This is a genomic window from Streptomyces sp. NPDC092045 (genome assembly GCF_044756005.1).
Taxonomy (GTDB): domain Bacteria; phylum Actinomycetota; class Actinomycetes; order Streptomycetales; family Streptomycetaceae; genus Streptomyces.
Genome location: NZ_JBIVSC010000013.1, coordinates 115344 through 171553, shown reverse-complemented (window position 1 = coordinate 171553; position 56210 = coordinate 115344). Strand labels below are relative to the sequence as shown.

The 56210-nt window shown below is 74.2% G+C and carries 48 protein-coding genes (1 of these 48 only partly in view); 30 read left to right on the top strand and 18 right to left on the bottom strand.

Annotation, left to right across the window (positions count from 1 at the left end; all coding sequences use genetic code 11):
- The 5 genes from ACIQKA_RS25280 to ACIQKA_RS25260 all read left to right on the top strand — a co-directional run.
- Positions 1–81 (top strand): adenosylhomocysteinase (locus ACIQKA_RS25280; protein WP_402542461.1); only part of this gene is annotated, 81 nt, incomplete at its 5' end.
- A 199-nt stretch (positions 82–280) separates the two neighbouring features.
- Complete coding sequence (locus ACIQKA_RS25275; protein WP_383150739.1) at positions 281–1546, top strand: beta-ketoacyl-[acyl-carrier-protein] synthase family protein; 1266 nt, start codon at positions 281–283, stop codon at positions 1544–1546.
- The gene (locus tag ACIQKA_RS25270) at positions 1543–2814 is read left to right on the top strand and encodes a ketosynthase chain-length factor (protein WP_383150737.1); all 1272 of its coding nucleotides are present in this window, start codon (positions 1543–1545) and stop codon (positions 2812–2814) included. The genes ACIQKA_RS25275 and ACIQKA_RS25270 overlap by 4 nt, the downstream gene beginning before the upstream one ends.
- A gap of 80 nt (positions 2815–2894) precedes the next feature.
- Complete coding sequence (locus tag ACIQKA_RS25265) at positions 2895–3173, top strand: acyl carrier protein (RefSeq protein WP_383150735.1); 279 nt, start codon at positions 2895–2897, stop codon at positions 3171–3173.
- A 77-nt stretch (positions 3174–3250) separates the two neighbouring features.
- Positions 3251–4903, top strand: a complete 1653-nt coding sequence (locus ACIQKA_RS25260) for an FAD-binding protein (RefSeq protein ID WP_383150733.1) — start codon at positions 3251–3253, stop codon at positions 4901–4903.
- A gap of 119 nt (positions 4904–5022) precedes the next feature.
- Here the strand turns inward: ACIQKA_RS25260 and ACIQKA_RS25255 are convergent, their stop codons facing one another.
- Positions 5023–5319 (bottom strand): antibiotic biosynthesis monooxygenase family protein, encoded by a 297-nt coding sequence (locus ACIQKA_RS25255; RefSeq protein ID WP_376243484.1) that lies wholly within the window; start codon positions 5317–5319, stop codon positions 5023–5025.
- A 191-nt stretch (positions 5320–5510) separates the two neighbouring features.
- Between ACIQKA_RS25255 and ACIQKA_RS25250 the strand changes: the two genes are divergently transcribed.
- The 13 genes from ACIQKA_RS25250 to ACIQKA_RS25190 all read left to right on the top strand — a co-directional run bounded on the left by ACIQKA_RS25250 (position 5511) and on the right by ACIQKA_RS25190 (position 19504).
- Positions 5511–6512 (top strand): ATP-binding cassette domain-containing protein, encoded by a 1002-nt coding sequence (locus tag ACIQKA_RS25250; RefSeq protein ID WP_383150731.1) that lies wholly within the window; start codon positions 5511–5513, stop codon positions 6510–6512.
- On the top strand, positions 6509–7333 hold the full coding sequence (locus tag ACIQKA_RS25245; RefSeq protein WP_383437816.1) for an ABC transporter permease: 825 nt from the start codon (positions 6509–6511) through the stop codon (positions 7331–7333). The genes ACIQKA_RS25250 and ACIQKA_RS25245 overlap by 4 nt, the downstream gene beginning before the upstream one ends.
- Positions 7334–7356: 23 nt before the next feature.
- The gene (locus ACIQKA_RS25240) at positions 7357–10281 is read left to right on the top strand and encodes a DEAD/DEAH box helicase (RefSeq protein WP_402542457.1); all 2925 of its coding nucleotides are present in this window, start codon (positions 7357–7359) and stop codon (positions 10279–10281) included.
- A complete protein-coding gene (locus tag ACIQKA_RS25235) occupies positions 10278–11618 on the top strand; it encodes a hypothetical protein (protein ID WP_402542456.1) in 1341 nt (446 codons plus the stop codon). The genes ACIQKA_RS25240 and ACIQKA_RS25235 overlap by 4 nt, the downstream gene beginning before the upstream one ends.
- Before the next feature lie 357 nt (positions 11619–11975).
- Positions 11976–13472, top strand: a complete 1497-nt coding sequence (locus ACIQKA_RS25230) for an AMP-binding protein (protein WP_402542455.1) — start codon at positions 11976–11978, stop codon at positions 13470–13472.
- Position 13473: 1 nt separating this feature from the next.
- Positions 13474–13740 (top strand): phosphopantetheine-binding protein, encoded by a 267-nt coding sequence (locus ACIQKA_RS25225; protein WP_383437807.1) that lies wholly within the window; start codon positions 13474–13476, stop codon positions 13738–13740.
- Between the two features lie 2 nt (positions 13741–13742).
- Positions 13743–14783, top strand: coding sequence for an anthranilate phosphoribosyltransferase (locus ACIQKA_RS25220; RefSeq protein ID WP_383150720.1), 1041 nt, complete (start codon positions 13743–13745; stop codon positions 14781–14783).
- Positions 14776–15741, top strand: coding sequence for a tryptophan synthase subunit alpha (gene trpA / locus ACIQKA_RS25215; RefSeq protein WP_383437804.1), 966 nt, complete (start codon positions 14776–14778; stop codon positions 15739–15741). The genes ACIQKA_RS25220 and trpA overlap by 8 nt, the downstream gene beginning before the upstream one ends.
- Positions 15738–16112 (top strand): ectoine synthase, encoded by a 375-nt coding sequence (locus ACIQKA_RS25210; RefSeq protein ID WP_375967806.1) that lies wholly within the window; start codon positions 15738–15740, stop codon positions 16110–16112. The genes trpA and ACIQKA_RS25210 overlap by 4 nt, the downstream gene beginning before the upstream one ends.
- A gap of 57 nt (positions 16113–16169) precedes the next feature.
- Positions 16170–17309: an acyl-CoA dehydrogenase family protein gene (locus tag ACIQKA_RS25205; RefSeq protein ID WP_383150718.1), complete on the top strand. Its 1140-nt coding sequence runs from the start codon at positions 16170–16172 to the stop codon at positions 17307–17309.
- A gap of 31 nt (positions 17310–17340) precedes the next feature.
- Positions 17341–18021, top strand: a complete 681-nt coding sequence (locus ACIQKA_RS25200; protein ID WP_383150716.1) for a transglutaminase family protein — start codon at positions 17341–17343, stop codon at positions 18019–18021.
- Positions 18021–18728: an N-(5'-phosphoribosyl)anthranilate isomerase gene (locus ACIQKA_RS25195; RefSeq protein WP_383437799.1), complete on the top strand. Its 708-nt coding sequence runs from the start codon at positions 18021–18023 to the stop codon at positions 18726–18728. The genes ACIQKA_RS25200 and ACIQKA_RS25195 overlap by 1 nt, the downstream gene beginning before the upstream one ends.
- Complete coding sequence (locus ACIQKA_RS25190) at positions 18725–19504, top strand: indole-3-glycerol-phosphate synthase (RefSeq protein ID WP_391096947.1); 780 nt, start codon at positions 18725–18727, stop codon at positions 19502–19504. Before ACIQKA_RS25195 ends, ACIQKA_RS25190 begins: the two co-directional genes overlap by 4 nt.
- Here ACIQKA_RS25190 and ACIQKA_RS25185 read toward each other — a convergent pair.
- Positions 19487–20167 carry a DUF2269 domain-containing protein gene (locus ACIQKA_RS25185; RefSeq protein ID WP_375967882.1) on the bottom strand — a complete coding sequence of 227 codons (681 nt, stop codon included), beginning with the start codon at positions 20165–20167 and terminating at the stop codon, positions 19487–19489. The two genes, ACIQKA_RS25190 and ACIQKA_RS25185, sit on opposite strands and share 18 nt — an antisense overlap.
- 121 nt (positions 20168–20288) lie before the next feature.
- Here ACIQKA_RS25185 and ACIQKA_RS25180 point away from each other — a divergent pair, with 121 nt between their 5' ends.
- From ACIQKA_RS25180 to ACIQKA_RS25160, 5 genes are read left to right on the top strand one after another with little or no spacing between them, the layout of a single operon-like run.
- Positions 20289–21170 (top strand): TetR/AcrR family transcriptional regulator, encoded by an 882-nt coding sequence (locus ACIQKA_RS25180; protein ID WP_402542451.1) that lies wholly within the window; start codon positions 20289–20291, stop codon positions 21168–21170.
- Between the two features lie 25 nt (positions 21171–21195).
- Positions 21196–22059, top strand: coding sequence for an NAD(P)H-binding protein (locus ACIQKA_RS25175; RefSeq protein ID WP_391096948.1), 864 nt, complete (start codon positions 21196–21198; stop codon positions 22057–22059).
- Positions 22056–23120, top strand: coding sequence for a zinc-binding dehydrogenase (locus ACIQKA_RS25170; protein WP_383437790.1), 1065 nt, complete (start codon positions 22056–22058; stop codon positions 23118–23120). The genes ACIQKA_RS25175 and ACIQKA_RS25170 overlap by 4 nt, the downstream gene beginning before the upstream one ends.
- Before the next feature lie 11 nt (positions 23121–23131).
- The gene (locus ACIQKA_RS25165) at positions 23132–23623 is read left to right on the top strand and encodes an ester cyclase (protein ID WP_383150704.1); all 492 of its coding nucleotides are present in this window, start codon (positions 23132–23134) and stop codon (positions 23621–23623) included.
- Positions 23620–24549, top strand: a complete 930-nt coding sequence (locus tag ACIQKA_RS25160; protein ID WP_390111940.1) for an MBL fold metallo-hydrolase — start codon at positions 23620–23622, stop codon at positions 24547–24549. Before ACIQKA_RS25165 ends, ACIQKA_RS25160 begins: the two co-directional genes overlap by 4 nt.
- A gap of 75 nt (positions 24550–24624) precedes the next feature.
- Here ACIQKA_RS25160 and ACIQKA_RS25155 read toward each other — a convergent pair whose 3' ends face one another.
- Genes ACIQKA_RS25155 through ACIQKA_RS25145 form a run of 3 tightly spaced genes read right to left on the bottom strand, consistent with a single transcriptional unit; the run spans position 24625 to position 26796 of the window.
- Complete coding sequence (locus tag ACIQKA_RS25155) at positions 24625–25509, bottom strand: NmrA/HSCARG family protein (RefSeq protein ID WP_383150701.1); 885 nt, start codon at positions 25507–25509, stop codon at positions 24625–24627.
- 10 nt (positions 25510–25519) lie between these two features.
- A complete protein-coding gene (locus ACIQKA_RS25150; protein WP_383150700.1) occupies positions 25520–26392 on the bottom strand; it encodes an NAD(P)H-binding protein in 873 nt (290 codons plus the stop codon).
- The gene (locus tag ACIQKA_RS25145) at positions 26362–26796 is read right to left on the bottom strand and encodes a SnoaL/DnrD family polyketide biosynthesis methyl ester cyclase (RefSeq protein ID WP_390111943.1); all 435 of its coding nucleotides are present in this window, start codon (positions 26794–26796) and stop codon (positions 26362–26364) included. Before ACIQKA_RS25145 ends, ACIQKA_RS25150 begins: the two co-directional genes overlap by 31 nt.
- 232 nt (positions 26797–27028) lie before the next feature.
- On the opposite strand from ACIQKA_RS25145, the gene ACIQKA_RS25140 reads away from it, so the two are divergent.
- Positions 27029–27901: a class I SAM-dependent methyltransferase gene (locus ACIQKA_RS25140; RefSeq protein WP_383150698.1), complete on the top strand. Its 873-nt coding sequence runs from the start codon at positions 27029–27031 to the stop codon at positions 27899–27901.
- 67 nt (positions 27902–27968) lie between these two features.
- Here the strand turns inward: ACIQKA_RS25140 and ACIQKA_RS25135 are convergent, their stop codons facing one another.
- The 3 genes from ACIQKA_RS25135 to ACIQKA_RS25125 all read right to left on the bottom strand — a co-directional run bounded on the left by ACIQKA_RS25135 (position 27969) and on the right by ACIQKA_RS25125 (position 30423).
- Positions 27969–28742, bottom strand: coding sequence for an SDR family NAD(P)-dependent oxidoreductase (locus ACIQKA_RS25135; RefSeq protein ID WP_383150697.1), 774 nt, complete (start codon positions 28740–28742; stop codon positions 27969–27971).
- Positions 28743–28749: 7 nt separating this feature from the next.
- The gene (locus ACIQKA_RS25130; RefSeq protein WP_375967778.1) at positions 28750–29826 is read right to left on the bottom strand and encodes a serine hydrolase domain-containing protein; all 1077 of its coding nucleotides are present in this window, start codon (positions 29824–29826) and stop codon (positions 28750–28752) included.
- Between the two features lie 138 nt (positions 29827–29964).
- On the bottom strand, positions 29965–30423 hold the full coding sequence (locus ACIQKA_RS25125; protein ID WP_375967780.1) for an aromatic-ring-hydroxylating dioxygenase subunit beta: 459 nt from the start codon (positions 30421–30423) through the stop codon (positions 29965–29967).
- A 140-nt stretch (positions 30424–30563) separates the two neighbouring features.
- Between ACIQKA_RS25125 and ACIQKA_RS25120 the strand changes: the two genes are divergently transcribed.
- From ACIQKA_RS25120 to abc-f, 4 genes are all read left to right on the top strand, one after another.
- Entirely contained in the window at positions 30564–32558 is a 1995-nt protein-coding gene (locus ACIQKA_RS25120; RefSeq protein ID WP_391096949.1) for an AMP-binding protein, read from the top strand.
- 84 nt (positions 32559–32642) lie between these two features.
- Positions 32643–33428 (top strand): 3-oxoacyl-ACP reductase FabG, encoded by a 786-nt coding sequence (gene fabG / locus ACIQKA_RS25115; protein WP_383150692.1) that lies wholly within the window; start codon positions 32643–32645, stop codon positions 33426–33428.
- Between the two features lie 36 nt (positions 33429–33464).
- On the top strand, positions 33465–34424 hold the full coding sequence (locus tag ACIQKA_RS25110) for an aromatase/cyclase (protein WP_383150690.1): 960 nt from the start codon (positions 33465–33467) through the stop codon (positions 34422–34424).
- Between the two features lie 30 nt (positions 34425–34454).
- Positions 34455–36146, top strand: coding sequence for a ribosomal protection-like ABC-F family protein (abc-f, locus tag ACIQKA_RS25105; RefSeq protein WP_383150689.1), 1692 nt, complete (start codon positions 34455–34457; stop codon positions 36144–36146).
- Here abc-f and ACIQKA_RS25100 read toward each other — a convergent pair.
- The 10 genes from ACIQKA_RS25100 to ACIQKA_RS25055 all read right to left on the bottom strand — a co-directional run bounded on the left by ACIQKA_RS25100 (position 36136) and on the right by ACIQKA_RS25055 (position 46230).
- On the bottom strand, positions 36136–37128 hold the full coding sequence (locus ACIQKA_RS25100; protein WP_383150687.1) for a Gfo/Idh/MocA family protein: 993 nt from the start codon (positions 37126–37128) through the stop codon (positions 36136–36138). The genes abc-f and ACIQKA_RS25100 overlap by 11 nt on opposite strands.
- A gap of 46 nt (positions 37129–37174) precedes the next feature.
- On the bottom strand, positions 37175–38608 hold the full coding sequence (locus tag ACIQKA_RS25095) for an NDP-hexose 2,3-dehydratase family protein (RefSeq protein WP_383150685.1): 1434 nt from the start codon (positions 38606–38608) through the stop codon (positions 37175–37177).
- Positions 38598–39380: a thioesterase II family protein gene (locus tag ACIQKA_RS25090; protein ID WP_383150683.1), complete on the bottom strand. Its 783-nt coding sequence runs from the start codon at positions 39378–39380 to the stop codon at positions 38598–38600. Before ACIQKA_RS25090 ends, ACIQKA_RS25095 begins: the two co-directional genes overlap by 11 nt.
- A complete protein-coding gene (locus ACIQKA_RS25085; protein WP_383150682.1) occupies positions 39377–39976 on the bottom strand; it encodes a dTDP-4-dehydrorhamnose 3,5-epimerase family protein in 600 nt (199 codons plus the stop codon). The genes ACIQKA_RS25090 and ACIQKA_RS25085 overlap by 4 nt, the downstream gene beginning before the upstream one ends.
- The gene (gene rfbB / locus ACIQKA_RS25080) at positions 39960–41000 is read right to left on the bottom strand and encodes a dTDP-glucose 4,6-dehydratase (protein WP_402542460.1); all 1041 of its coding nucleotides are present in this window, start codon (positions 40998–41000) and stop codon (positions 39960–39962) included. The genes ACIQKA_RS25085 and rfbB overlap by 17 nt, the downstream gene beginning before the upstream one ends.
- 52 nt (positions 41001–41052) lie before the next feature.
- Positions 41053–41958 carry a glucose-1-phosphate thymidylyltransferase RfbA gene (gene rfbA, locus ACIQKA_RS25075; protein ID WP_375967741.1) on the bottom strand — a complete coding sequence of 302 codons (906 nt, stop codon included), beginning with the start codon at positions 41956–41958 and terminating at the stop codon, positions 41053–41055.
- Between the two features lie 55 nt (positions 41959–42013).
- On the bottom strand, positions 42014–43153 hold the full coding sequence (locus ACIQKA_RS25070) for a DegT/DnrJ/EryC1/StrS family aminotransferase (protein ID WP_375967737.1): 1140 nt from the start codon (positions 43151–43153) through the stop codon (positions 42014–42016).
- The gene (locus ACIQKA_RS25065; RefSeq protein ID WP_383150680.1) at positions 43150–43596 is read right to left on the bottom strand and encodes a sugar 3,4-ketoisomerase; all 447 of its coding nucleotides are present in this window, start codon (positions 43594–43596) and stop codon (positions 43150–43152) included. The genes ACIQKA_RS25070 and ACIQKA_RS25065 overlap by 4 nt, the downstream gene beginning before the upstream one ends.
- A 53-nt stretch (positions 43597–43649) precedes the next feature.
- The gene (locus ACIQKA_RS25060) at positions 43650–44924 is read right to left on the bottom strand and encodes a cytochrome P450 (RefSeq protein ID WP_383150678.1); all 1275 of its coding nucleotides are present in this window, start codon (positions 44922–44924) and stop codon (positions 43650–43652) included.
- A 76-nt stretch (positions 44925–45000) separates the two neighbouring features.
- Entirely contained in the window at positions 45001–46230 is a 1230-nt protein-coding gene (locus tag ACIQKA_RS25055; RefSeq protein WP_383150676.1) for a macrolide family glycosyltransferase, read from the bottom strand.
- Positions 46231–46525: 295 nt separating this feature from the next.
- Here ACIQKA_RS25055 and ACIQKA_RS25050 point away from each other — a divergent pair, with 295 nt between their 5' ends.
- Positions 46526–47737 carry a cytochrome P450 gene (locus tag ACIQKA_RS25050; RefSeq protein WP_383150674.1) on the top strand — a complete coding sequence of 404 codons (1212 nt, stop codon included), beginning with the start codon at positions 46526–46528 and terminating at the stop codon, positions 47735–47737.
- A gap of 98 nt (positions 47738–47835) precedes the next feature.
- Positions 47836–56210, top strand: the 5' portion of a protein-coding gene (locus ACIQKA_RS25045) for an SDR family NAD(P)-dependent oxidoreductase (RefSeq protein WP_402542449.1). Its footprint extends 4666 nt past the window's final position; only the first 8375 of its 13041 coding nucleotides appear in the window; it begins with the start codon at positions 47836–47838; the stop codon falls past the right edge of the window.

Below are 56210 nucleotides of genomic sequence, written 5' to 3'. Positions count from 1 at the left end.
ACGACCCTGCGCCCGGAGCAGGCCTCCTACATCGGCGTCGAGGTCGAGGGCCCGTACAAGCCGGACCACTACCGCTACTGACGGACTCCGCGGAGCCCGCCGCCGGCTCCGCCCCCCGGAGGGCCGCCCGCCACCGTGCGCGGGCGGCCCTCCGAACTTCGAGCGCACCTCTAGGCAGGTCGGCGAGGCTCGAACCGACTGGCACCCACATGGTCCGGCCATCCGGCCACGGGCGTCACGCCCCTGCTACCCCGGAGGAGACAACTGTGAGGCACAACCGATGAGGCGCGTCGTCATCACCGGCATCGGAGTGGTCGCACCCGGCGGAGTGGGCACCAAGGAGTTCTGGTCACTGCTGACGGCCGGACGCACCGCCACCCGCGCCATCACCCTGTTCGACGCGTCGCAGTTCCGGTCCCGGATCGCGGCCGAGGTCGACTTCGACCCGCAGGCGCACGGCATCACCGCCGAGGAGGCGCAGCGCCTCGACCGCGCCGCCCAGTTCGCCGTCACCGGAGCGCGCGAGGCCCTGTCCGACAGCGGGCTCGCCGGCGCCCTCGACCCGCTGCGCACCGGAGTGACGCTGGGCAGCGCCGTCGGCTGCACCACCGGCCTCGACGTCGAGTACGCCAAGGTCAGCCGCAACGGCGCCGACTGGCTCGTCGACCACGAGCGGGCCGTGTCCCACCTCTTCGACTACTTCGTGCCGAGCTCCATGGCCGCCGAGGTCGCCTGGGCCACCGGCGCCCAGGGCCCCGTGTCGATGGTCTCCACCGGCTGCACCTCGGGCCTCGACTCGATCGGCCACGCCCTGGAGCTGATCCGCGAGGGGTCCGCCGACGTGATGGTCACCGGCGCCACCGAGGCGCCCATCTCGCCCATCTCGGTGGCCTGCTTCGACGCCATCCGCGCCACCTCCCCGCGCAACGACGAGCCGGAGACCGCCTCGCGGCCCTTCGACCGCACGCGCAACGGCTTCGTGCTCGGCGAGGGCTCCGCCGTGCTCGTCCTGGAGGAGTTCGAACACGCCCGCCGCCGCGGCGCCCACGTCTACGCCGAGATCGCCGGGTTCGCCTCCCGCAGCAACGCCTTCCACATGACGGGGCTGCGGCCCGACGGCAAGGAGATGGCCGAGGCCATCCGCGCCGCCCTGACCGAGGCCCGCCTCGACGCCTCCGCCGTCGACTACGTCAACGCGCACGGCTCCGGCACCAAGCAGAACGACAAGCACGAGACCGAGGCCTTCAAACTGGGCCTGGGCTCCCGCGCGTACGAGGTGCCCGTGAGCTCGATCAAGTCGATGATCGGGCACTCGCTCGGCGCCATCGGCTCCCTGGAGGTGGCCGCGAGCGCCCTCGCCATCGAGCACGACACGGTGCCGCCCACGGCCAACCTGCACGAGCCCGACCCGGCCTGCGACCTCGACTACACCCCGCTGACCGCGCGCGAGCAGCGCACCGACACCGTGCTGACCGTCGGCAGCGGGTTCGGCGGCTTCCAGAGCGCCATGATCCTGACCCGACCGTCCCTGGGGGAAGCGGCATGACCGGCACCATCACCCGTGAGGCCCCGGCCGGGACCGCCGCGGTCCGCCCGGCGGCGGCCGTCGTCACCGGGATCGGCGTCGCCGCCCCCAACGGCCTCGGCACCGAGGCCTGGTGGGCCGCCACCCTGCGCGGCGAGAGCGGCATCGGGCCCCTGACCCGCTTCGACGGCAGCGGCTACTCCTCCGGCCTGGCCGGCGAGGTCCCCGGCTTCGTCGACGAGGACCACGTCTCCAGCCGCCTGATGCCGCAGACCGACCGCGTCACCCGGCTCTCCCTGGCCGCGGCCGCGGAGGCCCTGGGCGACGCCGGGGTCGACCCGGCCGAACTGCCCGAGTACGCGGCCGGCGTCGTCACCGCCAGCTCGGCGGGCGGCTTCGAGTTCGGCCAGCGCGAGCTGGAGGCCCTGTGGAGCAAGGGCGGCCAGCACGTCAGCGCGTACCAGTCCTTCGCCTGGTTCTACGCCGTCAACTCCGGCCAGATCTCCATCCGGCACGGGCTGCGCGGCGCCAGCGGCGTCGTCGTCTCCGAGCAGGCCGGCGGCCTGGACGCCGTCGCGCACGCCCGCCGCCAGCTCCGCAGGGGCGCCTCGCTCGTCGTCACCGGCGGCCTGGAGTCGGCCCTGTGCCCGTGGGGCTGGGCCGCGTACACCGCCTCCGGCGAGCTCAGCACCGGCACCGACCCGGCCCGCGCCTACGTGCCCTTCGACGAGGAGGCGCGCGGCTACGTGGCCGGCGAGGGCGGCGCCCTGCTGGTCCTGGAGGACGCCGCGTCCGCCCGGGACCGGGGCGCCCGCGTCTACGGCTCCGTCGCCGGCTACGCCGCCACCTTCGACCCGGCGCCCGGCACCGGCGGCGCACCCCGGCTCGCCGACGCCGCCGCCCTCGCCCTCGCCGACGCCGGCGTACGGGCCGACGAGGTCGACGTGGTCTTCGCCGACGCCGCCGGGTCCCGCGCCGCCGACCGCGCCGAGGCCGAGGCCCTCACCGGCCTCTTCGGCCCGTACGGCGTGCCCGTCACCGCGCCCAAGAGCATGACCGGAAGGCTCTCGGCGGGCGGTGCCTCCCTGGACCTCGCCGCCGCCCTGCTCGCCCTGCGCGACCAGGTGATCCCGCCGACCACCGGCACGTCCGCGCCCGCCGCCGAGTACCGGATCGACCTGGTCACCGGCGGGCCGCGCGAGGGCCGCGCCCTGCGGACGGCCCTCGTCCTGGCCCGCGGCCGGGGCGGCTTCAACTCCGCCGCCGTCGTCCGCGCCGCCGGCGCCTGAACCACCGCGCCGCCCTCCCCGCCGAGAGAAACCCGAACCGCCGCAACCGTCTTCCCCCACCGAGCGAAAGAGGTACCCCCGTGGACCGCCTGGACATAGCCGACCTGACCACCCTCCTGCGCGAGTGCGCGGGCGAAGGCGAAGGCGTCGACCTCGACGGCGACGTCCTCGACACCCTCTTCGTCGACCTCGGGTACGACTCGCTGGCCGTGCTGCAGACCACCGGCCGGATCGAGCGCGACTACGGGATCTCCCTCGACGAGGAGGCCATCGACGACGCCGAGACCCCCCGCCAGTACCTCGACCTCGTCAACCGGGCGATCGACGCGCGGACGCTCGTCGCGTCCCCGGCCGCCTGACCCTCCGCGCACCGCCCGCGCGCTCCCCGCACTCCCCACCCGGCTCCCCGCGCCGCCCCCGTACCGAGAGGTTTCCGATGACTGTTCCAAGCCGCCGACGGTTCGTCACGAGCACGGCGGCCGCGGCCGCCGCCACGGCCGCGGCGGGGGCCGGGATCACCGCCGCAGCGGCGGCGCCCGCCCACGCCCACCGGCCCGGCCGGGCCGACGCCGGGTTCGCCCCGGTCACCGTGGCGGAGAACGACCCGCGCTACGAGGACCTCGCGGTGCGCGGCACCAACAAGCGGTTCACCGCGCGGCCGGAGTCCTTCCGCGTGGTCTCCTCCACCGCGCAGGTCGTCGCCGCCGTCGGCGAGGCCGTGCGGGCGGGCGAGCGGATCGCCGTCCGCAGCGGCGGCCACTGCTACGAGAACTTCGTCGGCGACCCGGCCGTCCGGGTCGTCCTCGACCTCGGCCAGCTCGACACCGTCCGCTACGACGCGGGCCGCCGGGCCTTCGAGATCGGCGCCGGCGCCCGCCTCGGCGACGTCTACCGCACCCTGTACTACGGCTGGGGCGTCACGATCCCCGGCGGCGCCAGCGCCTCCGTCGCCTTCGGCGGCCACGTCCTCGGCGGCGGCTACGGCCCGCTCTCGCGCCGCCACGGCATCTCCTCCGACCACCTGTACGCCGTCGAGGTGGTCGTGGTCGACGCCGCCGGCCGCGCCCGCGCCGTCGTCGCCACCCGCGAGCCGGGCGACCCGCACCGCGAGCTGTGGTGGGCCCACACCGGCGGGGGCGGCGGCAACTTCGGCGTCGTCACCCGCTACTGGTTCCGCAGCCCCGGCGCCACCGGCGGCGACCCCACGACCCTGCTGCCCCGCCCGCCCGGCAGCGTGCTCACCTCCACCGTCATGTTCCCGCGCGACGGCCTGGACAAGGCGGCCTTCCGGACCCTGGTCGGCAACCACGGCCGCTGGCACGAGCGGCACAGCGGCCCGGACTCGCCGTACCGGGGGCTCTTCAGCGGCCTGGTGCTCCTCGGCCGCCAGCACCAGAACGACCAGGGCCTCGCCGCGATCGCCTTCACCCACCTCGACGCGACCCTGCCGAACGCCGAGAAGCTGCTCCAGGACCACATCGACGCGCTGACCGCGGGCGTGGCCGCCGAGCCGTGGGTCATGCCCACCGAGAAGCTGCCGTGGCTCGCCTCCGTCAACTCGCTGGCCGCCGCCCAGGACGCGGAGACCGGCCGCCAGAAGATCAAGTGCTCCTACCTGCGGCGCGCGTTCGACGACGCCCAGATCGACGTCCTGTACGACCGGCTGTCCGGCACCGACCACGTCCACGACACCGCGTCGGTCTCCCTCCAGTCGTACGGCGGCCGCGTCAACGCGGTGGCGCCCGGCGCGACCGCCTCGGCCCAGCGCGACTCGGTCCTCAAGGCCCTCTTCATGAACACCTGGCAGGACCCCGCCCAGGACGGCGACAGCATCGACTGGCTGCGCCGCCTGTACGCCGACGTGTACGCGGGGACGGGCGGCGTCCCCGTCCCCGGCGGCCAGGGCGACGGCTGCTTCGTCAACTTCCCCGACGTCGACACGGCCGACCCCCGCTGGAACACCTCGGGCGTGCCCTGGCACGAGCTGTACTACAAGGGCAACTACCGGCGCCTCCAGGCGGTGAAGTCCGCCTACGACCCGAGGGACGTCTTCCGGCACGCGCTCTCGATCCGCCCGGTCGGGCGCTGACGCCCGGCACGGGCCGGGGCAACGACGAAAGGACGGGGCCGGGGCGTGTCGCCCCGGCCCCGTCCGTGCCCGCCGTACGCCCCTCGGGGCCCGTCCGGCGGACCGCGGCCGGGCCGGCCCTACGCCGCCCGGCGCTCCAGGACCGTGACCGGGTAGAGGTTCGGCTCGCTGGTGCTCAGCTCCCGCAGCGCCGCCGCGTGCGGGGCGAAGGCGGGATGGGTGACCGCCGCGCGGAAGGACTCCTCGTCCTCCCACTCGGCCACGTTGACGTAGTGCCCCGGCAGGTCGCCGTGGCGCACCAGGCGGTGCGTGAGGAAGCCGGGCCGCGCGACGAAGAAGGCGGAGGTCTCCTCGAAGAGCCGCTCGAACTCCTCCGGCGGGCCGGTGACGGTGAACCTGTTGACGAAGGTGACCACTTCTAGCCTCCGGGTCTCGTGCGGACGGTCCGCGCTGCGAACGTCCTCCCTCCGGCTCGACCCGCGCTCGAACGGGAAACGAGCCGTCCCGTGAACCATGCCGTGCAGGCACCCCCATGCCCGGACGGGCCGGCCCGCCCGCCGGGCCGGGGCACCGCCGCACCCGCCCGCACGCCCCGAGGAAGGACACCATGGGATCCGAGTACGCGATCCACGCCGAGGACCTGCGCAAGCGGTACGGCGACGCCCCCGCCCTGAACGGCTTCGACCTGCGGGTCCCGCCCGGCACCGTGCACGGCCTGCTCGGCCACAACGGCGCGGGCAAGACCACCGCGGTCCGCATCCTCGCCACGCTCGCCGGCCTCGACGGCGGCCGCGCCGAGGTCGCCGGCTACGACGTGGTGCGCCAGAGCGCCCGGGTCCGGTCGCGGATCGGCCTGCTCGGCCAGTACGCGGCCGTCGACGAGGTGCTCAGCGGCCGCCAGAACCTGGTCATGTTCGGCCGCCTCTACCACCTCGGCAAGAAGGAGGCCGGCGCCCGCGCCGACGCCCTCCTGGAGCAGTTCGGCCTCGCCGACACCGGGAACAAGCAGGTCAAGGACTACTCGGGCGGCATGCGCCGGCGCCTGGACCTGGCGGCCAGCCTCATCCTCGCCCCGCGCGTGCTCTTCCTCGACGAGCCCACCACCGGCCTCGACCCGCGCAGCCGCAACGAGGTCTGGGCGGCCGTCCGCTCCCTCGTCGACGACGGCACCACCGTGCTGCTCACCACCCAGTACCTCGACGAGGCCGACCAGCTCGCCGACGCGATCTCCGTCATCGCCTCCCCCCGCAAGGAGGGCGGCCGGGTCATCGCCGAGGGCACCCCCGACCAGCTCAAGTCCGCCCTCGGCGGCGACCGCATCGACGTGACCGTGCGCAACGCCGCGGACCTGGGGGCCGCCGCGGGCGTCCTCGCCTCCGTCACCGGCACCGCCGTGGAGACCGACGAGGACAACCGGCGCGCCGGGGCCCCCGTCTCCGACCGGGTCGCCGCCCTCACCGGCGCCGCCCGCGCCCTCCAGGACGCCGGGGTGGACGTCGAGGACATCGCCCTGCGCCGCCCCACCCTCGACGAGGTGTTCCTGCACCTGACCGGCGAGCGCGCCGGGGAGGGCGCACGGCAGAAGGAAAAGGAAGAGGTGACGGCGTGACCACCGCCGATCCGCAGACCGACGTCCACCGGGGCGGCCTCGGCTGGGCCCTGTCCGACTCCTGGGTCCTGACCGGGCGTTCGCTCGCCCACTGGGCCCGCAACCCCGCCCCCGTCGTCATCGGGCTGCTCTTCCCGATCATGATGGTGCTGATGTTCGGCTACCTCTTCGGCGGGGCCATGCAGGTGCCGGGCGGCGGCGACTACCGCGAGTTCCTGGTGCCCGGCATGTTCGCCATGACCATGGTGTTCGGCATCGAGGTCACCATGCTCGCCGTCATCACGGACGCCTCCAAGGGCGTCACCGACCGCTTCCGGGCCATGCCCACCTCCTCCGCCGCCGTGGTCGTCGGCCGCAGCATCGCGGACATGCTCAACTCCGTCCTCGGACTGGCCGTCATGATCCTCTGCGGCCTCGCCGTCGGCTGGCGCGCCCACGAGGGGCTGCTCGACGCGCTGGGCGCCGTGGGCCTGCTGCTCCTGCTGCGCTTCTCCCTGCTGTGGGTGGGCATCTACCTCGGCCTCGTCTTCACCGACACCGCCGCCGTCACCGCCGTGCAGACCCTGGTCTGGCCGCTCGGCTTCCTGTCGAACGCCTTCGTCTCGCCCGAGACGATGCCGGGCTGGCTGGCCGCGATCTCCGAGTGGAACCCGCTGTCGGCCACCGGCACCGCCACCCGCGAGCTGTTCGGCAACCCGGGCTGGGAGGGCACCTCCTGGGCCTCGGAGCACGCGGTCCTGCTCGGGATCCTCTGGCCGGTCGTGATCTGTGCGATCTTCTTCCCGCTGGCCGTGCGACGCTACCAGCGGCTCGGACGCTGACCTCACAGGAGCAACCGGAACACATGGCAGAAGCAGTGACGACAACGGCCGTACCCGCCACCGGACTCGACCGGTGCGCCGTGGTCTTCGAACCGGACGACCCAGCCCGCACCGGAAGGCTCGCCTTCTGGCAGCCCGACGGAACCGACCTTCCCGACCTGCCGGGGGAGCGGGCCGAGGCCGCGCTCGTCACCGCCGCCGCCGACGGGACCGTGGAGACCCGCACGGTCCCCGTGCTCCGGCTCCCGGTCGCCGACGCGCTGCCGGTCCTGGCCCGCGCGGCCGGGCCCGGCGCGCGGGTCCACCCCGCCGCCGCGTTCTGGGGCGCCGCCACCGTCCTGGCCCTGCACCTGGCGGCCCGCCGCCGGCTGCTGCCCGGCGTGTCCGCCGCCGGGTACGACGCCTGGCGCGCCGGCCCGCTCGACCTGGACGACGTGCGCCGCATCCGCGCCCTGGCCGCCGCCGCCCCGCCCGAGGCCCGCGCCCTGCCGCTGCCCGGCCGCGGCGCCCCCCGGCTGCCCGACGCCGAGGGCCTCGTACGGGCCTTCCTCGACGCCGTCGCCGACACCCTGCCGCGCACCCCCGCCGCCGAGGCCGCCTCGGGCCGGGCCGCCTTCTCGGCCGTCCCGCCCCAGCACGTCCCCCAGCTGCGGGCCTGGGCCGAGGAGGTCTCCGCCGGACTCGACACCGGCGTCCGGCTCTCCCTGCGCCTGGAGCTCGACGCGGGCCCGGAGCCCGACCCGCACCCGGAACCCGACGGGGGACCCGGCCCGGAGCCCGCCCTGCGCCTGGTCCCCTGGGTGCACAGCCTCGCCGACCCCACCCTCGCCGCCCCCGCCCGCGACGTCTTCGACGGCGGCGGCGCCGGCTTCGGCTTCCGCGCCACCACCGACACCGCCCAGGCCGTCCGCCGGGCCGCCGGGGTCTGGGCGCCGCTGGAGCGGATGCTGCCCGTCCCCGGGCCGCTCGCCCTGACGGACGGCGAGGTCGACGAACTGCTCGGCGACGGGGCCGGCCGGCTGCGCGCCCACGGCATCGACCTGGACTGGCCCGAGGGCGCCTCCCGCGCCCTGGCCGCCGAGGCCGTGGTCGGCGCCGGGCTCACCCCGCCCACCGACATGCGCTCCCTCTTCGGCGGCGAGTCCACCGTCGACTTCCGCTGGCGCCTCACCCTCGACGGGGACCCCCTCACCGAGGAGGAGACCCGGCGGGTCGCCGACGCCGGACGGCCCGTGGTCCGGCTGCGCGGGCGCTGGCTCCTCGTCCCCGCCCGCCTCGCCCGCAAGGCCCGCGAGCCCGAACTGCCGCCGCTCACCCCCATCCAGGCGCTGGGCGCCGCCCTCACCGGCCGCGCCGAGACCGGCCGCGACGAGGTCGCCGTGGCCCCCACCGGCTGGCTGACCGCCCTGCGCGACCGGCTGGCCGACCCCGAGGGCGGCAACGAGCCGCTGCGGGTGCCCGAGACCCTGGACGCCACCCTGCGCGACTACCAGCTGCGCGGAGTGCGCTGGCTGGAGCGCATGACCTCGCTCGGCCTCGGCGGCTGCCTCGCCGACGACATGGGCCTGGGCAAGACCGTCCAGCTCATCACGCTCCACCTGTTCCGGCAGGAGCACGCGGAGACCCGGGGCCCGACCCTCGTGGTCTGCCCCGCCTCGCTGCTCGGCAACTGGGAGCGCGAGGTCGGCCGCTTCGCCCCCGGCACCCCCGTGCGCCGCTTCCACGGCCCCGGTCGGACGCTGGACGGCGCCGACGGGGGCTTCGTCCTCACCACGTACGGCACCATGCGGCTCGACGCGGAGCGGCTCGGCGCGCACGCCTGGGGCATGGTCGTCGCCGACGAGGCCCAGCACGTCAAGAACCCGCTGTCGGGCACCGCCAAGGCGCTCCGCCTGATCCCGGCCGACGCGCGGATCGCCCTCACCGGCACGCCCGTCGAGAACAACCTCTCCGAACTGTGGGCCGTCCTCGACTGGACCACCCCCGGGCTCCTGGGCACCCACGGCCGCTTCCGCTCCCGCTGGGCCAAGCCCGTCGAGGCCGAACGGTCCGCGACCGGCGGGACGGAGGAGCCCGGAGCGGCCGGGGCCCCGGAGGGCGGCGGCACCGCCGCACGGCTGGCCGAACTCGTCCGGCCCTTCCTGCTGCGGCGCCGCAAGACCGACCCCGGCATCGCCCCCGAACTGCCCCCGAAGACCGAGACGGACCGGCCGGTGCCGCTCACCCGCGAGCAGACCGCGCTCTACGAGGCGCTGGTCCGCGACGTGATGGCGGAGATCGGGAGCAGCGACGGCATCGCCCGCCGCGGCCTCGTCCTCAAGCTCCTCACCGGGCTCAAGCAGATCTGCAACCACCCCGCCCAGTTCCTCAAGGAGGAGGACGCGGCGAAGGCCGCCGGCGCCCCGCTCCGGCTGTCCGGCCGCTCCGGCAAGCTGGAGCTCCTCGACGAACTGCTCGACACGATCCTCGCCGAGGACGGCGCGGTGCTCGTCTTCACCCAGTACGTCGCCATGGCCCGGCTGCTCGAACGCCACCTCGCCGACCGCGGCGTCCCCGCGCAGCTCCTCCACGGCGGCACCCCGGTGCCCCGCCGCGAGGAGCTCGTGCGCCGCTTCCAGAACGGCGAGGTCCCGGTCTTCCTGCTGTCCCTCAAGGCGGCCGGCACGGGCCTCAACCTCACCCGCGCCGACCACGTCGTGCACTACGACCGCTGGTGGAACCCGGCGGTGGAGGCGCAGGCCACCGACCGCGCGTACCGGATCGGCCAGACCCGGCCGGTGCAGGTCCACCGGATGATCGCCGAGGGCACCGTCGAGGACCGCATCGCCGCCATGCTCCGGGCCAAGAAGGAGCTGGCGGACGCGGTGCTCGGGGCGGGCGAGGCCGCCCTGACGGAGCTGACCAACGACGAACTGGCCAACCTGGTCGAACTGAGGAGCGCGGGATGAGCGGATACGAGGAAGCGGGCGCCGCGGACACCGGGGCGCGCGGCTTCCCCGCCTTCCCCGCCCGCAAGGGCGGACGGGCCCGCGGCCAGTCCTGGTGGGCGAAGGCGTGGACCGGGGCGATGGAGGACACCTCCCTCGACCCCGAGCCGCTCAAACGGGGCCGCGCCGTGGCCCGCTCGGGCCGGCTCGGCCCGGTCACCGTCGCCCCGGGCCGGATCTCCGCGGTCGTGTACGACGGCGGGGAGGCCCCCGGCACCGTCGAGGTCGCCCTCGCCGAGCTGTCGGACGACGAGTGGGACCTGCTCTGGGAGAAGCTCGCCGAACGGCCCGCCGAGCTGGAGGCCTTCCTCGCGGGCGAGCTGCCGCCCGACCTCCTGGAGGCGGCCGAGGACGCCCGGGTCCGGCTGCTGCCCGGCTACGGGGACCTGGAGCCGGAGTGCGGCTGCGACTCCTACGACCACCCCTGCGAGCACGCCGCGGCCCTCTGCTACCAGGCCTCCTGGCTGCTCGACGAGGACCCCTTCCTGCTGCTCCTGATGCGCGGCCGGGACCGGGCGACCGCCCTCGACGAGCTCAAGACCACCGTGCTCCTGGGGGCGATGGGCGGATTCGGCGACGAGGACGAGGACGAGGAGGAGTACGAGGAGTACGACGACGGCGAGGAGGGCGCGGACGAGGAGGCGGCCGGGGACGGCGAAGGGCACGGGGAGCCGGATCCGGACGCGCCCGGCACCGACGCCCGCGAGGCCTACGCCCTGCCGCCCGTCCCGCTGCCCGCGCCGCCCCCGCTCCCGGAGCCGCCGCCCGCCCCGGAGGGGACCGGCACCGGGCTCGACGCCGACCCGATGGAGCGCCTGGCCGACGACGCGGCCGAGCGCGCCCGCGCGCTGCTCGCCCACGCCCTCGGGCACACCGCCCGGCCGCCCGCCCCGCTGACGGTCTGGCAGGACACCGTGCGCATCGCGGCCCGCGCCGACGAGCGGACCGTGGAGCGCCTCGCGCGGGCCGGCGGACGCGCGGAGGAGCTGCCGAGGGCCGCGGCCGCCTGGCGGCTGGCGGGAGCGGAGGGCCTGGCGGTCCTCGAAGAGAGCTGGACGCCCGAGCGGCAGGCCACCGCCCGGGCCAGGACCGAGCTGGCCGCCGGCTGGGACGCGGACGAACTGCCGGAGCCCGAGGTCGACGAGAACCGCTTCACGTACGCCGAGCGCGGTCTCCAGCTCCGCCGGGGGCGGGACGGCCGCTGGCACCCGTACCGGCGGGAGGGCGACGCCTGGTGGCCCGCGGGGCGGCCCGGGGCCGACCCCGTGAGCGTCCTCGCGGAACTCCTGGAGGGCTGAACCACCACTCTTTCCGGGCCCGCGTCCACCACCGGACGGGGGCCCGTCCGCCTTCCTCCGCCCGCCGGACACGGGCCCGCCCGTCTCCTCCCGGCCCTCCGGACTCGGCCCCTTCCACCTTCCCCCACCCGCCAGTCGCGGGCCCTTCCGTCTTCCCCACCCGCCGATCGCGGACCCTGCCGCCTTCCCCCGCCCGCCGGACACGGGCCCACCCGTCTCCTCCCGGCCCGCCGGACACGGCCCCCTCCGCCTTTCCCCGCCCCCCCCCACAGCCCCGTACACCGAGGCTCGAACTGTTCTCCAGTCGCGAAAACCACCATCGGTGGCACATGCATCGGCAGGAGGAGACGGGGGAGCATGACAGGCGCAGCCGGCGGAGGACGGGGACACACCCCGGCCGACGCCTTCCTCGCACACGCCCGGACGAGGCCCGGGGACACGGCCCTCGTCCTGCGGGACGAGGAGACGAGCTACGGACGGCTCCTCGACCTCGTCACGCGCGAGCGGGAGCGGCTGGCCGCCCTGCCGGCCGCCGCCGGCGAACCGGTCGGCGTGCCGGCCGTCAAGTCACCCGGCACCGTGGCCCTGGTCCTCGCCTGCCTCCTCGAACGGCGGCCCGTGCTGCTGCCCGCCGCGACCCTCGGACGCGAGGTGCTCGACCGGTTGTACGCGGGGGCCGGGGTGCGCCACGTCCTGACCCCCGGGTCCGCCGGGTCCGCCCCGTCCGTCCCGGCCGTCGAGCCCGCCGCGGTTCCCACCGGGACGGCCCTGCTGCTCACCACCTCCGGCTCCACCGGACTGCCCAAGACCGTGCCGCTGGGCGCCGCCGCGATCACCGCGTTCACCGACTGGGCCGCCGGCCACTTCGGCATCGGCCCCGGCACCACGGTCCTCAACTACGCGCCCCTCAACTTCGACCTGTGCCTGCTCGACGTGTGGACCACGCTGGCCCGCGGCGGCCGGGTCGTGCTCGTCGACCCCGACCGCGCCCTCCAGGGCCCGCACCTCCTCGACCTCGTCGCCCGGTACGCGCCCGAGGTCGTGCAGGCGGTGCCGATGTTCTACCGGCTGCTCGCCGACGCGGCCCGCGAGGCCGGCGGCCGCGCCCTGCCCGGCGTACGGCACGCGGTGTTCACCGGCGACACCGTCCCCGCACCCGTCCTGGAGGAGCTGCCGCGCCTGCTGCCCGGCGCCCGCCTCTCCAACGTGTACGGCTGCACCGAGACCAACGACAGCTTCCTGCACGAGGTGACCGACCCGGCCGCGCCCGTGCCGCTCGGCCGGCCCCTGCCCGGCGTGGAGGCGCTCGTCGTCACCGCCGACGGCACCGTGCTCGACGGCCCCGGCACCGGCGAGCTGTACGTCTCCACCCCCTTCCAGTCCGAGGGCTACCTCGGCGCCGCCGGGAACGGGGCCTTCGGGCCCGATCCCCGGGGCCCGGGGGCGGCGGACGGGCGGCGCTGGTTCCGCAGCGGCGACCTGGTGCGGCGGGACGAGCGGGGGATCCACACCCTCGAAGGGCGCACGGACTTCCAGGTCAAGGTGCGCGGGGTGCGGATCAACCCGCAGGAGGTCGAGCACGTCCTGCTCGCCCACCCCGAGGTGGCCGAGGCGGCCGTCCTCACCCTGCCCGACCCGGTCGCCGGCCGGCTGCTGCACGCCGTCGTGCGGCGCTCCGCCGGCAGCGGCCTCCACAGCCTCGCCCTGCGCGGGCACCTGGCCCGCGGCCTGCCGAGGGCCGCCGTCCCCTCCACCGTGCGGATCACCGACGAGCCGCTGCCCAGGACTTCCACCGGAAAGGTCGACCGCGACCGCGTCGCCCGCTCCCTCGCCCGCACCAGCAAGGAGAACTGACATGCCCGACACCCTGACCGCCGTGAAGCGGTTCGTCGTCGACGAGTTCCTGCCGGACGTGACCCCCGACCAGCTCGACGCCGACCTCGACCTGCTCGACGAGGGCGTCATCGACAGCCTGGGCCTGCTCAAGGTCATCGCGTGGATCGAGTCCACGTACGACGTCGACACCGACGAGGTCGACCTCGACCCGGACGCCTTCCGTTCGGCGGCCTCCATCAGCGCGTTCGTCGACGGCGTCCTCCCGCAGCGGGCGGAGGCGGCGTAACCATGCACGAGGCCCTGACCGCGCTCATCGGCGGCAGCCGACAGGTGGACCGGCAGACCTGGCGGTCCTTCTGGGACCGGCTCCACGACGGGGGCCTGCGCCGGGGCGAGGCCGTGGCGCTGCTGTCCTCCCTCTCCACCGCCGTGCCCGAACGCGCCACCCTCACCGCGCTGCTCGACTCCCTCGACGAGCGCCGGGCCCCAGTGGACCTGCGCTTCGACGGCACGGTCAACATCGTCGGCACCGGCGGCGGACCCCGTACGTTCAACGTCTCCACCGCGGCCGCGTTCACCGCCGCCGCCATGGGCGCGAAGGTGGTCAAGACCGGCTCGCGGGCCTTCACCAGCGGCTACGGCTCGGTGGACCTGCTCGAACTGCTCGGGATCCGCCCCACGGCCTCGTACGAGGAGACCCACGAGGTCCTGGAGCGGGAGGGCATCGCCTTCGCCGGGAACTTCGTCTACCCGGCCGAGGTGGCCCGGCTCGCCGGGCTCGTGCTGCCGCTGCGGATGCGCGACATCGGCCGGTTCGTCAACGTCCTCGGGCCCTTCCTGTCCGGCATGCCGGTCACCGCGCAGCTCACCGGGGTCTCCGACCCGCGGATGCTGCCCGCCGTCCGGCAGGCCGCCGAGCACACCGCGCGCCGCACCGGACGCACCGTCTGGGTCTGCGCCAACGACCTGGAGGCCGACGAGCTGATCGGCTTCGCCGCCAACCGGGTGTTCGGCTACGAGGACGGCGGCGAGGACGAGTTCACCCTGCGACCGCAGGCGCTCGGCCTGCGCCCCGGCCACCTGGGCGACCTGCGCCAGGCCGCGGGCGGGGACGAGCGGGTGGTGGAGGGCTTCCTCGCGCTGCTGTCCGGCGAGGGCGACCCGGTGGCCGAGGAGACCGTCTGCCTCAACGCCGCCGCGCTCGCGGTGGCCTCGCGGCTCACCTCCGACTGGCACGCCGCCCTGGCCGCCGCGCGCACCGCGCTCCACGACGGTTCGGCCCGCGCGCGCGTCGAGCGGCTGCGCTCACGGGCGGTGTCCTGTGTCTGAGACGCTGCTCCGCCCGGCGGCCCCCGGCGCGCCGGCCCCGTCCGCCGCACCCGCCCCCTCCGCCGCCTCCGCCGCACCGCCCCTGTCCGCCCCGTCCGCCGCACCTGACCCGTCCGCCGGCCCGTCCGCCTTCTTCGCCCGCCGCCGGCCCGGCCGCCCCGGCCTCGCACTCTTCCTCAACGCCGGCGACCCGCCGCTGGAACTGCTCCCCGAGCTGCTGGCGATGCTCGACGAGAGCGAGGTCGACTGCCTCGAACTCGCCGTGCCCTTCCCCGACTCGGTCACCGACGGCCCGGTCGTCCGCCGGTCCGCCAACCGGGCCCTGGCCCGGGGCGTGACCGCGGACGCCGTCCTCGCGGCCGTGGCCGCCGCCCGGCCCTCGCTGCGCCACCTGCGGATCGCGCTGCTCGCGGACTGGAGCCACACCGTCAAGGGCACCCCGCTGCCCGACTTCACCCGCAGGGCCGCCGACGCGGGCTGCGACGGGCTGCTGCTCCACGGGCTGCCGCCGCGCCTGCGCGAGGCCTACCACGACTCCGCCCGCGAGGCGGGGCTGCCGGTGGTCACCACCTGCTACGCCGTCTCCGGCCCGCTGGTCCAGGCCGACGCCGCCGCCCGCGCCGGCGCCTACCTCTACCTCGTGGCCCACTACGGCCGCAGCGGCACCGACGCCCCGCTCGACGAGCGGCGGCTGGCCGAGACGGTCCACCGGCTGCGGGAAACCGCCGCGGCGCCCGTCGCCGTCGGCTTCGGCGTCCGCACCGCCCGGGACGTCGCCCGGCTCGAAGAGCTCGGCGTGGAGTCCGTGGTGGTCGGAAGCGCGGGCGTGGCCCGCGTCGAGGACGCCCTCGCCCACCACCGCGACCCCGTAGGGGAGTTCGCGGAATTCGTCCGGGAACTGCGCGGCACCGCCTCCGCCAGGCCCACCCCCACCGCCCAGAAGGGAACCACGTCATGATCGTGCGCAAGCTGGAGGACCTCACCGCCGTCGAGTGGGGCAACGGCCTCAGCCGCCGCTTCCTCACCCAGTCCGACGGCGTCGGCTACTCGGTGACCGACACCGTGGTCCGGGCCGGCACCAGGTCCCGCCTGGAGTACCGCAACCACCTGGAGACCTGCTACTGCATCGAGGGCAGCGGCGAGGTCATCGACACCGAGGGCAACTCCCACCCGATCACCCCGGGCACCCTCTACGCCCTCGACCACCACGACGCGCACTGGCTGGTCGCCGCCCCCGACGAGGACCTGCGCCTGGTCTGCGTCTTCTCGCCCGCGCTGCGCGGCGACGAGCGCCACCGCCTCGACTCGCCCGAGTTCTCGCAGTACTGAGCCGGACCGGCGCACCGAACCGGCCAGGTCCCCGACGCACAGCCCAGGAGCACGTGGATGATCAAGTGGAGCGCCGACCAGCAGGCCCTGCGCGAGGGCCTCGGGCCGTACCTCGGGGACCTGAACGACGGTCACGTCGAGCGGGACGCCGCCGCGTCCTTCCCGCGGGCCCAGTGGGAGGTCCTGGCCCGGACGGGCATCCTCGGCCTGCCCTTCGACACGGAGTACGGCGGTCTGGGGCAGGACCTCCTCACCACCATGTACGTGCTCGAAGGGCTGGGGGAGGGCTGCCGGGACGCGGGCCTGAACTTCTCGGTCTGCACCCACATCGTCAGCACCGGGGTGCCGCTCCAGCGCTTCGGCTCCGCCGGGCTCAAGGAGCGGTACCTGCCCCGGATCTGCACGGGCGAGCTGATCGCCGCGCACGCCATCAGCGAGCCGGACAGCGGTTCCGACGCCCTGGCGATGCGCACCCGCGCCCGGCGGGACGGCGGGGAGTGGGTGCTCGACGGCAGCAAGGCCTTCGTCAGCAACGGCCCCGTCGCCGACCTGTTCGTCGTCTACGCCCGCACCAGCGACCGCCCCGGCCCGCTCGGCTTCACCGCGTTCCTCGTGGAGCGCGACACCCCCGGCCTCCGGGTCGGGCGGCCCATCGCCAAGATGGGCCTGCGCACCTCGCCGCTGAGCGAGCTGTTCCTCGACGGCTGCCGCGTCCCGGCGGACCGGGTGCTCGGCCGCGTCGGCGGCGGCTACCTGGTCATGGAGTACGTGATGCGCTGGGAGATCCTGCTCTCCTTCGCCGTCAACGCGGGCGAGATGCGCGGCCGGCTCGACCGCTGCGTCGCGTACGCCCGGGAGCGCACCCAGTTCGGCCGTCCCATCGGCGACAACCAGGCCGTCTCCCACCGGATCGTCGACATGCGCGTCGGCGTGGAGACCTCCCGCGGCCTGCTGTACGGCGCCGCCGAGAAGATGGCGGCCGGCGAGAGCGTCACCGAGGAGATCGCCATCGCCAAGCTGGTCACCAGCGAGGCCAACGTGGCCTCCGCGCTGTCCGCCGTCCAGATCTTCGGCGGCAACGGCTACATGGCCGAGTACGGCATCGAGAAGGAGCTGCGCAACTCCGTCGCCGGAACCATCTACTCCGGGACCTCGGAGATCCAGCGCAACCGCCTCGCCGCGCTGCTGGGCCTCTGACCCCCGACCGAAGCGGACAGGACACCCCAGCATGGACCCGAACACCCTGCGCCCCACCGAGTTCCTCGACCACGGGTCGGCGGAGGTGCGCGCCTTCGTCCGCGAGTCGCTGCCGCCCGGCGACCCCACCCCGCGCGAGGCCGCCGTCGCCCTCTACCACGCGGTCCGCGACGGCATCCGCTACGAGGTGTACGGGGCGGACCTCTCCCGCCGGGGCCTGCGCGCCAGCGAGGTGCTGCGCACCGGCTCCGGCATGTGCCTGCACAAGTCCGTGCTGTACGCGGCCTCCCTGCGCTCGCTGGGCATCCCGGCCCGGCTCGTCCTCACCGACGTGCGCAACCACCTCGCCTCCGAGAGGCTGAAGCTGCTCCTCGGCGGCGACGTCTTCACCCACCACGGCCTGACCTCCGTCCACCTGGACGGGCGCTGGGTGAAGGCCACCCCGGTCTTCAACCGGAAGCTGTGCCGCCTCTACCGGATGGCGCCGCTGGAGTTCGACGGCACGGCCGACAGCCTGCACCACCCCTTCGACGAGCGGGGCCGCCGGCAGATGGAGTTCCTGCGCGTCCACGGGGAGTTCGACGACCTGCCCTACGACCGGGTGCTGGCGGACCTGCGGGCCGCGCACCCCGGCCTGTTCCGGGACGGCTCGGCCGACTCCTTCGCCGAGGGCTCGCTGGTCGCCGACGCGCGGCGGGCGGTGGCCGGGTAGTGCTGGTCAAATTCTGCGGGGCCGTCACCGAGGACGAGGCGGTGGCCGCCGCCGGTGCCGGGGCGGACCTGCTGGGACTCTGGTACGCGGTGCCCGGCGGCCCGGCCGAGCTGCCGGCCGGGCGCCTGACGGAGCTGGCCGCCGCGACCCGCGCGACCGGCCGCACCGAGCCGGTGCTCGTCACCTTCTCGCACGACGCCGAGGACCTGCTGCGGGTCCTGGCCGGGGCCCGGACGGCCTGGGTGCAGCTGCACGGCTTCCAGCCGCCGTCCGTGGTGCGCCGGCTGCGCCGGGGCGCGGGCCCCGGGCTGCGGATCGTCAAGGTGCTGCACGTGGACGACGCCGGCCGCTGCCCGGAGGAGGGCCTGCTCCGCGGCTACGAGCGCGCGGGCGCCGACCTGTTCCTCTTCGACGCCGTCGGACCCGGCGGGCGGCTCGGCAGCACGGCCCGCGCCCTCGACCCGGCGGCGGTCGTCGCGCTCGCCGGCCGTACGGACCTGCCCTTCCTGCTGGCCGGCGGGCTGCACGCGGGCAACCACGGCCCGTTCGCCCCCGTCCGGGAGCTGCCCGGCTTCGCCGGGATCGACGTGGACTCGGCGGCCCGCGGCCCGGCCGGCCGGATCGACGGCGCCGCCGCCTCGGCGGTCGCCCGCGCGTGGCGGGCGGCCGGCCCGGTCCGTACCCGTCCGGTGGGGGTGGTCGCGTGAGCGCCTTCGCCGACGCCCTCGCCGGGGCCCGCCGCCCGCTGGTCATGGAGGTCAAGCGCCGGGACGCGGACGGCGCCGACCTGCTCGGCGGCCGTCCGGTCGCCGAGGTGGTCGCCGCCTACGAGGCGGCGGGCGCGCCCTGCGTCTCGGTGGTGACCGGCCGCTGGTTCGGCGGCGACGAGGAGCTGCTCTCCGAGGTGGCCTCGCTGACCGCGCTGCCGCTGCTGCGCAAGGACTTCATCACCAGCCGGGGCCAGCTCAGGAGGTCGCGGGAGCGGGGCGCCTCGGCGGTGCTCCTGACGGCCGGGCTGCTGTCGGGGGACACCCTGGAGCGGCTGACGGATCAGGCCCTGGAGCTCGGCCTCACCCCGTTCGTCGAGGTGGCCGACGCGGCGGAGGCGGCCGCGGTGCGGCACGGCGAGCACTGTGTCGTCGCCGTCAACAACAAGGACATCGCCACCCGGGAGCGCGGTGCGGGCGACCTCGGGCGCAGCGGGGAGCTGCTGCCCGCCGTCCGGGCCACCGGTACGCGGTTCCCGGTCAGCGCCAGCGGGATCCGGCGGCCGGAGCAGGCCGCCGCGCTGGTCGGCGCGGGCTACGCCGGGCTGTTGATCGGCACCGGCCTGCTGCGCGCGGACAGCCTCGCGGGCTGGTGCGCGGAGTACGACCGGGCCCGGGCCGCGCGGTGCGCGGGCCCGGACCCGGTCAGGGAACCGGACGGGTCCCGGGGGACGGACCGGTCCGGTGGCGCGGGGGCCTCAGGCGCGGGCGGCTGAGGCGTCGGCGGCCGGGGTGCGGGCGGCCGACGCGCGGCCGGCCGGGGTGCGCCGGGCCGCCGCGGACTTCCGCCGGCCGCGGGCCGTGCGGCCCCACGGCTTGTAGACGGAGACCACGGCCGCGACGGTGAGCAGGACGAACAGCATCGGCACGCTCCACAGCAGGAACTCGGCGGGCCAGCCGGGCTCCGGGGTGCCGCGGCCCGCGTCGGCCGTGTTCTTCGTGGCCTCGATGACGATCGGGTGGATCACGAACCACGCGAAGACCGTCATGAAGAGGGTGATGACCCACTTCACGATGATCCAGAAGTGCTGCATGAAGCCCCACACGGTGCCCCAGGACAGCAGGATCCCGGAGAGCGCGGCGCTGACGCTGAAGACCGTGACGCTGGTGTCGTCGAAGACGTACATCGCCTTGTAGACGCCCTTGGCGACGGCCGGGTCGTCGGTGGTGTAGCCCATGACGGCCAGGACCACCATGGACAGGGACAGGCCCACCCAGCCGACGGAGGTCACGACGTGGACCGCCAGCGTGAGCCGGCGCGCCCTGCGGCTGAGCTCGAACTTCTTCTTCGCCTTCACCGGGGCCTGCCTCCCCTTCGCGGTCGGCGCCGACGGGGCGGCGTCGGTCTCCTGCGGGCGTTCGACGGACGGTGCGGACAAGATTCATGCCTCCTGCGGACTGTGGGGATCATCGGCGAGGGCATAAACTCTTTATGCCGTACGGTGAAACTTCGTACAGAGTACAGAGCTAGTGCCTCCGAGGCGAGGGGATGTCAAGGGAATGGCGAAAAACAGCGGTAAGAACGAGGGCCGGACGGACCCCGGGCGCACCCTGGCACTGCTGTGGCGGGACTACCACGGACCGGCCAGGAACACCCGAGGACCCAAGCAGGGACTGACCGTCGACCGCATCGTGGATGCTGCGATCCACATCGCGGACGAAGAAGGGCTGGCCGCCCTCTCCATGCGCAAAGTGGCCGAACCCCTGGGGGTCTCCACGATGTCGCTGTACACCTACGTCAACGGCCGGGCCGAACTCGTCAACTGCATGTTCGACAAGATCCTCTCCGAGTCACCGTCTCTGGACGGAGTCGAGGACGGGTGGAGAGCCGCTCTGGAGCTGTACGCCCGCGGCGCCCACGACATCGCCCTCCGCCACCCCTGGGTCCCGCCCCTGATGTCCTCCCGGATGCTCATGGGCCCCCACGAGACCGCTGTCTGGGACGGGGTGCTGCGCGCCGTCTCCACGACCGGCCTCGACGAGCGCGACATGCTCGCCGTCGTCAACCTCGTCAACGGCTACGTGCGCGGCGCCGCCCTCCAGGACGCCGACAGCCGCCAGGACGAGCGGCGCGGCGGGCTGAGTCACCAGGAGTGGTTCGAACGCACCGGCCCCGAGCTGGAGCGCCTCATCCCCTTCACCCGCTTCCCCACCCTCACCCGGGTGTGGATGACCGGGGTCTTCGAGGAGCCCGGCTCGGGCTTCGGCGCCGACGGCGGCTTCGAGTTCGGCCTCCAGCGCGTCCTCGACGGCGTCGAGCGGTACGTCGACCGGTGCGCGGCCGAGCGCGCGGAGGAGGGCGGTCGAGCGGACCTCCGGGACCCCTCCAGCCCGGCGGCCGACGCTGGCACCACAACTGGCCGAGACGTCTCATCTGGCTGAGACCGTGGTACGAGGGTGGAGCAGCGTGACAGTTCTGGTGACAGGCGCGACGGGATCCGTCGGCCGCCACGTGGTGGCACAGCTCGTGGACGCGGGAGTGCCCGTCCGGGCCCTCACCCGCAACCCGGAGGCAGCGGGCCTGCCCCCGCAGGTCGAGGTCCTCGCCGGCGACCTGACCAGGCCGGAGAGCGTCCGCGAGGCGCTGCGCGGAGTGGAGAAGCTCTACCTCTTCCCGGTCCCCGAGACCGCGACCGAGGTCGCCGCCGCGGCGGCGGAGGCCGGCGTGCGCCACATCGTGGTGCTCTCGTCCTCCTCCGTCCTCGACGAGTCCGGCGACAACCACAGCGGCGAGCACCACCGCACCGTGGAGAAGGCCGTGGAGGCCTCCGGCGTCGACTGGACCTTCGTGCGCGGCGACGAGTACGCCACCAACGTCCTCTGGAAGTGGGGCCACTCCATCAGGACCGAGGGCGTGGTCCGCGCCCCCTACGGCGACGCCCCCCGCGTCCTGGTCCACGAGAAGGACATCGCCGCCGTCGCCGCCGCGGCCCTCCTGGAGGACGGGCACGCCGGCCGGGCGTACGTCCTCACCGGGCCCGAGGCCATCACCCAGGCCGACCAGGTCGAGGCCATCGGTGCGGCCCTCGGCCGGACGATCCCCTTCGAGGAGATCACCCCCGACCAGGCCCGCGAGCAGATGGGCCGCTTCATGCCGGCGCCGGTCGTCGAGATGGTCCTCGGCTACCTCGCCGACGCCGTCGAGAACCCGCCGGTCCCCGTGGACACGGTCGAGAGGGTCACCGGCCGCCCCGCCCTGACCTTCGCGCAGTGGGCCGTCGACCACGCCGGGGACTTCGCCCCGCAGGAGCAGGACCGGAGCGCGGCATGACCGTCACCACGGGCACCGGCGCGACCGCCGGCACCGGCCGCCCCGCCCCCGCCAACCCTTCCGTCACCATGACCGGCAGCGGCGAGCCCGAGCAGCGCGTCGAACTGACCGACGCCGGACGCCCCACGGCCGGCCGCGGCAAGGTCGTCGTCGAGGTCGAGGCCGCCGGCGTCTCCTACGCCGAGGTGCAGATGCTCCAGCACCTCCACCCCTTCCCGCCCCGCTTCCCCTTCGTCCCCGGCTACGACCTCGTCGGCCGGATCACGGAGGTCGGCGAGGGCGTCACCGGACGGCGCGTCGGCGACCGGGTCGCCGCCATGCCCCGCTACGGAGCCTGGCAGCGCTACGTCGAGGTCCCCGCGAAGGTCCTCGCCCCGGTCCCCGAAGGCCTGGACGCCGCCGAGGCCGTCTCCCTCGTCACCAACGGCGTGACCGCCTGGCAGATGGTGCACCGCCTCTCCGGCGCGCGGCCCGGCGACACCGTGCTCGTGCACGGCGCCAGCGGCGGCGTCGGCACCCTGCTCACGCAGATCGCCGTCCACCACGGACTGCGCGTCATCGGCACCGCCTCGCCCGCCAAGCACGACGCCGTGCGCGCGCTGGGCGCGGAGCCCCTCGACTACCGCACCCCGGACTTCCCGTCGGCCGTGCGCGCGCTCGCCCCCGAGGGCGTCGCCGCCGTCTTCGACCACATCGGCGGCAGGGGCCTGGACGACGGCTGGGCCGTGCTCGCCCCCGGCGGCACCCTGGTCTCCTTCGACTCCTCCGTCGCCGGCTACGAGCCCGGCCAGTGGTTCCGCCCGCACGTCCCGGCCCTGCGCCGGACCCTCACGCACGCCCTCGCCCGCCTCTTCGGCCGCACCGGCGGCCGCCGGATGCGGATGTACTACGTCAAGCCCGGCAAGGACTTCGACGCCGACCTGGGAGCCATGTACGAGCTGCTGGCCCGGGGCGTGCTGCGCCCCGAGATCGCCGGCCGCCTCCCGCTCGGCGAGTCCGCCGCGGCCCTGCGCGCCCTGCTCGACGGCCGCGCGGTCGGCAAGTACGTCCTCGTCCCCTGAAAGGAACCCCCATGACCGCCACGCTCACCGAGACCCCCGCCGGGACCTCCGTCGAGAACTCCGCCGGCGTCCCCGCCGGGGAGACGATCCAGGCGCGCAACAAGCGGATCGCGCTCGACTGCGCCGCCGCCTGGAACCGCTGGGAGCTCGACGGCATCCTCACCCACTGGCACCCCGAGATCCGCCACTTCTCGGAGGACCGCCAGGTCGACACCGAGCAGATGGTCGGCGCCATGAAGGGCGGCCTCGCCGCCTTCCCCGACCTCCACCTGGACGTCAGGAGCGCCGTCTCCGAGGACGACCGCGTCATCCTGCGCATCACCGTGACCGCCACCCACCTCGGCGAGTTCATGGGCAAGGCGCCGACCGGCAAGAAGGTCACCTGGTTCATGCTGGAGGAGCTCCGCTTCGACGCGGACGGAAAGATCATCGAGCACTACGACGTCTTCAACTACATCCCGATGCTGAAGGAGCTGGGCTTCATCCCGGCGGACGGCCAGTGACCGGGACCGGGACCGCGGTCCGGCTCCCCGGGGCGACGGTCACCGAGGTGGCCGACGGCGTCCACGCGTACGTGCAGCCCGAGGGCGGCTGGTGCCTGAACAACGCGGGCATCGTCGCCGACGGCGGGCGCAGCGCCCTCGTGGACACCGCGGCCACCGAGGCCCGCGCCCGGCAGCTCCGGGCGGCGGCCCTGCGGATCGCCCCGCGCCCGCCGCGCGCGGTGGTCAACACCCACTTCCACGGGGACCACACCTTCGGCAACTTCGTCTTCCCCGAGGCCGTCACCGTCGGCCACGAGCGGACCCGCGCCATGGTGCGGGCCGCCGGACTGCACCTGACCGGCCTCTGGCCCGAGGTCTGCTGGGGCGACATCGAGGTCACGCCGCCGGAGCTGACCTTCCGCGACGCCGTCACCCTGCACGTCGGGGACACGCCCGTCGAGCTGATCCACATCGGGCCCGCGGCGCACACCACCGACGACACGGTGGCCTGGCTGCCCGAGCAGCGCGTGCTGTTCACCGGCGACCTGGTGATGAACGGCGTCACGCCCTTCTGCGTGATGGGCTCCGTGGCCGGCTCGCTGCGCGCCCTCGACCGGCTGCGCGCCCTCGGCGCCACCACCGTCGTGCCCGGCCACGGACCGGTCGGCGGCCCGGAGCTGTTCGACGCCAACGCCTCGTACCTGCGCTGGATCCAGCGGCTGGCCGAGGAGGGCGCCGCCGCCGGGATCGCCCCGCTGGAGCTGGCCCGGGACGTCGACCTCGGACCGTACGCGGACCTCCTCGACGCCGAGCGCCTGGTCCCCAACCTGCACCGCGGCTACGCCGAGGCGCGCGGGCTCCCCGAGGGCTCGCCCCTCGACATCGGCGCCGTGTTCGACGAGATGATCGTCCACCACGGCCGCCACCCGGTCTCCCTGGCCTGATCCCCGCCCCTCCGGCACGACGTGGGCCGGGCGCCGCCCGAAGGCGGCGCCCGGCCCACGCGCGTGCCCGGAGGCTCAGAGGTCGACGCCCTTGAGGAAGGCGTCGAAGGTGAGCAGGCCCGGGTGCGCGGCGCGCAGGGCCGGCAGGTCCGCCCGGTAGCCGTGCGTCTGGAACCACTCGAACATCAGCGCGATCTCGGGGGCGTTGGGGATGTACGGGTTGGCGGCGACCGCGTCGAGCGGGACCTCCTCGAAGCGGGCCGGCCTGCCCGTACGGGCCGCGAACGCCTCGGCGACCCCGTCGGCCGTGAGCTCGTCGCCCGCGATCTCCACCTTGCGGCCCAGGTACTCGGCCGGCCGGTCGAAGGCCTCGGCGGCGAACCAGCCGATGTCCGCGACCGCGATGAACTGCACCCGGGTGTCCGGCTTCAGACCGAGCTGCACCACCAGCGTGCCGTCGACCTCCTGCGGCCCGTGGGCCGCGAAGTTGTCCATGAAGAAGGTCGGCCGCAGCACCGTGTTCGGCACCCCGAGCTCGTCCAGGTAGCGCTCGACGTGGTGCTTGGAGTCGAAGTGCGGCACGCCGCTGTGGCGCTCCGCCCCGCCGACCGAGCTGTACACCACGTGCGCCACGCCGGTGTCGCGGGCCGCCCGGGCCACCGCGCGGCCCTGGCGGACCTCGCCGCCCAGACCGGCCGGGGTCATGAAGTTCTGCACGCTGAAGACGCCGTGGACGCCCTCGAACGCCGCGCGCAGCGACGCCTCGTCGTCCAGGTCTCCCCGGACGAGCACCACGCCGAGGCCGGCGAGCGCCCGCGCGGCCTCCGACTCCGGGTCGCGGACCAGCGCCCGCACCTCCCGGCCGCCGCGGGCCACCAGCTCGCGGGCGGTCGCGCCGCCCTGCGCGCCGGTCGCGCCGACGACCAGGACCGGTCCGGCCTTCGTGTTCTCTGCGGACATGACGGCCTCCTCAGCCGAACAGCGGCGCGTTGGCCGCCGCCCACTCGCGGTACGGGCGCGGGTCGCGGCCGGTCAGCTCGCGCACCGCCGGGCTCACCTTCGACCAGGGGACCTCGGGGCTGTGCAGGGCGGCGACGTTCGACACCGCGGCCTCGCGGTCGCCGGTGATGCCGGCGAACACGTCCACTACCTCGCCCTGAGGGGCCACGGAGAACTCCAGCTCGCGGCCGAGGGCCTCGCCCAGGATCCGGGCCTGCTCCTCGGAGGTCAGGACCTCCGGGCCGGTCAGGAGGTACGCCCTGCCCTCGTGCCCCGGCCGCGTCAGGGCGACGACGGCGGCCGAGGAGATGTCGTGCTCGTCGATCGGCGCGCCCGGGTTGTTGCCGATCCAGTCGCGGACCCGGCCCTCCTCGCGCACCGTCCTGACCCACCAGGAGGTGTTCGCGTGGAACGGGCCGGGACGCAGGAACGTCCACTCCGCGCCGATCCCGCGGATCGCCTCCTCGGCGGCGCGGTGCTCCTCGGCGATGCCGTGCGCCAGCGGGTGCAGGACGCTCCCCGAGGAGAGGAGGACGACCCGCCCGAGGCCCGCCTCGGCGGCCGCGGCGGCGAACGCGCGGGCCTCGCCCGCGACGTCGCCGGACAGCACGACCAGCGCGGCGTCGACGCCCTTGAGCGCCACCGCCAGCGAGTCGGCGTCGGCCGGGCTGCCCGCCACGACCTCGACGCCCTCCGGCAGCCCCGCCTCCTCGGGCCGGCGGCTGAGCGCCCGCACGTCGCGGCCCAGCGCCACCAGCTGTTCGACGGCCTCGCGGCCGACCTTGCCCGTCGCTCCGGTCACCAGGATCACGGTCAGGCCCTCCAGCCCTCGGGCGTCGGCCACGGGGAGCCGAGCTGACGGTAGGTGCCCTGGTAGTCGGGCCAGTCGCGGTGGTCGCGGATCTTGCCGTCGACGAAGCGGATCAGGTGGATCTGCTCGCCGGAGAACTCGCGCCCGGTGGCCGGCATGCCGACCAGGTCGCCCACGTGGCGGCCGTACAGGACGAGGTTGGCGCGCACCCACTGGCCGTTCTCCTCCAGGGAGACCTCGACCAGGCGGGCCTCTTCGGAGAAGGTCATCTTCAGCCACTTGACGGCCATCGCGAAGGAGTCGGGACCGCGCAGGTCCATGTGCTCCATCGTGGCCGGATTCAGGTAATCGGGGTGGATGTACTCCGCGACGTCCTCGGTTCTCCCGGTGTTGTACGCCTCTATCATTCTGCGTACGGCATCGAATTGACTGCTCATTCCATTTCCTCCACGGGTGTGCGGCCGAGAACGTCGGGCGTCCCCGTCATCCTCGTTCGCGCGACTTTCTCCGGGCAAGGCCGAAAATCGATGCCCGAACGGATTGCGAAGCTCCTGCCACCGGACCGCGACCGGACGTCGACCGGTCCTCCAGCGGACCACGGGTCCGGGCCGTCACGATGAAAGCCGCCCGGACGCTCGTCCCCGACGTCCGGATATCCAGGGAGCTGAATTGACCACGGACACCGCAACCGCGACGTACAAGAACAAAGTCACCGCCGCCTTCAACGGTGCCGCGGCGACCTACGACCGGCTGGACGTGGAGTTCTTCACGCCCATGGGCGGCCGCCTCGTCGAGCTGGCCGACCCCCGGCCGGGCGAGCGCCTGCTCGACGTCGGCTGCGGTCTGGGCGCCACCCTCCTGCCCGCCGCCCGCCTGATCGGCGACCGGGGCCGCGCCCTCGGCATCGACATCGCCGAGGCGATGATCGAGGAGGCCGGCAAGGAGGCCGCCCGCCAGGGCATCGCCAACGTCGACCTGCGGGTCATGGACGGCGAGCACCCCGACCTGCCCGCCCGCTCCTTCGACCTGGTCCTCGGCAGCTACAGCGTCATCTTCCTGCCGGACGCCCGCGCCGCCCTGGCCCGCTACGCCGACCTGCTCGCCGACGGCGGCCGCATCGCCTTCACCAGCCCGGTGTTCACCCGCGACACCTTCCCCTTCCTGCCGCCGCTCTTCACCGAGCTCATCCCGATGTCGCTCCTGGAGCACCTGCCCGAGGCCTGGCACCCGGAGCAGCTCCAGAAGCAGCTGCACTCCTGGCTGGAGGACCCGGCGGACCTCACCGCCGCCCTGGAGAAGGCCGGCTTCACCGACGTGGAGATCACCGACGAGCCGGTGATCCAGACCGCGCCCTCCGGCGACGCCTGGGTCACCTGGTCGCACACCCAGGGCATGCGCCTGCTGTGGCAGCACCTGCCCGAGGACGAGGCCGCCGCCCTGCGCGAGCGGATCGTCACCGCCCTCGACGCCCTGCGCACCGACGGCGGCCGGGTCCGCTTCGAGGTGCCCGTGCGCTACGTCACCGCCCGCGTCGCCCGCTGAACCGCGCCGCCGCCCCACGCGGAAGGGCCCGCCGGAGAACCGGCGGGCCCTTCCGCGTGGGCGGACCTCAGGTGACGGACAGCGCGCCGTCCACCGCGAAGACGGTGCCGTTGGCGTACGCCGCCTCCGGACGCGTCAGCTGGACGATCCACCAGGCGATGTCCTCCGGCCGGCCGACCCGGCCGGAGGGGATGCGCTCCGCCATCTGCGCCAGGAAGCCGTCGTAGGCCTCCCGCGGCATGCCGGCCCGCACGCCGACACCCGTGTCCACCACGCCGGGGGCGATGCCCACGGAGCGGATCCCGCGCGGCGCGAGCTCCACGGCCCAGGTGCGGGTCAGGAAGTCCAGCGCCACCTTCGCCATCCCGTAGACCGAGTTCTCGGGCCAGGCGCGCCGGCCCAGCGAACCCGCCGAGCCGACGTTGACGATCACGCCGCCCGAGGCCTCCAGGGCGTCCAGCGCGCGCTGGGCCAGGAAGACCGGGGCGATCAGGTTGGTGGCCAGTTGAGAACCGACGGAATTCCGGTCGAGACCGTCCAGGGCCACGAATCCGGTGACGGCCGCGTTGTTCACGAGGACGTCGAGCCGGCCGAATTCCCGCAGTGCCGTGCCCACCACCAGGTCCGGGGTCTCCGGATCCGAAATGTCGGCGGCCAGGACGCGAATGCGGTCGCCGTATCCGTCGGCGGTCTCCTTGAGGGTTCCCTCGCTCCGTCCGACGACGAGCACGTGCGCGCCCGCGTCGGCGAAGGCGCGGGCGGTCGCCGCACCGATTCCCGTTCCGCCGCCCGTGACGACGACGGCCTTCTCCACGGTGGATTCCTCCACGGAATGCGTCACGGGGACCTCAGAAGCACAGGGCGGTGTTGACACCGCGGATGACGGCCTGCTCGGCGTCGTGGCCGAAGTCCTTGTCGCCGATCGTGAACGACAGCTGCACGCGGGCGTTCAGGTCGCGGGTGGTGGCCGCGAGGGTGGCGTAGCCGGGGATGCCGGCGCCGTGGCCCCACAGGTCCAGGCCCTTGTCGTTCTCCAGCTTCATGATGCCGAGGCCGTAGCCGATGCCCATCGGCAGGTTCTCGATCATCTCGGGCGGCAGCGGGGTGGTCATCTCCCGGAACTCCGGCTCGTTCAGGAGCTTGCCGCCGAACAGGCCCGCGAAGAAGGTGTCCAGGTCCTTCGTGGTGGAGATGATCTCGCCGGCGCAGCCCGCCTCGGACGGGTTCATCAGCGTGACGTCGACCGGCTCGCCGCCGATCTGCATGTAGCCGCGGGCGTGCGGCTCCGGGACGTTCGGGTCGTCGCCCGGCAGCACCGTCTCGGTCAGGGACAGCGGCTCCAGGACGCGGTCGGTGATCTCCTCGCGGTACGAGCGGCCGGTGACCAGCTTGATGAGCAGGCCGATGATGAAGTAGTTCGTGTTGCAGTACATGAACTTCGTGCCCGGCTCGAACTCCAGCGGCTTGGCGGCCGCGATGGCGATCAGGTCCTCGGGCTCGTAGTGCTTGTAGCGGTCGCGCAGGAAGCGGTCGCCGGGCTTCTGGAACGAGTCCATGTAGTTGTACAGACCGCTGGTGTGCTGCATCAGGTTGCGGACGGTGATCTTGTCCCCGTACGGCAGCAGGCCCGGCAGGTAGCTCTCGACGGTCCGGTCGAGGTCGATCTTGCCCTCGGCGACCAGCTGGAGCACCACGACCGCGACGAACGGCTTGGTGATGCAGGAGATGCGGAAGCGCCCGTCCTCGGGGACCGGGCGGTCCGTGCCCAGCTCCGCGATGCCGGACGTCACGACGAAGGACTCCTCGCCCCGCGTGACCCGGAACTGGACGCCGCCGGCGCCGAGCTCGACGAGCCGGTCCGCTGCTCCCTGCACGGCCTGCTGGAGGGCCGTGACTTCCGGCCGGGCGATCGTCGTCTGGGTCATGTCGGGAAACCCCCATGGGTCGGTCGGTTCGTTCGGTCCTGTACGGGGAGACTCGCCGCCCCCGATCGCGGCACGGCCGACGGCCGGTGGAGCGGAGCTGGGGCCCGGCCTTTCCGGGGGCCGGACCCGCGGCGCTCCTCAGGCGAGGTCGTCGCGGGTCACGCGGCGGGTCGCGACGAGCAGCCCGCCGGCGCCGCGCACGAGCACGTCCTCGCAGACGCACACCCGGTGCACCCGGGAGTCCTGGCCGATCGTGGAGGCGTAGACGATGGCGTACGAGCGGACGTGCACCGTGCCGTCCTCCTGCGGGCGCACGTCGAGCATCCCCATGAAGTGGCGGTGCCGCTGCCCGGACTCCTCCAGCTGCGCGTGGCTGCGGGTGGTCGCCGCGACCAGGCCGGCCCGGCCGCGCACCGGCTCCGGCAGGGTCGGCACGTCGAAGGAGGCGTCCTCGGTGAAGGTGGCGGCCCACTCCTGCGGCCGGTTCAGGTCGAGGAGCTGCATCTGGCGGGCGTAGAACTGCTGCACCTCGGCGTACAGGACGGCGCCCTCGGTCGCGGACAGGGCAGCCGTCGGGGTCTCGGCGAGGATGGTCACGGGGTCTCCGATCGTCGGGTTTCCCCCACTGTCGCCCCGCTCCGTCGAGTCCTCTTCGAAGATTCCTCAAGCCCCGGCACGGACGATGGGCAGGCCCTGACAAGGGGGCGCACCGCCCGACCGACGAGGGGACCAGAGTCGTGCCGACCTTCGACCACCCGCACCTGCCGCTGGACGGTCTGCTGCGCCGGGCCGCCGAACGGAACCCGGACGGCCCCGCCCTGCGCGACGCGCGCGGCACGCACACCTTCGCCGAACTCGACGCCCGGGCCGACCGCATCGCCCAGTTCCTGGAGCGCTCGGTGGGCCGCAGGGGCGCCCGGATCGGCGTCGCCAACACCCTCGACGCGTCCTTCGCCGCCACCTACTACGGCACCGCCCGCAGCGGCAACACGGTCGTGCTGATCAACCCGCTGGTCAAGGAGGTCGGGCTCCTCCACGTGATGTCCGCCGCCGGCGTCGAGCTGGCCTTCGTGCCCACGCCCACCGCCGAACTCCTGGCCAAGACGGGCGACCGGCTGCCCCGGCTCGGCCTGGTCGTGGTCACCGACGCCGAGGACGGCATCGTCCCCGGCGACGCCGTGCCGCTCGGGCTCGTCCTCGACGCCGTCGCCACCGCCGTGCCCGGCCCCGGACAGGACGGGGAGCGCCGCCCCGTCGACCTGGACTCCGACGTCTGCGTCCAGTTCACCACCGGCACCACCGGCCGGCCCAAGGGCGTCCGCCTCACCCACCGCAACCTGGTCGCCAACGCCGCCCAGACCGCCGCCGCCCACCACCTCGACGCCGGCTCCGTAGCCCTCAACCACCTGCCGCTCCACCACGTCATGCACCTGAACTCGGCGGTGTACGCGGGCGCGTTCCAGGTGCTGTGCGCCGACCCCGACCCGATCGCCTCGCTCGCCCTCGCCGAGCGCGCCGGCGCCACCCACTACTACGGCCTGCCCGCCCGCCTGCACGCCCTGGCCGCCGACCCGCGGCTGAGCGCCCCGGGCCTGCCCGGCGTGCCCGCCCACCCCCGGCTGACCGCCGTCCTGTCCGGCGGCACCGCGCTCGACCCGAACGCCGCCCGGGTGCTGCGCGAACGCCTCGGCGTCCCCGTGGTCCAGGGCTACGGCATGGCCGAACTGTCGCCGCTCACCCACTCCCAGGACCCCCGCGACCCCCGGCCCGGCTCCGTCGGCACGCCCGTGCCCGGCACCGAGTGCCGGATCGTGGACCCGGAGACCCGCGCCCCGCTGCCCGCCGGCGCCGTCGGCGAGGTCCAGGTCCGCGGCCCCCAGCTGATGGCCGGCTACCTGGGCGAGAGCCGCCACCCGGCCGGTGCCGACGGCTGGTTCCCCACCGCCGACGTCGGCCGCCTCGACGAGGACGGCGTCCTCTTCCTCGTCGACCGGCTCGGCGACGTCTTCAAGCACGACAACGAACTCGTCTCGCCCACCCTCGTCGAGGGCGTCCTCGGCGCCGACCCGCGCGTGGCCGAGTGCGTCGTGGTCGGCCGGCCCGACCCCGTGCACGGCGCGACCACCTGGGCGGGCGTCGTGCTCCGCGACACCGGGGACGACGACCCCGGCGAGGTCCTCGCCGACGTCACCGAACGTGCCAACGGGCTCCTCTCCGCCTTCGAGCGGATCCGCCACGCCGAACTCCTGGACGCCGTCCCCCGCACCCCCGTCGGCAAACCGGCCCGCGCGGCCCTGCGCAGGAGCGTCCGCACCCGCGCCTCCGCCGTCGCGCACTCCTCCCCTTCCTCGTCTTCCTCGTCTTCCCCTTCCGACCCCTCTTCCCCGGGAGCAGCCACCATGGTGACCTTCGTCAACAAGCTCAGCGTCCACGGCGACCTGACCGAGTTCCTCGCCGCCAAGAGCCGCGTCACGGCGTACATGAGCACCCAGCCCGGCTACATCAGCCACCAGACCCTGCGGATGGTCGGCGCCCCCAACGTCTACGTCGAGCTCGCCGTCTGGGAGGACGCCGCCGCCCACCGCGCCGCCGTCACCAGCGAGGGCTTCCAGCGGCTCGTCAAGGGCCTCGCCGCGCTCGCCACCCCCGAGCCCGGCCTGTACGAGACGGTCGCCGACGGGACGGACGAGGTCGGCCGCGCCGGCGAGCCCGTCGCCGCGTCCGCCGCCTGACGGACCGCCTCCACCCGCCTTCCGCCGGATCTCGAGCGGCGCGGGGAATGGTCGGTACAACAACCCAGCCCTGGAGGAGAGACGATGACGGCACCGACGAAGCCGGTGGCGCTGATCACCGGTGCGACCAGCGGCATCGGCCTGGCCGTGGCCCGTGACCTCGGTCACCGCGGCCACCGCGTGTTCATCTGCGCGCGCACCCCCGAGAGGGTCGCCGAGACGGTGGCCGAGCTGCGCGCCGAGGGCATCGAGGCCGACGGCCGGGCGGCCGACGTCCGCGACCGCGAGTCGGTGGCCGGACTGGTCGCCGAGGCCGTGGCCGCGTTCGGCCCGATCTCCGTCCTGGTGAACAACGCCGGCCGCAGCGGCGGCGGCGTCACCGCCGACATCGACGACGACACCTGGTACGACGTCATCGCCACCAACCTCAACAGCGTCTTCCTGCTGACCCGCGAGGTCCTCAAGAAGGGCGGCCTGGAGGGCGCCGGCTACGGCCGCATCATCAACATAGCCTCCACCGCCGGCAAGCAGGGCGTCGTCCTCGGCGCCCCGTACTCCGCCTCCAAGCACGGGGTCGTCGGCTTCACCAAGGCGCTCGGCAACGAGCTCGCCCCCACCGGCATCACCGTGAACGCGGTCTGCCCCGGCTACGTCGAGACCCCGATGGCCCAGCGCGTGCGCGCCGGCTACGCCGCGGCCTACGACACCACCGAGGAGGCGGTGATGCAGAAGTTCACCGCCAAGATCCCCCTCGGCCGGTACGCGACGCCGGAAGAGGTCGCCGGCCTCGTCGGCTACCTGACCACCGAGCACGCCGCGTCCATCACGTCCCAGGCGCTCAACGTCTGCGGCGGACTCGGCAACTTCTGACCGCGACCGCGCCCCACGAGGAGAAGAGAGACACCGATGGCGAACGAGCGCGTGCACCGCACGGTGCACGAGACGGAGATCGACGCCCCGGCGGAGGCGGTCTACGAACTCGTCGCGGACACCTCCCGGTGGCCGCTGTACTTCCCGCCCAACGTCCACGTCGAGCAGCTGGAGCGCACGGGCGGCACCGAGCGGCTGCGCATGTGGGCCACCGCGGGCGGGCGCGTCAAGTCCTGGACCTCGCGCCGCGTCCTCGACCCGGCCGCCCTCCGCGTCGACTTCCGCCAGGAGGTGTCGGCGGCCCCCGTGGAGAGCATGGGCGGGAGCTGGATCGCCGAGGACCTCGGCGGCGGGCGCTCCCGGCTCACCCTGCTCCACGACTTCACCGTGGTCGGCGACCGCGCCGAGGACGTCGAGTGGGTCGAGCGGGTCACCGACGCCAACAGCCGCGCCGAGCTGGAGAACCTGCGCACCCTGGCCGCCCGCCGGCACGCCCTGCCCGAGCTCGTCCTCGACTTCGAGGACTCCGTCCACGTCGACGGGCCGGCCGAGGCGGTCTACGCGTTCCTCCACCACGTCGAGGACTGGCCGGAGCGGGTCGCGCACGTCGACCGCCTCGACCTGACCGAGGACGGCACGGGCGTCCAGGTCATGGCCATGGACACGCGCACCGCCGACGGTTCGGTGCACACCACCGAGTCCGTCCGCGTCTGCTTCCCCGACGACCTGCGGATCGTCTACAAGCAGACCGCGACCCCCGCCCTGATGTCCGCCCACACGGGCCGCTGGACCGTGGTGCCCGCCGAGGGCGGCGGCGTCACGGCGACCTCGCGGCACAGCGTGGTCTTGCGGGCGGAGGCCGTGGAGAAGATCCTCGGCGAGGGCGCCGACGTGGCGCGGGCCCGCACCTACGTCAGGGAGGCACTCGGTCGCAACAGCACCGCAACGCTCAACCTCGCCAAGCAGTTCGCGGAGAGTCCGGTCCCCGCTCTCTGACCCCGCACCACCAGGAGTACGCATATGCGCATGTCCTCGCCCACGGCATCACGGGCGCATTCCCAGCTCACGCTGGAGGAGGTCACCAAGCGGTACGACGAGCACGTCGTGCTCGACCGGGTGTCCCTCACCGTCAAGCCGGGTGAGAAGGCCGGAGTCATCGGCGACAACGGCTCCGGCAAGTCCACCCTGCTCCGGCTGATCGCCGGGGTCGAGGCCGCGGACAACGGGGAGGTGACCGTCACCGCCCCCGGCGGCGTCGGCTACCTGCCGCAGCGCCTCGACATGCCGGCCGGAGCCACCGTCAGAGACGTCCTGGACCGCGCCTTCGCGGACCTGCGCGCCCTGGAGAAGCGGCTCCACGAGGTCGAGGACGCGCTGGTGGACGACGACCCCCGGCTCCTCGCCGAGTACGGGGACCTGCTCGCGGAGTTCGAGGACCGCGGCGGCTACGAGGCCGACGCCCGGGCGGACGCGGCCCTGCACGGCCTCGGCCTGCCCGGCCTCGACCGGGACCGCCCGGTCGACACCCTCTCCGGCGGCGAGCGCTCCCGGCTGGCCCTGGCCGCCACCCTGGCCGCCGCCCCGGAGCTGCTGCTCCTCGACGAGCCCACCAACGACCTGGACGACCAGGCCGTGGACTGGCTGGAGAAGCGGCTCCAGGACCACCGGGGCACCGTCGTCGTCATCACCCACGACCGCGCCTTCCTGGAGGCCGTCACCTCCGCGATCCTGGAGGTCGACCCCGACCGGAAGACGGTCAACCGGTACGGCAACGGCTACCAGGGCTATCTGACCGCCAAGGCCGCCGCCCGCGCCCGCTGGGAGCGGGAGTACGAGGAGCACCTCGCCGAGATCGAACGGCAGGAGACCCGGGCCGCCAACGCGGGCCGGATGCTGGCCACCATCGCCAAGAAGGGCCCCTGGGCCTTCAGCGGCTCCGAGCACCACCGGGCCCGCTCCTCCTCGTCCTCGACCTCCAGCAAGGCCCGCAACGCCAACGAGCGGCTGAACCGGCTCCACGCCGACCCGGTGCCGAAGCCGCCCGAGCCGCTGCGCTTCACCGCCGACATCGCGGCCGGCGACGGCACCGACGGCACCACCGGGGCCGACGGGGCCGTGGAGACCCCCAGGGCGCCCGAGGGCCCGCTCACCGAGGTCTCCGGGCTGCGCGTCGACGGCCGGCTCGCCCTCGACTCGCTGTCCCTCGCCCACGGCGAGCGGCTGCTGATCACCGGCCCCAACGGCGCGGGCAAGAGCACCCTGCTCCGGGTGCTCGCCGGCGACCTGGAGCCCGACGCGGGCACCGTGCGCAGGGCCGGGCGGATCGGCTGGCTCCGCCAGGACGAACTGCCCAAGCACCCCCGGCGCTCGGTGCTCGCGGAGTTCGCCGAGGGCCGCCCCGGCCACGCCGACGAGTACGCCGAACAGCTCCTGTCCCTGGGCCTGTTCCGGGAGTCCGAGCTCGAACTGCCCGTCGGCTCCCTGTCCGTGGGCCAGCGCCGCCGCATCGACCTGGCGCGCCTGGTCACCCGGCCCGTGGACCTGCTCCTGCTCGACGAGCCCACCAACCACCTGTCCCCGCTGCTCGTCGAGGAGCTGGAGCAGGCCCTGGCGGACTACACGGGGGCCGTGGTGACCGTCACGCACGACCGGCGGATGCGCAGGGCCTTCCGCGGCTCGCACCTCGAACTGAGCGGGGGAACCGCCGTCACCGCCTGATCCGGACCGCCGCCGCGCGGATCCCGTCCAGCAGCCCGGCCTGCCGCAGCGACTCCCCGTCGAGGAGCGGCAGGCCGGGCCGCCGCGCGTCCGGGGCGCGCACGGCCCCGGCGAAGAACCGCAGCACGGCCTCGAAGTGGTCCTCGGCGGGCACCCGGATCTCGGTGTGGCCGGTGCCGGTGGCCAGCCGGAGCACCGGCTCGTGGTCGGGCGCCGTCGTGTACACGTGGTCCACGGACAGGGTGCCGGCGCTGCCCTGGATCTCGTACCAGGACCGGTAGTGGTGCTCCATGCCGAAGCGGATCTGCGCCACCGCGCCCCCGGGGGCGGCGAGCAGCGCGGCCCCGGAGACGTCCACGCCGTGCTCCTCGTCCACGCGCAGCACCGCCCCGGCCACGGTCAGGTCGCGGCCGAGGAAGCGCAGGGCGGCCCGCAGCGGGTAGACCCCGCTGTCGAGCAGGGCCCCGCCGCCGGTCCCGGGGTCGTAGCGGGTGTCGCCCGGCGGGCGCGGCGGGATGGTGAACGCGGCGGAGACCGCGCGGACCTCGCCGAGTGCCCCGCCCGCGAGGAGGGCCTCGACCCGCCGCTGGGTGCCGTGGTGGAGGAACATGAAGTTCTCCAGGAGGACCAGGCCGCGCTCCCTCGCCAGCCCGTACAGGGCCTCGGCGTCCGCGCCGCGGGCCGCGAGCGGCTTCTCCACCAGGACGTGCTTGCCGGCCCGCAGGGCCCGTTCGGCCCAGGCGGCGTGGTGCAGGGTGGGCAGGCAGAGGTAGACGGCCTCCACGTCGGCCCGCCCGAGCAACTCCTCGTACGAGGACGCGGGGACGCCCCCGAACCGGTCGGCGAAGGCCGCGGCCCGCGCGGGGTCCCGCGCGGCCGTGGCGGCCAGTTCGAGGCCGGGGGTGCGCAGCAGCGCGGGCAGGGTGCGGCGGGCGGCGATGTCGCCGCAGCCGAGGAGACCCAGGCGCAGGGGAGCGGGCATGACGTCCTCGGAGCAGGGGGGGAGGGGGAGGGGCGGCGGTCGGTGCTCAGTACAGGGTGTGGGCGCAGACGACGAGCGTGCGCAGCTCGACGTTGAGGTAGTTGCCGTGCGCCATCAGCTCGGTGAGCTGGGCGAAGGTCAGCCAGGCGTAGTCCCGGGGCACGTCCTCGCGGAACTCCCCGGACACCTCGACGATCGCGTACCGGTTCTCCGCGTGGTAGAAGCGGCCGCCCTCCTCGGACTGCACCGCGTCGTAGCGGAACCGCTCCTTCGGCGCGGTGAGGACGTCGGCGAGGAAGGGCGGGTACGGGTCGGTCCCCGGGCCCGTGTGGTCGGCCGGCCGGCAGTGCACGGTGGGCGCCAGCTCGGCCACGTTCAGGTGCCCGACGTCGACCCGGGCCTGCACCAGGGCGTGCAGGACGCCGCCGATCCGCTTGACGACCAGGGCCATCAGGCCCGGCACCTGGGGCTGGATCAGCGGCTGGGTCCAGGAGGCGACCTCGCGGTTGCTGGCCGAGACGTCGGCCCCGATCACCCGGAACCGGCGTCCGCCGGAGTGCGCGATCTCCTCGTCCGTGAACGTCCAGCCGTCCTCGGCGACCTCGGCGAGCGGCACCCGGCGCTGGACCAGCTCGCGCAGGGCCCGGATGCCGGTGAGCCAGCTCAGCACCTCGGACGTGTCGTGCACCGAGGGCGCGGACGCGTCGTGGAAGGAGCGCAGGACCGGGTCGGAGGCCGTGCCGTCCGGCTCGGCGCCCGCCGTGGGCAGGCAGGCCAGGATGGAGCGGGTGTCCATGTTGACCACGTTGTCCAGCCGCAGCAGCCGCAGCAGCTGACCGAAGGTCAGCCAGCGGAAGGTGTCGCCGGTCTCCCCGACGTCGGTGTCCCCGTCGACCTCGACGATCATGTTGCGGTTGCGCTTGGCGAGGAACCAGTCGGCCTGCTCGGACTGGAGGACGTCCACGAGGACCCGCGCCCGGCCGCGCTCCAGGAACAGGTCGAGGAACGGGATGCCGCGCCCCTGGTGGACGCCCGTGAAGTTGCTGCGGGTGGCCTGCACGGTGGGGGAGAGCTGGAGGGTGTTGATGTTGCCCGGCTCCATCTTGGCCTGCATCAGGAAGTGCAGGACGCCGTCGATCTCCTTGGCGACGATGCCGAGCAGGCCGACCTCCGGCTGCACGATGATCGGCTGCTTCCAGCCCCGCTCCGGCAGCCCGTCCGCGGTGACGTGCAGGCCCTCCACGGCGAAGAAGCGGCCCGACTCGTGGCGCAGGTCGCCGTCGCCGTCGAAGGACCAGCCGCGCAGCGCGGCGAACGGCACCCGGGTGACCCGGAAGCGGCCCGCGCGGGTCCGCTCGGCCAGCCAGCCCGGCACCCGGTCCACGGGCATGGCCGCGCTGTCGGGGGTGCGGGCCGACACCAGCAGGCGGCGCGCGGTGTCCGCACGGTCCGTGGTCCGGGCCAGGGTGTCAGCGGACATGGTCCAGCGCCTCCTCGATGATGTGGCGGACGTTCTCCGGGCGCTCGTCGAGGAAGAAGTGCCCGCCGGGGAGCACGTGCAGCTCCACCGGCCCCCCGGCCACCTCGGACCAGCGCCGCGCGTCGTCGACGGAGACGTTGGGGTCGGAGTCCCCGGTGAGCACCGTCAGCGGCACGGACAGCGGCGTTCCGGCGAGGTGCCGGTAGGAGCCCGCCATCCCGTAGTCGTTGCGGAGCGCCGGCAGCACCATCCGCAGCAGCTCCTCGTCCCGCAGCAGCTCCGGGTCGGTGCCCTGGAGGGCGGCGATCCGGGCGATCAGGGCCCGGTCGTCGAGGAGGTGGGCGGTGTCCGTGCGCGGCACGGTGGGCGCCCGGCGACCCGAGACGAACAGGTGCGCGGGCTTCTCGCCGAGTGCGGTCAGCCGGCGCGCGGTCTCGTACGCGAGGGTGCCGCCCAGGCTGTGCCCGAACAGGGCGAACGGGCCGCCGGTCCACTCGCGCAGCTCCGGCAGCACCGCCTCGACCAGGGCGCCGACGGTCTTCACGAAGGGCTCCCCGCGCCGGTCCTGGCGGCCCGGGTACTGCACGGCGAGGACCTCGACGCCGGCGTCGGCGAGACCGGCGGCCAGGCCCAGGTAGGCGGTGGCCGAGCCGCCGGCGTGCGGGAAGCACACCAGCCGGACGGCCGGGTCGGCGACGGGCCGGTAGCGGCGCAGCCACACGCCGGACGGGGAGGACGGGGCGGCGGCGCCCCGGGCGGCGGGAACGGTCACGACCGGATCAGCTCCCCGTCCACGGGTGCGTACCGGGGCAGCCGGCCGGAGGCCACCACCTCGGCGAGGGAGGGCGCCGCCGCGTCCTTCGCGGAGCGCACCGGCGGCTCCGCCAGGCCCCACGGCAGGCCGAGTTCGGGGTCGAGCGCGTCCAGGTCGACCATGGCCCCCGGCACGTACTCGGCGGACAGCAGGTAGTTGACGCAGGTGCCGTCCTCCAGGGAGAGGAAGGCGTGGCCGATGCCGCCGGACATGAAGAGGGCGACGCCGTCCTCGGCGTCCAGCCGGTTCACGGCGTGCCGGCCGAAGGTCGGCGACCCCTCGCGGAGGTCGACCATCACGTCGAGGATCGAGCCCCGCACGCAGGTCACCAGCTTCCCGGCGCCGGCGGGCACGTCGTTGCAGTGGATCCCGCGCAGGACGCCGCGCCGCGAGACGGAGTTGTTGACCTGGCGGACCTCGAAGGACAGCCCGGTCGCCGCCGTCAGCTCGCCGGGCCTGGCGGCCTCGTAGAAGTGGCCGCGCTCGTCCTCGAACCGCTCCGGGAGCAGCCGGTACGTGCCGGGGATGCCGGTCTCGTCAATGCGCACGGGCACCTGCCGACCGCTCCGCGCCCCGCCCGGCGTCGCTCGCGCCCGGGAGCGCGGCGCGCTCCTTCAGCGGCTCCCACCACGCGCGGTTCTCCCGGTACCAGGCCACCGTGGCCGCCAGGCCCTCGGCGAAGGGCACCCGGGGCGCGTAGCCCAGCTCGCGGGAGATCTTGGAGATGTCCACCGAGTAGCGGCGGTCGTGCGCGGCCCGGTCCGCGACCCGCCGCACCGCCGACCGGTCCCGGCCGCACAGGCCGAGGAGCCGTTCCGCCAGCTCCAGGTTGGTCAGCTCGGTGCCGCCGCCGATGTTGTAGACCTCGCCGGCCCGGCCCTTCGCGGCGACCAGGGCGATGCCCCGGCAGTGGTCGTCGACGTGCAGCCAGTCGCGGCTGTTGAGGCCGTCGCCGTACAGCGGCACGTCGAGCCCGTCGACCAGGCGGGTGGTGAACAGCGGGATCGCCTTCTCCGGGAACTGGTACGGCCCGTAGTTGTTGGAGCAGCGCGTCACGCACACCTCCAGGCCGTGGGTGCGGTGGAAGGCCAGCGCCATCAGGTCCGAGGAGGCCTTGGAGGCCGCGTACGGCGAGTTGGGCAGCAGCGGGTGGTCCTCCGGCCACGAGCCCGAGTCGATCGACCCGTACACCTCGTCCGTGGAGACGTGCACGAAGCGTCCGACGCCCGCGTCGACGGCCGCCTGGAGGAGGGTCTGGGTGCCGAGGACGTTGGTGCGCACGAACTCCGAGGCGTCGGCGATCGAGCGGTCCACGTGCGACTCGGCCGCGAAGTGCACCACCAGGCCGGTGCCCGCCGTCAGCCGCCGGACCAGCTCCGCGTCGCAGATGTCGCCGTGGACGAACTCCAGGTCCGGATGGTCGCGGACCGGGTCGAGGTTGGCGGGGTTCCCGGCGTAGGTGAGGGCGTCCAGGACCACCACCCGCGACCCGACGAGGTCCGGATAGGCCCCGGACAGCAGTTCTCTGACGAAGTGCGAGCCGATGAAGCCCGCACCTCCGGTCACCAGGACGCGCATCTCCAACAGGCCTTTCCGGGGAAGGGGGCGGGACGGTGGGTTCGGTGGGCGGTCAGGCGGCCGAGGAGTCGGCGGCCGGGCCCTCCGCGGCGGTCCGGCGGGCGATCTCCCGCACGTAGTCGCCGTAGCTGGAGGCCCCCAGGTCGCTGCCGAGGGCGAAGCACTGCTCCGGGCCGATGAAGCCCATCCGCAGGGCGATCTCCTCCACGCAGGCGATCCGCTCGCCCTGGCGCTGTTCGAGGAGCTGCACGTACTGCCCGGCCTGAAGGAGCGAGTCGTGGGTCCCCATGTCCAGCCAGGCGAACCCGCGGCCCAGCGTGTTCAGCCGGGCCCGGCCCTGGGCCAGGTAGGCACGGTTGACGTCGGTGATCTCCAGCTCGCCGCGCGCCGAGGGCGTCAGCCGCCGGGCGATGTCCACCACGTCGTTGTCGTACAGGTACAGGCCGGTGATCGCCAGGTTGGAGCGCGGCTTGACCGGCTTCTCCACCAGGGAGAGCAGGGCGCCGTCGGAGTCGATCTCGCCGACCCCGTACCGCTGCGGGTCCTTCACCGGGTAGCCGAACAGCTCGCAGCCGTCCAGGCGGGCCGCGGCCTGCGCGATCATCTGCGAGAAGCCGGGGCCGTGGAAGACGTTGTCCCCGAGGATCAGCGCCACGCGGCTGTCGCCGATGTGCTCCTCGCCGATGAGGAAGGCCTCCGCGATGCCGTGCGGCTCCTCCTGCTGCGCGTAGCTCAGCCGGATGCCGAGCTGCCCGCCGTCGCCGAGCAGCGCGCGGAACATCTCCAGGTGGTCCTTGGCGGAGATGATCTGGATGTCGCGGATGCCCGCCAGCATCAGCACCGACAGCGGGTAGTAGATCATCGGCTTGTCGTAGACCGGCAGGAGCTGCTTGGACAGCGCGCCGGTCAGCGGGCGCAGCCGGGTGCCGCTGCCGCCGGCCAGGATGATGCCCTTCATCGGACGGCGGGAGGCGGGATCGCCCAGCGCCGAGAGGGTCGGGGCCTTCGGGACGTCAGACATGGCTGTTCTCCGTGGCGTGACGGACCGCCTCGACGACGGTCTCCGCGTCCCGCGCGGTCAGCTGCGGGCCCATGGGCAGGCTCAGCACCTCCGCCGCCAGCCGCTCGGAGCGGGGCAGCGGCGGATGCGGGCCGTCCGCGTAGGCGCCGGACCGGTGGACGGCGATCGGGTAGTGGACCAGGCTCTCCACCCCGGCCTCGGCCAGGGACCGCCGCAGCTCCTCGCGGCGCGCGGTGCGCAGCACGTACTGGTGCCAGACGGGCTCGGCCCAGGACCGGACGGCCGGGACGACCAGCCCCGGCAGGCCGGAGAGGCCCTCGGCGTAGCGCGCGGCCACCGCGTCCCGGCGCGCGTTCCACGCGTCGAGGTACGGCAGCTTCGCCCGCAGCGCCGCCGCCTGCACCTCGTCGAGCCGGGAGTTGGTGCCGCACACCTCGTGCTCGTACTTCACGCGCGAACCGTAGTTGCGCAGCAGCCGGATCCGCCCGGCCAGCTCCGGGTCGGAGGTGACCACGGCGCCGCCGTCGCCCAGCGCGCCCAGGTTCTTGCCCGGGTAGAAGCTGAACGCCGCCGCGTACCGCGAGCCGATCCGCCGGCCCTTGTAGCGGGCCCCGTGCGCCTGCGCCGCGTCCTCCACGACCGGGATGCCCCGGGGCGCGGTGACGGCCTCGACCGCGTCGAGGTCCACCGGGTGCCCGTAGGTGTGCACCGGCATGACCGCCCTGGTCCGCGGGGTGATCGCGGCCGCGAGGCGGTCGGGGTCGATCAGGTACGAGCCGGCCTCCGGCTCCACCGGGACCGGACGGGCCCCCGTCGCCGACACCGCGAGCCAGGTCGCGACGTACGTGTGTCCGGGGACGACCACCTCGTCGCCCTCGCCGACGCCCAGCGCCCGCAGCGTCAGCTCCAGGGCGTCCAGGCCGCTGCCGACGCCCACGCAGTGCGCGTTCTCGCAGTACCGGGCGTACTCCTCCTCGAACGCCTCCAGCTCGGGACCGAGCAGGTAGCGCCCCGAGCGCGACACCCGCAGCAGGGCGGCGTCGATCTCGGCCTGCACGCCGTCGAGGGCGTGCAGGTCCCGCAGGTCGTGGAAGGCGACGCGGGCCGCGCGCTCCGGCGCCGGGGCCGTCACCGTCCCCTCCGCGCGTCCCGCAGGAACTCGTCGTAGTCGCGGTAGTAGTCCGACTCGTCGTAGTGCAGCGAGGCCAGGACCACGCTCACCGCGTCATCCGAGAAGTCGCTCAGGTTCCGCCACACCATCGGCCCGATGTACAGGCCCCGGCCGGCGTCGTCGAGACGGTACTCCGCCTGGTTGACCCCGTCGTCCACGGTGATGGTGAAACTGCCGTGGACGGCGATGACGAGCTGCTCCAGCGCCCGGTGCGCGTGCCCGCCGCGCGACGAGCCGGTGTCCAGGTCGTGCAGGTAGTACACCCGCTGGATCGGGAAGCCCGCCGTCCACTCGGACTCGACGACGGACAGATTGCCCCGTGCGTCGTTGTGCTGCTCCAACTCGATGAGGGCGCAGGGCTTGACCCTGCCCACCTCCGGTTCTGTGGTGATGCCCACCGACATGCGATCGCGCTCCCTGGTTGCCCTGTCCGGCCGGTGTCTCGGGCGCGGCTGGATCAGCCGCGGACGACGGAGACGGGGAGATGACGGGCGGTCAGCTGATCCGCCTCGTAGAACTCCGCCCGGTCGAGGTGGACCTCGAACGACGCGAAGGCGTCGAAGACCAGGTCGAGGAAGACCTTCGCCTCCATGCGGGCCAGGAAGGCGCCGAGGCAGTGGTGGATGCCGTGCCCGAAGGCCATGTGCTTGTTCGCCGTCCGGCGGACGTCGAAGACGTCCGGGTCCGGGAACTGCCCGGCGTCGCGGTTGGCCGAGGCGCTCCACGCCGTGACCATCTGGCCGGCCTTCATCGGGACGCCGAGGATGTCGGTGTCCTCCTTCAGCAGCCGGAAGATGTTGTTGAACGGGCTGCGGTAGCGCAGCGTCTCCTCCACCGCGCCCGGGATCAGCGAGCGGTCGGCCCGCAGCTCCGCCTGCGCCTCCGGGTGCTGGTCGAGCACGACGAACAGGTTGCTCAGCAGCGTCGCGCTGGAGATGTGGCCCGCCGTGAGCAGCAGCGCCACGATGTTGACGATCTCCTCGTCGGTGAGGCGGCGCCCGTCGACCTCGGACTCGATGAGCCCGCTCATCAGGTCGTCGGACGGCTCGGCCCGCTTCTCGGCGATCTTCGCGTACAGATACGCGGCCCACTCCTTGATGGCGGGGCCCATCGTCTCCGCGAAGTCGTCCGGCAGGTTCGGGTACTCCATGCCCTCGTTGTTGAGGATGACGTCGACCCACTCGCGGAACAGGTCCTGGTCCGAGGCCGGGACGCCCAGCAGCTCGGCGATCACCGTCACCGGCAGCGGGTACGCCAGGTCCGTCACCGCGTCGATCTCGGTGCGGTCGCCGAGGTCGTCGAGGAGCTTGCGGGTGATCTCCGCGATGCGCGGCTCCAGCGCGGCCATCCGGCGCGGCGTGAACGCCTGGCTGACCAGCTTGCGCAGCGGGCCGTGCTTCGGCGGGTCGATGCCGCCGAAGGTCCCCGGGCCCATCAGCAGCGCCAGCTCCTCCGGCACCGGGAAGACCGGCGAGAAGTCCGAGGAGAAGATCTGCGGGTTGGTGGAGACGGTGTTGTAGTCCTCGTACGAGAACACCTGCCACGCGAAGCGCGTCGAGTCCCAGAAGACGGGGGCCTCGGCGCGGCAGCGCGCGAACCACGCGAGCAGCCCCTCGGCGTCGGCCCCGGCCGGCTGCGCCAGCGGGTGCGGCGCCTCCTCGGTCTCCGGGCTGTCCACGGTCACGGCGTCCGCTGCCACGGTCTCCGTGGCCTCGGCGATCTGTGTCGTCATGTCGGCTTCCTCAGCTGGGATTCGGCAAGAAGTCTGGAAGGGCGGGGACGGGAGCGGGGGAGGGGCGCGGGGCGGCTCAGCCGGCGGCGGGCGCCGGCACCAGGAGCCGCTCGACCGCGTCGGCGGCCGCGGCCGGACCGCCCGCGGACTCGATCTCCCGCCGCAGCCACGCCACCCGCTCGGCGACCGACCCGTCGGCGGCCAGGGCGAGCACGGTCTCGCGGACCTTCTCCGGGGAGACGTCCTTGCGCAGGATCTTGGCGCCCACGCCCAGCTGCTCCACCCGGGTCGCGGTCGCGTGCAGCTCCGCCATCTGCGGCACCGAGACGACCGGGACGCCCTCGGAGACGGCCTGGAGCACGGTGCTCGTACCGCCGTGGTTGATCATCAGGGACGCGTGCTTGAGCACGGCGCCCTGCGGCACGAAGGAGTGCACCCGCACGTTCGGCGGCAGCTCGCCGAGACCGCCCTCCGCGACCCCGCCGGCGTGCGCGATCACCACGTCCCAGTCCAGGTCCGCGAAGGCGTCGACGCAGGCGCGGAAGAACTCCGGCTGCTTGTTGTACAGGGTGCCCAGGCTGATCAGCGCGAGCGGACGGCCCGTGCCCGGGGCCTCCCAGTCGCCGTGGAAGCTGTTGTCGCTCGTGCACGGGCCGACGAAGGCGACCTCCTCGCCGAAGGTCTCGCCCGCGTACTGGAACGCGCGCGGCAGGTAGACCAGCGCGGGACCCGAGTGCACGTCCTCCGCGAACTCCCCGATGCCCTTCTCGACGCCGTGCTCCGCCAGCAGACCGGCGACGGCCCCGAACAGCTCCCCGGTCTCCGGGTCCTGCTGCTGCTCCTCCGCCGTGTCGACCGGCGGGTGCAGGGACCAGTGCTCGTTCGCCACGTACGTCGGCGTGCTGCGGATGACCGGCACGCCCCACTTCGCCGCCAGGATCGCGCCGCTCCAGAAGGAGGACGGGTCGCACACGAACACGTCCGGCCGGCCCCCGGCCTCGAAGTGCTCCTCGAACCGCGGAAGCGTCTGCCGGGTGAGCTCCAGCATCCACTTCATCATGTTCACGAACTCCTGCTGGTCCGTGTACTCGGCGGAGTCCTGCTGCGGCACCATCGTGGCCAGGAACCGGTCCTGGTCCATCGGATAGGGGACGAACTCCGCCCCCGTCGCGAGCACCCGCTCGCCGTAGTTCTCGGACAGGGCGTAGGTGACCCGGTGGCCGCGCGCGACGAGCTCCCGCGCGACGGACAGCGTCGGATTGACGTGACCGGCCGCGGGGAGGATGAAGAAGGCGATATGCGCCATCGGAGCAGCCTTTCGAGCAAAACGGATACGGCTTTTCGATGCAACGGGAAATTAAGGGCTCCCGCTTGCACGACGCAAGGGGCGACCTGACACAGTCGCACGCGGTTCTCCAGCCTGACCCGGCCCCGTCGCGCCCGGCTCAAACCGCCGTCGCACACCGCTCGCACACCGCTAAAACCCGGCTCGAATTTCCTGGCCGATTCGCGACGGCTCGGCACAATCGAAAAGCGCGCCGGTGGCAGCGGCGCGGTGCTGCTGTTCGGTGCCAGGGTCCGCGTACAGAGGAGATTCCGCCATGACCTGCCCTCATGCCGTCGCCGGGTCCGTCCGGACGTACCCGTTCGGCGACCGAGTCGACCTCACGCTCGACCCCGCCTACGCCGAGCTCCGGTCCGGCGAGCCCGTGGCACGAGTCCGCATGCCGTACGGCGGCGAGGCGTGGCTCCTCACCCGGCACGCGGACGTCAAGAAGGCCTCGGCCGACCCCCGGCTCAGCATGCACGCGGGCGCCGACAGGGACGTGCCCCGCGCCGCCCCCCGCGGACTCGACTCCGTCGGCCTCATGGGCATGCCGCCCGAGGCCCACGCCCGGCTGCGCCGGCTCGTCTCCCGCGCCTTCACCGCCCGCCGCGTCGCCGCGATGCGCCCCCGCATCGCCGAGATCACCCACGCCCTCGTCGACGACCTGATCGCCGACGGCGGCCCCGCCGACCTCGTCGAGAAGCTGGCGCTGCCCCTGCCCACCGCGGTCATCTGCGAGATGCTCGGCATCCCCCACGCCGACCGGCACGTCTTCCGGACCTTCACCGAGGCCCTGATGTCCGCCAGCCGCTACACCGACGAACAGGTCGGCCAGGCGGCCGAGGAGTACGCCGACTACCTGCGCGGATACGTCGCCAAGCGGCGCGAACGACCCGAGGACGACCTGCTCAGCGCCCTCGTGGAGGCCCACGACGAGGGCGAGCACCTCACCGAGAACGAACTCCTCATGCTCACCGGCGGCATGCTCATCGGCGGCCACGAGACCACCGCCAGCCAGATCGCCGGCCACGTCCTCGTCCTCCTCCGGGACCGCGGCCGCTACGAACTCCTCTGCGCCCGCCCCGAGCTCGTGCCCGCCGCCGTGGAGGAACTGCTGCGGGTCGTCCCGCTGTGGAACAGCGTCGGCCCCACCCGCGTCGCCACCGAGGACGTCGAGATCGGCGGCGTGACCATCCGCGCCGGCGAGGCCGTCGTCTACTCCCTCGCCTCGGCCAACCACGACGAGACCGTCTTCGAGGACGCCGCCGGCGTCGTCCTCGACCGCGAACCCAACCAGCACCTCGCCTTCGGCCAGGGCCCCCACTTCTGCCTCGGCGCCCCGCTGGCCCGCGCCGAACTCCAGTGCGCCCTGGAAGCCCTCACCACCCGCCTGCCCGGACTGCGCCTCGCCGTCCCCGCCGACGAACTCGCCTGGCACCCGGACATGCTCGTCCGCGGACTCGTGGAGCTCCCCGTCACCTGGTGACGCGACCCCCTCCCCGACCGTCCCGGCCCCCTTTTCCCGCCGGGCCCGTCGAACCGCTCGTGGATTTTCCGCACCTCCTCTCTGGCCATGGAGAATTGATGACCCCCAAGAACGGTGAAAAGCTCGTGGGCGACAACGACATAGCCGTCGTGGGGATGGCGTGCCGGCTTCCCGGAGCCGACACGCCCGAGGAATTCTGGAACCTCCTCCGGAACGGAGAACACAGCGTCTCCCGGCAGGAGGACGGCACCTGGCGGGCCGCCCTGGAGAACCACGGGGAATTCGACGCCGAATTCTTCGGCATGAGCCCCGCGCAGGCCGCCGCCACCGACCCGCAGCAGCGCCTCGTGCTCGAACTCGGCTGGGAGGCCCTGGAACACGCCGGGATCGTCCCCGCCCGGCTCTCCGGCACCCGCACCGCCGTCTACGTCGGCGTCGCCTCCGACGACTACGCGGCCCTCGCCCACGGCGCCGGCGCCACCGGCGGCTACAGCGCGGCCGGCCTGCACCGGGCCATGACCGCCAACCGGCTCTCGTACCACCTCGGACTGCGCGGCCCCAGCATGGCCGTCGACACCGCCCAGTCCTCCTCCCTCGTCGCCGTCCACCTCGCCTGCGAGGGGCTGCGCCGCGGCGAGAGCGACCTCGCCGTGGTCGCCGGCGTCAACCTCGTCCTGTCCGACCACAGCACCACCACCATGGAGTTGATGGGCGCCCTCTCCCCGGACGGGCGCTGCCACACCTTCGACGCCCGCGCCAACGGCTACGTACGCGGAGAGGGCGGCGTCTGCGTCGTCCTCAAGCCGCTGCGGCGGGCCCTCGCCGACGGCGACCGCGTCCACTGCGTCGTCAAGGGCGGCGCCGTCAACAACGACGGCGGCGGCCCCAGCCTGACCACCCCGCACCAGGACGCCCAGGAGGCCGTGCTCCGCGAGGCGTACGCGCGCGCCGGCGTCCGCCCCGAGGACGTCCGCTACGTCGAACTCCACGGCACCGGCACCCGGGCCGGCGACCCCGTCGAGGCCGCCGCCCTCGGCGCCGTCCTCGGCACCGCCCGCACCCCCGGCGCGCCGCTCGCCGTCGGCTCCGCCAAGACCAACGTCGGCCACCTCGAAGGCGCCGCCGGCATCGTCGGCCTCCTCAAGGCCGCGCTCGCCGTCCGCGAGGGCGAACTCCCGCCCAGTCTCAACTACGCCACCCCGAACCCCGACATCCCGCTCGACGAACTGAACCTCACCGTCCAGACCGAGCTGCTGCCCTGGCCGGCGGAGGGAACGGGCGGGGCGGCGGGGGAGGCCGGCGGCACCCGGGCGCCGCGCCGGGCCGGCGTGTCCTCCTTCGGCATGGGCGGCACCAACGCCCACCTCGTCCTGGAGCAGGCCCCGGCCCCGCGCCCGGCCGAACCCGCCACCCGCGCCCTGCCCGTCCTCCCTGTCGTCGTCACCGGCCGCACCGCGGAGGGCCTGCGCGACCAGGCCGCACAGCTCAGCGCCCGCGTCGAACACGGCCCGGAGCTCGGCCTCCTGGACGTCGCCTGGACCCAGGCCGCCGCCCGCACCGTCTTCGGCCACCGCGCCGTGGTCCTGGCCGCCGACCGCGAGGAACTCCTCACCCGCCTGGAACGCTCCGCCGTCCACGGGGTCGCGGGCGAGACGGGTCGTCGGGTGCTGGTGTTTCCGGGGCAGGGGACGCAGTGGGTGGGGATGGGCGCGGGTCTGCTGGAGACCTCGCCGGTGTTCGCCGCGCGGCTGCGGGAGTGCGCCGACGCTTTGGCGCCGTTCGTGGACTTCGACGCGGTCGAGGTCGTACGGACTAGGGCTTCCCTGGACCGTGTCGATGTGGTGCAGCCGGTGACGTGGGCCGTCATGGTCTCGCTGGCCGAGCTGTGGCGCTCGCTCGGGGTCGTACCGGACGCGGTGGTCGGTCACTCGCAGGGCGAGATCGCCGCCGCCGCCGTGTCCGGGGCCTTGTCCTTGCAGGACGCGGCCCGTGTCGTGGCCCTGCGCGCCGGAGTCATCGGCCGTGAACTGGCCGGGCTGGGCGGCATGGCGTCGATCCCGCTGCCGCGCGTCCAGGTCGAAGAACGCCTCGCTTCCGACGAATGGGCCGGCCGTCTGAGCGTGGCCGCCGTCAACGGCCCCTCCAGCACGGTGGTGGCCGGTGACGCCGACGCCATCGTGGAGATCGTCGCCGCATATCAGGCCGAGGATGTCCGCGCCCGTCAGGTCCCGGTCGACTACGCCTCCCACTCCGCCCACGTGGAGCGGATCGAGGCCGAGTTGCTCGATGTCCTGGGACCGATCGTCCCCCGCCGCTCCGAGATCCCCTTCTACTCCACTGTGACCGGCGAACCGGCCGACACCACCACGCTCGACGCCTCCTACTGGTACCGCAACCTCCGCCAGACCGTCCGCTTCGAAGACACCGTCCGGCTCCTCCTCGACCGGGGCTTCGGCACCTTCGTCGAGTCCAGCGCCCACCCCGTCCTCGGCATCGGCATCCACGAGACCGCGGAGACCGTGGGCCTCGACGTGCTCACCAGCGGCTCGCTGCGCCGCAAGGAAGGCGGTCTCGAACGGTTCCTGACCTCCGCCGCCGAGCTGTTCGTCCGCGGCGTCGACATCGACTGGGCCACCCTCTTCGAGGGCACGGGGGCCCGTGCGGTCGACCTGCCCACGTACGCCTTCCAGCGCACCCGGCACTGGCTCACCGAGGACGGCGCGGGGGAGCAGGAGCCGGCGGCCGATGCCGACGAGACCCTGCTCAGCCGTGAGCTGCGCGGCCGTTCCGAGGCCGAACAGCTCGATCACGTGCTGGAGCTGGTGCGCGTCCACGCCGCCGCCGTGCGGGGCCGGGCCACCGGCGACTCGATCGCGCCCGAGAAGACCTTCAAGCAGCAGGGCTTCGAGTCCGTCAACGGCATCGAGCTGCGCAACCGGCTGCGGGCCGCGACCGGCCTGCGCCTGCCCACCACCCTGATCTACGACTGCCCGACCCCGCTGGCCGTCGCCCGGCTGATCCGCGACGCCGCAGCCGAGGCCGCCGCCACGGCCCCGGTTCCGGCTCCGGTTCCGGCCCGTCGTGAGCGGCCGGCCCCCGGTCGGAACGACGAGGACGCCGTCGCGATCGTGGGGATGGCGTGCCGTTTCCCGGGTGGGGTGGGTTCTCCGGAGGGGTTGTGGGAGTTGGTGGCGTCGGGGGCGGACGCGGTGTCGCCGTTCCCGGGGGACCGTGGCTGGGACGTGGAGTCGCTGTTCGACCCGGAGCCGGGCACTCCCGGTCGTTCGTACGTGCGTGAGGGCGGTTTCCTCCACGACGCGGGCGAGTTCGACGCCGGGTTCTTCGGTATTTCACCGCGTGAGGCGGTGGCGATGGATCCGCAGCAGCGTCTTCTCCTGGAGACGTCCTGGGAGGCGTTGGAGCGGGCGGGGGTTCCGGCCGACTCGCTCAAGGGCTCCCGCACCGGCGTCTTCGTCGGCGCCATGACCCAGGAGTACGGCCCGCGCCTCTACGAGAACGCCCAGGGGTACGAGGGCTACCTGCTCACCGGCAACACGGCCAGCGTCATGTCCGGCCGCATCTCCTACGCGCTGGGCCTGGAGGGTCCGGCGGTCACGGTCGACACGGCCTGCTCCTCTTCCCTGGTCGCCCTGCACCTCGCCGCCCAGGCCGTGCGGTCGGGGGAGTGCGACCTCGCCCTGGCCGGCGGCGCCTCGGTGATGGCGAGTCCGGGCATGTTCGTGGAGTTCTCGCAGCAGCGGGGTCTGGCGTCGGACGGTCGGTGCAAGGCGTTCGCGGAGGGTGCGGACGGCACGGGCTGGGCCGAGGGCGTGGGCGTGCTGCTGGTGGAACGCCTGTCGGACGCGGTGGCCAAGGGGCATCGTGTGCTGGCGGTGGTGCGGGGTTCGGCGGTCAATCAGGACGGTGCGAGCAACGGTCTGACGGCGCCGAACGGTCCTTCGCAGCAGCGGGTGATCCGGGCCGCGTTGGAGTCCGCCGGTCTGGGCACCGCCGATGTGGACGCGGTCGAGGCGCACGGCACGGGGACGAGGCTGGGCGACCCGATCGAGGCGCAGGCGCTGCTGGCGACCTATGGCCGACGGCCGGCGGAGCAGCCGTTGTGGCTGGGCTCGCTGAAGTCGAACATCGGGCACGCGCAGGCCGCCGCCGGGGTCGGCGGCGTCATCAAGATGGTGATGGCCATGCAGAAGGGGACGCTTCCCCGGACGCTGCACGTGGACGCCCCGTCCTCGCAGGTCGACTGGGAGGCCGGCGCGGTCGAGCTGCTGACCGAGTCGCGCCCGTGGCCGGAGACCGGGCGTCCGCGCCGCGCGGGCGTCTCCGCCTTCGGTGTCAGCGGCACCAACGCCCACGTGATCCTCGAAGAGCCGCCCGTACGGGAGGCGGCGGAGGAGCCCGCGACCCGCGAACTTCCCCTCGTTCCCCTGGTCCTCAGCGCCAAGTCGGAGGCCGGCCTGCGGGCCCAGGGCGACCGACTGGCCTCCTTCCTCCACGGCGAGGACGCGCCGCGCCCGCTGGACGTCGGGTACTCCCTCGTGTCGTCGCGGTCGGTGCTTGAGCACCGGCGGGTGATGTTGGGCGAGTCCGTGTTCGAGGGTGTGGCGGGTTCGACGGGTCGTCGGGTGCTGGTGTTCCCGGGGCAGGGGACGCAGTGGGTGGGGATGGGCGCGGGTCTGCTGGAGACCTCGCCGGTGTTCGCCGCGCGTCTGCGGGAGTGTGCGGAGGCGCTGGCGCCGTTCGTGGACTTCGACGCGGTCGAGATCGTACGGACCGGGGCTTCCCTCGACCGGGTGGACGTGGTGCAGCCGGTGACGTGGGCCGTCATGGTCTCGCTGGCCGAGCTGTGGCGTTCGCTCGGGGTCGTACCGGACGCGGTGGTCGGTCACTCGCAGGGCGAGATCGCCGCCGCAGCCGTGTCCGGGGCCTTGTCCTTGCAGGACGCGGCCCGTGTCGTGGCCCTGCGCGCCGGGGTCATCGGCCGTGAGCTGGCCGGGCTGGGCGGCATGGCGTCGATCCCGCTGCCGCGCGTCCAGGTCGAAGAACGCCTCGCTTCCGGCGAATGGGCCGGTCGTCTGAGCGTGGCGGCCGTCAACGGGCCCTCCAGCACGGTGGTGGCCGGTGACGCCGACGCGATCGTGGAGATCGTGGCCGCGTATCAGGCGGAGGACGTGCGGGCTCGTCAGGTCCCGGTCGACTACGCCTCCCACTCCGCGCATGTGGAGCGGATCGAGGCCGAACTCCTCGACGTGCTCGCCCCGATCCAGCCCCGCCGTTCCGAGATCCCCTTCTACTCCACCGTCGAAGGCGGGCTCCTCACCGACACCACCACGCTCGGCGCCTCCTACTGGTACCGCAACCTCCGCCAGACCGTCCGCTTCGAGGACACCGTCCGGCTCCTGCTCGACCGGGGCTTCGGCACCTTCGTCGAGTCCAGCGCCCACCCCGTGCTCATCATGGGCGTCCAGGAGACCGCCGAGGGCAAGGACGTCCTGGTCGGTGGTTCGCTGCGCCGCAAGGAAGGTGGCCCGGAGCGGTTCCTGACCTCCGCCGCCGAGCTGTTCGTCCGCGGCGTCGACATCGACTGGGCCGCCCTCTTCGACGGCACCGGCGCCCGGACCGTCGACCTGCCCACGTACGCCTTCCAGCACGAGCACTACTGGCACGAGCCGGTCGCCCCGGCCGTCGCCGTCGCCGCCGACCCCGCCGGTACGGACTCCTGGCGCTACCGCACCACCTGGAAGGGCCTGGCAGCCTCGGGTGCCTCCGTGCTCGACGGGCGGTGGCTGCTCGTCCTCCCGGAGGGCGAGGACGCCTTCGCCGACGCGGCCGAGGCCGCGCTCGTCCGGCACGGCGCCCGCACCGAACGCCTGACCCTCGACGCGCGCACCGCCACCCGCGAGGACCTGACCGGCCGGCTGGACGCGTACCGGACCGGGGGCGAGGCCCTCGACGGAGTGCTGTCCCTCCTCCCGCTGGCGGGCGGCACCGAGGCGGTCCTCGCCTCCCTCGCGCTCGTGCAGGCCGCCGCCGACACCGACCTCGCCCCGGCCGTGCTCTGGTCCCTGACCCGGCAGGCCGTGGCCGTCGCCCCCGGCGAACTGCCCGAGGACTCCGGCGCCCAGGTGTGGGCCTTCGCCCGCGTCGCCGCGCTCGAACTCCCCGCCCTCTGGGGCGGGGTCGTCGACCTGCCCGCGCAGCCCGACGCCCGCGCCTTCGACCGGATGGCCGCCGTCCTGGCCCGGGGCGGACGCCCCGGCGCCGAGGACCAGGTCGCCGTCCGCGCCTCCGGCTCCTACGGCCGCCGGGTGACCCGCGCGGGCCTGACCGCCGGGACGCCCGGGGACGCCCGCTGGACGGCCCGCGGCACCGTCCTGGTGACCGGCGGCACCGGCGCCCTCGGCGCCCACGTCGCCCGCTGGGCGGTCCGCCGGGGCGCGACGCACCTGGTGCTCGCCGGCCGGCGCGGCCCGGACGCGCCCGGGGCCGCCGAACTGGCCGGGGAACTGCGCGCCCTGGGCGCCGAGGTCACCCTCGCCGCCTGCGACGTCTCCGACCGCGACGCGCTCGCCGCCCTGCTCGACGCCCACCCGCCCACCGCCGTCTTCCACACCGCCGGCGTGCTCGACGACGGAGTGATCGGCTCCGTCACCGCCGAGGCCTTCCACCGCGTCCGGGCCCCGAAGGCCGACGCCGCGCACCACCTGCACGAACTCACCCGCGAACGGGGCCTGGAACTGGACGCCTTCGTCCTCTTCTCCTCCGTCACCGGCACCTGGGGCAACGGCGGCCAGGCCGCCTACGCCGCCGCCAACGCCTCCCTCGACGTCCTCGCCGAGCGGCGCCGCGCCGAGGGCCTGCCCGCCACCTCCGTGGCCTGGGGCCTGTGGGGCGGCGGCGGCATGGCCGAGGGCGCGGGCGAGGAGAGCCTGAGCCGCCGCGGCATCCGGGCCATGGACCCCGACGAGGGCGTCGAGGCCCTCCACCGGGCCCTCGACCTCGGCGACACCTGCGTCACCGTCCTGGACGTCGACTGGGCCGACTTCGCCCCGCGCACCGCCGCGCTGCGCCCCGGACCCGCCTTCGACACCGTGCCGGAGGCCCGGCGCGCGCGGGAGGAGGAGCGGCGGCAGTCCCTCGCGGGAACCGGTGCCGGCCCCGCCGACGGGCTCGCCCAGCGGCTCGCCGGACTCACCGGGACCGAGCGGGCCCGGACGCTGGTCGAGCTCGTGCGCGGCGAGGCCGCGGCCGTGCTGCGGCACCCCGGCACCGACGCCGTCCGCGCCGACCGGGCGTTCAAGGACGCCGGCTTCGACTCCCTCACCGCGCTGGAGCTGCGCAACCGCCTCGCCGCCGCCACCGGCCTGCGGCTGCCCGCCACCGTCGTCTTCGACCGCCCCAACCCGGCCGCCCTCGCCGCGTACCTGCTCGGCAAGCTCCTCGGCGACGCCCCCGCCACGGCCCCCGCGCCCCTCCCCGTCGCCGCCCGCGCGGCCTCCGACGCCGAGGACCCGGTCGTCATCGTGGGCATGGCCTGCCGCTTCCCCGGCGAGGCCGACACCCCCGAGGCGCTGTGGGACCTGGTCGTGGCCGAGCGCGACGTCATCGGCGCCGCGCCCGCCGACCGGGGCTGGAACCTCGACGAGGTCTACGACCCCGACCCGGAGGCGGGCCGCCGCGGCACCACGTACGTCCGCGAGGGCGGGTTCCTCCACGAAGCGGCCGAGTTCGACGCCGAGTTCTTCGGGATCTCGCCGCGCGAGGCCCTGGTGATGGACCCGCAGCAGCGGCTCCTCCTCGAAACCTCCTGGGAGGCCCTGGAGCGGGCCGGCATCGACCCGCTGTCCCTGCGCGGCACCCGCACCGGCGTGTACGCGGGCCTCACCCACCAGGAGTACGCCTCCCGGCTGCACGAGGCGTCCGAGGAGCACGAGGGCCACCTGCTCACCGGCAAGTCCGCGAGCGTGGTCTCCGGCCGCATCTCGTACGTGCTCGGCCTCGAAGGCCCCTCCGTCTCCGTCGACACGGCCTGCTCCTCCTCCCTGGTCACCCTGCACATGGCCGCGCAGGCCGTCCGCGCGGGGGAGTGCGACCTCGCCCTCGCAGGCGGCGTCACGGTCATGGCCGCCCCCGGGCTGTTCGTGGAGTTCTCCCGGCAGCGCGGGCTCGCCGCCGACGGGCGCAGCAAGGCCTTCGCCGACGCCGCCGACGGCACGAGCTGGGCCGAGGGCGCCGGAATGGTCGCCGTCGAGCGGCTGTCGGACGCCGTCCGCAAGGGCCATCCGGTGCTCGCCGTCATCCGCGGCGACGCCGTCAACCAGGACGGCGCCAGCAACGGCCTCACCGCCCCCAACGGCCCCTCCCAGGAGCGGGTCATCCTCCAGGCCCTGGCCAACGCCGGTCTCGGCACCGCCGACGTGGACGTGGTCGAGGCCCACGGCACGGGCACGAAGCT

Bases quoted from the DNA above. Each gene is read 5' to 3' on its own strand.
- ACIQKA_RS25275 (WP_383150739.1), top strand. From the start codon at position 281: ATGAGGCGCGTCGTCATCACCGGCATCGGAGTGGTCGCACCCGGCGGA.
- ACIQKA_RS25270 (WP_383150737.1), top strand. From the start codon at position 1,543: ATGACCGGCACCATCACCCGTGAGGCCCCGGCCGGGACCGCCGCGGTC.
- ACIQKA_RS25260 (WP_383150733.1), top strand. From the start codon at position 3,251: ATGACTGTTCCAAGCCGCCGACGGTTCGTCACGAGCACGGCGGCCGCG.
- ACIQKA_RS25250 (WP_383150731.1), top strand. From the start codon at position 5,511: ATGGGATCCGAGTACGCGATCCACGCCGAGGACCTGCGCAAGCGGTAC.
- ACIQKA_RS25240 (WP_402542457.1), top strand. From the start codon at position 7,357: ATGGCAGAAGCAGTGACGACAACGGCCGTACCCGCCACCGGACTCGAC.
- ACIQKA_RS25235 (WP_402542456.1), top strand. From the start codon at position 10,278: ATGAGCGGATACGAGGAAGCGGGCGCCGCGGACACCGGGGCGCGCGGC.
- ACIQKA_RS25230 (WP_402542455.1), top strand. From the start codon at position 11,976: ATGACAGGCGCAGCCGGCGGAGGACGGGGACACACCCCGGCCGACGCC.
- ACIQKA_RS25225 (WP_383437807.1), top strand. From the start codon at position 13,474: ATGCCCGACACCCTGACCGCCGTGAAGCGGTTCGTCGTCGACGAGTTC.
- ACIQKA_RS25220 (WP_383150720.1), top strand. From the start codon at position 13,743: ATGCACGAGGCCCTGACCGCGCTCATCGGCGGCAGCCGACAGGTGGAC.
- ACIQKA_RS25210 (WP_375967806.1), top strand. From the start codon at position 15,738: ATGATCGTGCGCAAGCTGGAGGACCTCACCGCCGTCGAGTGGGGCAAC.
- ACIQKA_RS25205 (WP_383150718.1), top strand. From the start codon at position 16,170: ATGATCAAGTGGAGCGCCGACCAGCAGGCCCTGCGCGAGGGCCTCGGG.
- ACIQKA_RS25200 (WP_383150716.1), top strand. From the start codon at position 17,341: ATGGACCCGAACACCCTGCGCCCCACCGAGTTCCTCGACCACGGGTCG.
- ACIQKA_RS25180 (WP_402542451.1), top strand. From the start codon at position 20,289: ATGGCGAAAAACAGCGGTAAGAACGAGGGCCGGACGGACCCCGGGCGC.
- ACIQKA_RS25170 (WP_383437790.1), top strand. From the start codon at position 22,056: ATGACCGTCACCACGGGCACCGGCGCGACCGCCGGCACCGGCCGCCCC.
- ACIQKA_RS25165 (WP_383150704.1), top strand. From the start codon at position 23,132: ATGACCGCCACGCTCACCGAGACCCCCGCCGGGACCTCCGTCGAGAAC.
- ACIQKA_RS25155 (WP_383150701.1), bottom strand. From the start codon at position 25,509: ATGTCCGCAGAGAACACGAAGGCCGGACCGGTCCTGGTCGTCGGCGCG.
- ACIQKA_RS25145 (WP_390111943.1), bottom strand. From the start codon at position 26,796: ATGAGCAGTCAATTCGATGCCGTACGCAGAATGATAGAGGCGTACAAC.
- ACIQKA_RS25130 (WP_375967778.1), bottom strand. From the start codon at position 29,826: ATGACCCAGACGACGATCGCCCGGCCGGAAGTCACGGCCCTCCAGCAG.
- fabG (WP_383150692.1), top strand. From the start codon at position 32,643: ATGACGGCACCGACGAAGCCGGTGGCGCTGATCACCGGTGCGACCAGC.
- ACIQKA_RS25110 (WP_383150690.1), top strand. From the start codon at position 33,465: ATGGCGAACGAGCGCGTGCACCGCACGGTGCACGAGACGGAGATCGAC.
- abc-f (WP_383150689.1), top strand. From the start codon at position 34,455: ATGTCCTCGCCCACGGCATCACGGGCGCATTCCCAGCTCACGCTGGAG.
- ACIQKA_RS25100 (WP_383150687.1), bottom strand. From the start codon at position 37,128: ATGCCCGCTCCCCTGCGCCTGGGTCTCCTCGGCTGCGGCGACATCGCC.
- ACIQKA_RS25095 (WP_383150685.1), bottom strand. From the start codon at position 38,608: ATGTCCGCTGACACCCTGGCCCGGACCACGGACCGTGCGGACACCGCG.
- rfbB (WP_402542460.1), bottom strand. From the start codon at position 41,000: ATGCGCGTCCTGGTGACCGGAGGTGCGGGCTTCATCGGCTCGCACTTC.
- rfbA (WP_375967741.1), bottom strand. From the start codon at position 41,958: ATGAAGGGCATCATCCTGGCCGGCGGCAGCGGCACCCGGCTGCGCCCG.
- ACIQKA_RS25065 (WP_383150680.1), bottom strand. From the start codon at position 43,596: ATGTCGGTGGGCATCACCACAGAACCGGAGGTGGGCAGGGTCAAGCCC.
- ACIQKA_RS25060 (WP_383150678.1), bottom strand. From the start codon at position 44,924: ATGACGACACAGATCGCCGAGGCCACGGAGACCGTGGCAGCGGACGCC.
- ACIQKA_RS25055 (WP_383150676.1), bottom strand. From the start codon at position 46,230: ATGGCGCATATCGCCTTCTTCATCCTCCCCGCGGCCGGTCACGTCAAT.
- ACIQKA_RS25050 (WP_383150674.1), top strand. From the start codon at position 46,526: ATGACCTGCCCTCATGCCGTCGCCGGGTCCGTCCGGACGTACCCGTTC.